The organism is Arthrobacter sp. zg-Y877 (assembly GCF_030373105.1).
In the GTDB taxonomy this organism is placed as follows: domain Bacteria; phylum Actinomycetota; class Actinomycetes; order Actinomycetales; family Micrococcaceae; genus Arthrobacter_B.
Genome location: NZ_JAUCPU010000003.1, coordinates 567340 through 624123, shown reverse-complemented (window position 1 = coordinate 624123; position 56784 = coordinate 567340). Strand labels below are relative to the sequence as shown.

The 56784-nt window shown below is 66.2% G+C and carries 50 protein-coding genes, 1 tRNA gene, 1 pseudogene and 2 riboswitches (2 of these 54 cut by a window edge); of the genes and pseudogenes, 30 read left to right on the top strand and 22 right to left on the bottom strand.

Annotation, left to right across the window (positions count from 1 at the left end; genetic code table 11):
* From QNO03_RS10300 to QNO03_RS10285, 4 genes are all read right to left on the bottom strand, one after another.
* On the bottom strand, positions 1-351 hold the beginning of the coding sequence (locus QNO03_RS10300; RefSeq protein ID WP_289603217.1) for a hypothetical protein. The gene continues 621 nt to the left of window position 1, outside the view; 351 of the gene's 972 nt are visible here — the first part of the coding sequence; its start codon is at positions 349-351; its stop codon lies beyond the left edge, outside the window.
* A complete protein-coding gene (locus tag QNO03_RS10295; RefSeq protein ID WP_229949172.1) occupies positions 348-719 on the bottom strand; it encodes a DoxX family protein in 372 nt (123 codons plus the stop codon). The genes QNO03_RS10300 and QNO03_RS10295 overlap by 4 nt, the downstream gene beginning before the upstream one ends.
* A gap of 151 nt (positions 720-870) precedes the next feature.
* Positions 871-2577, bottom strand: a complete 1707-nt coding sequence (locus tag QNO03_RS10290; RefSeq protein ID WP_289603216.1) for a glycoside hydrolase family 13 protein — start codon at positions 2575-2577, stop codon at positions 871-873.
* 216 nt (positions 2578-2793) lie between these two features.
* Positions 2794-3771, bottom strand: a complete 978-nt coding sequence (locus QNO03_RS10285) for an aldo/keto reductase (protein WP_289603280.1) — start codon at positions 3769-3771, stop codon at positions 2794-2796.
* Between the two features lie 135 nt (positions 3772-3906).
* On the opposite strand from QNO03_RS10285, the gene QNO03_RS10280 reads away from it, so the two are divergent.
* From QNO03_RS10280 to QNO03_RS10270, 3 genes are all read left to right on the top strand, one after another.
* Positions 3907-5415, top strand: coding sequence for a CYTH and CHAD domain-containing protein (locus tag QNO03_RS10280; RefSeq protein WP_289603215.1), 1509 nt, complete (start codon positions 3907-3909; stop codon positions 5413-5415).
* 79 nt (positions 5416-5494) lie between these two features.
* Positions 5495-7063: an MFS transporter gene (locus QNO03_RS10275; RefSeq protein ID WP_289603214.1), complete on the top strand. Its 1569-nt coding sequence runs from the start codon at positions 5495-5497 to the stop codon at positions 7061-7063.
* Positions 7064-7192: 129 nt separating this feature from the next.
* A complete protein-coding gene (locus QNO03_RS10270) occupies positions 7193-8266 on the top strand; it encodes a lipid II:glycine glycyltransferase FemX (RefSeq protein WP_289603213.1) in 1074 nt (357 codons plus the stop codon).
* A gap of 354 nt (positions 8267-8620) precedes the next feature.
* On the opposite strand, the gene QNO03_RS10265 is transcribed toward QNO03_RS10270, so the two are convergent.
* On the bottom strand, positions 8621-8884 hold the full coding sequence (locus tag QNO03_RS10265) for a hypothetical protein (RefSeq protein WP_289603281.1): 264 nt from the start codon (positions 8882-8884) through the stop codon (positions 8621-8623).
* Between QNO03_RS10265 and QNO03_RS10260 the strand changes: the two genes are divergently transcribed.
* Positions 8874-10250, top strand: a complete 1377-nt coding sequence (locus QNO03_RS10260) for a threonine/serine exporter family protein (RefSeq protein ID WP_354003893.1) — start codon at positions 8874-8876, stop codon at positions 10248-10250. The genes QNO03_RS10265 and QNO03_RS10260 overlap by 11 nt on opposite strands.
* 76 nt (positions 10251-10326) lie before the next feature.
* On the opposite strand, the gene QNO03_RS10255 is transcribed toward QNO03_RS10260, so the two are convergent.
* Both QNO03_RS10255 and QNO03_RS10250 read right to left on the bottom strand, forming a co-directional pair.
* Positions 10327-11190, bottom strand: coding sequence for a siderophore-interacting protein (locus tag QNO03_RS10255; protein ID WP_289603212.1), 864 nt, complete (start codon positions 11188-11190; stop codon positions 10327-10329).
* A 28-nt stretch (positions 11191-11218) separates the two neighbouring features.
* The gene (locus QNO03_RS10250; protein ID WP_502874576.1) at positions 11219-11998 is read right to left on the bottom strand and encodes a uracil-DNA glycosylase; all 780 of its coding nucleotides are present in this window, start codon (positions 11996-11998) and stop codon (positions 11219-11221) included.
* Between the two features lie 125 nt (positions 11999-12123).
* On the opposite strand from QNO03_RS10250, the gene QNO03_RS10245 reads away from it, so the two are divergent.
* From QNO03_RS10245 to groL, 4 genes are all read left to right on the top strand, one after another.
* Positions 12124-12432 carry a DUF3263 domain-containing protein gene (locus tag QNO03_RS10245; protein WP_229949184.1) on the top strand — a complete coding sequence of 103 codons (309 nt, stop codon included), beginning with the start codon at positions 12124-12126 and terminating at the stop codon, positions 12430-12432.
* Between the two features lie 67 nt (positions 12433-12499).
* Positions 12500-13126 carry a LytR C-terminal domain-containing protein gene (locus tag QNO03_RS10240; protein ID WP_289603211.1) on the top strand — a complete coding sequence of 209 codons (627 nt, stop codon included), beginning with the start codon at positions 12500-12502 and terminating at the stop codon, positions 13124-13126.
* 197 nt (positions 13127-13323) lie between these two features.
* Positions 13324-13527: a cold-shock protein gene (locus tag QNO03_RS10235; RefSeq protein ID WP_229949186.1), complete on the top strand. Its 204-nt coding sequence runs from the start codon at positions 13324-13326 to the stop codon at positions 13525-13527.
* A 408-nt stretch (positions 13528-13935) separates the two neighbouring features.
* Positions 13936-15573, top strand: coding sequence for a chaperonin GroEL (gene groL, locus QNO03_RS10230; protein WP_227922944.1), 1638 nt, complete (start codon positions 13936-13938; stop codon positions 15571-15573).
* 113 nt (positions 15574-15686) lie between these two features.
* On the opposite strand, the gene QNO03_RS10225 is transcribed toward groL, so the two are convergent.
* The 6 genes from QNO03_RS10225 to QNO03_RS10200 form a co-directional block, all read right to left on the bottom strand.
* The gene (locus QNO03_RS10225) at positions 15687-15977 is read right to left on the bottom strand and encodes a WXG100 family type VII secretion target (protein ID WP_229949188.1); all 291 of its coding nucleotides are present in this window, start codon (positions 15975-15977) and stop codon (positions 15687-15689) included.
* Positions 15978-16157: 180 nt separating this feature from the next.
* Positions 16158-17573 (bottom strand): sensor histidine kinase, encoded by a 1416-nt coding sequence (locus tag QNO03_RS10220; RefSeq protein ID WP_289603210.1) that lies wholly within the window; start codon positions 17571-17573, stop codon positions 16158-16160.
* Between the two features lie 55 nt (positions 17574-17628).
* Entirely contained in the window at positions 17629-18342 is a 714-nt protein-coding gene (locus QNO03_RS10215) for a response regulator transcription factor (protein ID WP_227913521.1), read from the bottom strand.
* 90 nt (positions 18343-18432) lie between these two features.
* Positions 18433-20079, bottom strand: coding sequence for a DNA repair helicase XPB (locus QNO03_RS10210; protein ID WP_289603209.1), 1647 nt, complete (start codon positions 20077-20079; stop codon positions 18433-18435).
* Positions 20072-22507, bottom strand: coding sequence for a helicase-associated domain-containing protein (locus QNO03_RS10205; RefSeq protein WP_289603208.1), 2436 nt, complete (start codon positions 22505-22507; stop codon positions 20072-20074). Before QNO03_RS10205 ends, QNO03_RS10210 begins: the two co-directional genes overlap by 8 nt.
* Before the next feature lie 39 nt (positions 22508-22546).
* Positions 22547-22855, bottom strand: coding sequence for a hypothetical protein (locus tag QNO03_RS10200; RefSeq protein ID WP_289603207.1), 309 nt, complete (start codon positions 22853-22855; stop codon positions 22547-22549).
* A 247-nt stretch (positions 22856-23102) separates the two neighbouring features.
* Between QNO03_RS10200 and QNO03_RS10195 the strand changes: the two genes are divergently transcribed.
* Genes QNO03_RS10195 through QNO03_RS10185 form a run of 3 tightly spaced genes read left to right on the top strand, consistent with a single transcriptional unit; the run spans position 23103 to position 25442 of the window.
* On the top strand, positions 23103-23486 hold the full coding sequence (locus QNO03_RS10195) for a cold-shock protein (RefSeq protein ID WP_229949198.1): 384 nt from the start codon (positions 23103-23105) through the stop codon (positions 23484-23486).
* A gap of 21 nt (positions 23487-23507) precedes the next feature.
* Positions 23508-24107, top strand: a complete 600-nt coding sequence (locus QNO03_RS10190) for a DUF3027 domain-containing protein (protein ID WP_289603206.1) — start codon at positions 23508-23510, stop codon at positions 24105-24107.
* 54 nt (positions 24108-24161) lie between these two features.
* The gene (locus QNO03_RS10185; RefSeq protein WP_289603205.1) at positions 24162-25442 is read left to right on the top strand and encodes an MFS transporter; all 1281 of its coding nucleotides are present in this window, start codon (positions 24162-24164) and stop codon (positions 25440-25442) included.
* A gap of 66 nt (positions 25443-25508) precedes the next feature.
* On the opposite strand, the gene serC is transcribed toward QNO03_RS10185, so the two are convergent.
* On the bottom strand, positions 25509-26636 hold the full coding sequence (gene serC / locus QNO03_RS10180; RefSeq protein WP_289603204.1) for a phosphoserine transaminase: 1128 nt from the start codon (positions 26634-26636) through the stop codon (positions 25509-25511).
* 220 nt (positions 26637-26856) lie between these two features.
* Between serC and QNO03_RS10175 the strand changes: the two genes are divergently transcribed.
* The 9 genes from QNO03_RS10175 to fdhD all read left to right on the top strand — a co-directional run bounded on the left by QNO03_RS10175 (position 26857) and on the right by fdhD (position 34534).
* Complete coding sequence (locus QNO03_RS10175) at positions 26857-27555, top strand: iron-dependent transcriptional repressor DtxR (RefSeq protein ID WP_229949205.1); 699 nt, start codon at positions 26857-26859, stop codon at positions 27553-27555.
* 100 nt (positions 27556-27655) lie between these two features.
* Positions 27656-27839: riboswitch (cyclic di-AMP (ydaO/yuaA leader) on the top strand.
* Between the two features lie 111 nt (positions 27840-27950).
* Complete coding sequence (locus QNO03_RS10170) at positions 27951-28607, top strand: M23 family metallopeptidase (protein WP_229949208.1); 657 nt, start codon at positions 27951-27953, stop codon at positions 28605-28607.
* Between the two features lie 148 nt (positions 28608-28755).
* A riboswitch (cyclic di-AMP (ydaO/yuaA leader) is annotated at positions 28756-28914 on the top strand.
* A 3-nt stretch (positions 28915-28917) separates the two neighbouring features.
* A complete protein-coding gene (locus QNO03_RS10165) occupies positions 28918-29721 on the top strand; it encodes an NlpC/P60 family protein (protein WP_289603203.1) in 804 nt (267 codons plus the stop codon).
* 26 nt (positions 29722-29747) lie between these two features.
* Positions 29748-30530 (top strand): NlpC/P60 family protein, encoded by a 783-nt coding sequence (locus QNO03_RS10160; protein ID WP_289603202.1) that lies wholly within the window; start codon positions 29748-29750, stop codon positions 30528-30530.
* A gap of 268 nt (positions 30531-30798) precedes the next feature.
* Positions 30799-31299 (top strand): HNH endonuclease, encoded by a 501-nt coding sequence (locus tag QNO03_RS10155; protein WP_229949215.1) that lies wholly within the window; start codon positions 30799-30801, stop codon positions 31297-31299.
* Positions 31299-31976, top strand: coding sequence for a molybdenum cofactor guanylyltransferase (gene mobA, locus QNO03_RS10150; protein WP_289603201.1), 678 nt, complete (start codon positions 31299-31301; stop codon positions 31974-31976). The genes QNO03_RS10155 and mobA overlap by 1 nt, the downstream gene beginning before the upstream one ends.
* A gap of 36 nt (positions 31977-32012) precedes the next feature.
* Positions 32013-32297 (top strand): DUF6457 domain-containing protein, encoded by a 285-nt coding sequence (locus QNO03_RS10145; protein ID WP_229949219.1) that lies wholly within the window; start codon positions 32013-32015, stop codon positions 32295-32297.
* Positions 32294-33589, top strand: coding sequence for a molybdopterin molybdotransferase MoeA (locus tag QNO03_RS10140; protein WP_289603200.1), 1296 nt, complete (start codon positions 32294-32296; stop codon positions 33587-33589). Before QNO03_RS10145 ends, QNO03_RS10140 begins: the two co-directional genes overlap by 4 nt.
* A gap of 99 nt (positions 33590-33688) precedes the next feature.
* Complete coding sequence (gene fdhD / locus QNO03_RS10135; RefSeq protein WP_229949222.1) at positions 33689-34534, top strand: formate dehydrogenase accessory sulfurtransferase FdhD; 846 nt, start codon at positions 33689-33691, stop codon at positions 34532-34534.
* Between the two features lie 53 nt (positions 34535-34587).
* On the opposite strand, the gene QNO03_RS10130 is transcribed toward fdhD, so the two are convergent.
* Entirely contained in the window at positions 34588-36297 is a 1710-nt protein-coding gene (locus QNO03_RS10130; RefSeq protein WP_289603199.1) for an ATP-binding response regulator, read from the bottom strand.
* A gap of 194 nt (positions 36298-36491) precedes the next feature.
* On the opposite strand from QNO03_RS10130, the gene QNO03_RS10125 reads away from it, so the two are divergent.
* Positions 36492-38381: an ABC transporter ATP-binding protein gene (locus QNO03_RS10125; protein WP_289603198.1), complete on the top strand. Its 1890-nt coding sequence runs from the start codon at positions 36492-36494 to the stop codon at positions 38379-38381.
* Between the two features lie 3 nt (positions 38382-38384).
* Here QNO03_RS10125 and nagB read toward each other — a convergent pair whose 3' ends face one another.
* Positions 38385-39146, bottom strand: coding sequence for a glucosamine-6-phosphate deaminase (nagB, locus tag QNO03_RS10120; protein WP_289603197.1), 762 nt, complete (start codon positions 39144-39146; stop codon positions 38385-38387).
* Between the two features lie 243 nt (positions 39147-39389).
* Here nagB and QNO03_RS10115 point away from each other — a divergent pair, with 243 nt between their 5' ends.
* The 3 genes from QNO03_RS10115 to QNO03_RS10105 all read left to right on the top strand — a co-directional run bounded on the left by QNO03_RS10115 (position 39390) and on the right by QNO03_RS10105 (position 42517).
* Positions 39390-40622, top strand: a complete 1233-nt coding sequence (locus QNO03_RS10115) for an extracellular solute-binding protein (protein WP_289603196.1) — start codon at positions 39390-39392, stop codon at positions 40620-40622.
* A gap of 61 nt (positions 40623-40683) precedes the next feature.
* On the top strand, positions 40684-41607 hold the full coding sequence (locus QNO03_RS10110; protein WP_289603195.1) for a carbohydrate ABC transporter permease: 924 nt from the start codon (positions 40684-40686) through the stop codon (positions 41605-41607).
* 1 nt (position 41608) lies between these two features.
* Positions 41609-42517 (top strand): carbohydrate ABC transporter permease, encoded by a 909-nt coding sequence (locus QNO03_RS10105; RefSeq protein WP_289603194.1) that lies wholly within the window; start codon positions 41609-41611, stop codon positions 42515-42517.
* A 93-nt stretch (positions 42518-42610) separates the two neighbouring features.
* Here the strand turns inward: QNO03_RS10105 and QNO03_RS10100 are convergent.
* Both QNO03_RS10100 and QNO03_RS10095 read right to left on the bottom strand, forming a co-directional pair.
* Positions 42611-42684 (bottom strand) — tRNA-Arg (locus tag QNO03_RS10100).
* 32 nt (positions 42685-42716) lie between these two features.
* Positions 42717-43250 carry a MarR family winged helix-turn-helix transcriptional regulator gene (locus tag QNO03_RS10095; RefSeq protein WP_229949226.1) on the bottom strand — a complete coding sequence of 178 codons (534 nt, stop codon included), beginning with the start codon at positions 43248-43250 and terminating at the stop codon, positions 42717-42719.
* Positions 43251-43335: 85 nt separating this feature from the next.
* Here QNO03_RS10095 and QNO03_RS10090 point away from each other — a divergent pair.
* Positions 43336-45297: pseudogene (locus tag QNO03_RS10090) on the top strand (MMPL family transporter); the annotation flags it as partial.
* Positions 45298-45318: 21 nt separating this feature from the next.
* Here the strand turns inward: QNO03_RS10090 and QNO03_RS10085 are convergent.
* Positions 45319-45963, bottom strand: coding sequence for a hypothetical protein (locus QNO03_RS10085; protein ID WP_289603193.1), 645 nt, complete (start codon positions 45961-45963; stop codon positions 45319-45321).
* A gap of 92 nt (positions 45964-46055) precedes the next feature.
* On the opposite strand from QNO03_RS10085, the gene QNO03_RS10080 reads away from it, so the two are divergent.
* The 5 genes from QNO03_RS10080 to QNO03_RS10060 all read left to right on the top strand — a co-directional run bounded on the left by QNO03_RS10080 (position 46056) and on the right by QNO03_RS10060 (position 53163).
* Entirely contained in the window at positions 46056-46859 is an 804-nt protein-coding gene (locus QNO03_RS10080) for an inositol monophosphatase family protein (protein ID WP_289603192.1), read from the top strand.
* Positions 46860-46921: 62 nt separating this feature from the next.
* The gene (gene pcrA, locus QNO03_RS10075) at positions 46922-49372 is read left to right on the top strand and encodes a DNA helicase PcrA (RefSeq protein ID WP_289603191.1); all 2451 of its coding nucleotides are present in this window, start codon (positions 46922-46924) and stop codon (positions 49370-49372) included.
* Positions 49373-49573: 201 nt separating this feature from the next.
* Positions 49574-50743 carry an ADP-forming succinate--CoA ligase subunit beta gene (sucC, locus tag QNO03_RS10070; protein ID WP_229949233.1) on the top strand — a complete coding sequence of 390 codons (1170 nt, stop codon included), beginning with the start codon at positions 49574-49576 and terminating at the stop codon, positions 50741-50743.
* A gap of 36 nt (positions 50744-50779) precedes the next feature.
* The gene (gene sucD, locus QNO03_RS10065; RefSeq protein ID WP_227905829.1) at positions 50780-51682 is read left to right on the top strand and encodes a succinate--CoA ligase subunit alpha; all 903 of its coding nucleotides are present in this window, start codon (positions 50780-50782) and stop codon (positions 51680-51682) included.
* A 77-nt stretch (positions 51683-51759) separates the two neighbouring features.
* On the top strand, positions 51760-53163 hold the full coding sequence (locus QNO03_RS10060; RefSeq protein ID WP_289603190.1) for a sugar porter family MFS transporter: 1404 nt from the start codon (positions 51760-51762) through the stop codon (positions 53161-53163).
* Between the two features lie 117 nt (positions 53164-53280).
* Here QNO03_RS10060 and QNO03_RS10055 read toward each other — a convergent pair whose 3' ends face one another.
* The 3 genes from QNO03_RS10055 to QNO03_RS10045 form a co-directional block, all read right to left on the bottom strand.
* Entirely contained in the window at positions 53281-54093 is an 813-nt protein-coding gene (locus QNO03_RS10055; RefSeq protein ID WP_289603189.1) for a VOC family protein, read from the bottom strand.
* 82 nt (positions 54094-54175) lie between these two features.
* Entirely contained in the window at positions 54176-55732 is a 1557-nt protein-coding gene (locus QNO03_RS10050) for an alpha/beta hydrolase family protein (RefSeq protein ID WP_289603188.1), read from the bottom strand.
* 285 nt (positions 55733-56017) lie between these two features.
* Positions 56018-56784, bottom strand: the 3' end of a protein-coding gene (locus QNO03_RS10045; protein ID WP_502874575.1) for a BCCT family transporter. The gene runs 1171 nt beyond the window's last position; the window shows 767 of its 1938 coding nt (coding positions 1172-1938); its start codon lies off the right edge, out of view — the gene reads right to left on this strand; its stop codon occupies positions 56018-56020.

The following is a 56784-nucleotide window of genomic DNA, read 5'->3' as shown; positions in this document are numbered from 1 at the left end:
AGCCAGGTCCCGTGCGTCCCGGATGATGGCGCGCAGCAGCCGTTGGCGTTCGGTGCTGAGCCGGCGCAGCTGTTTCTGGTCCAGATCCTCCTGGGCCTCCCGCAGGGCCGCCCCCAGTTCCAGCACCTGCCCAAGCTCTTCCTGCCGCTGGTGGGCCAGCAGGTTGACCAGCCAGGCCGCCGTCGACGGTTTCGGAAGGGCCTTGATGCGGGTGGCCAGATCCTTGTTCCCGGCTTTCCCGGCCGCTGCGGCCTTGGCATTGCGGGCGGCGGTGAACTCAGCGGGCAGCAGCGAATAGAGGTCGGCGACGGCCGTGCCAAGCGAAGAGGGGCCGGCGTCGTCGGCGCTCACGCGAAGAGGCCAAACCGGCCCAGTGCCACCACCAGGGAAAGCACCATCAGGATGACGGCGAGGGCAATCCGGTTCCTCTCGCCGCGGCGCACATGGACCAGGACGGCCAGCGCCATCAGCACCGCCAGTGCGGAGGCTGCCACCGCCGTCAACACGGGCAGGACGCCGGTGACCCCGGGGAGGATCAGGCCGAGGGCTCCCAGGACTTCGAGGACGCCGATTAGTTTTACGGTTCCTGCGGAGAAGTCCTCCGGCCAGCGGAGGTTCTCCTTGAGGCGGTCATAGCCCTGGAAGATCTTCATAAAGCCGACCCCGGCAAACAGCAATGCCAGTACCAGTTGAACAAGCCACAAGAGCAGAGACAGCATGGGTACCTAAGCGTCTTTCTGTGTACGGGCGGGGGTCGGCGCACGGAACCACTGGGGAAACTACTGGGGAACCACTATGGAACCATCACCATCCAAGCATGGTCTGTCTGCCGGGAACTGCGCAATAAACCGGCGTGGCGCGGTGCGGTGCCTAGCCCACCCGGATCCAGGCGCTGCAGTCCTGCAGCAGGTACCCGTCCCAAACGGCACCGTTCCGGCTGCAGGCAATCAGCTCTCCCGCCGGCAGCTGCACATCCGTTCCACCCATGTTCATAACGGCAATGACATTGCCGTTGGCGAAGGCAAGCACCTGCTCGGAGTCGTAGCCGGGCCACCAGGCCAGGGAACCGTTGCCCAGGTCCAGCTCGCGGCGCAGGTCCAGGGCGATCCGGTAGAGGTTCAGGGTTGAGTCCGGGTCCTCCCGCTGCACACCGCGGGCCAGCTCGCCCCACCCCTGTGGCTGCGGGAGCCAGGATTCCCCGGTTCCGTTGAAGCCGAAAGCCGGACCGTCCGGTGTCCATGGCAGCGGAACACGGCATCCGTCCCGGCCCAGCCGTTCGCCGGCGGTGCGGTGGTACGTGGGATCCTGGCGGAAGGCGTGATCCATCTGGGTGTGGTCCGGCAGGCCGAGTTCCTCGCCTTGGTAGAGGTAAACACCGCCGGGCAGTGCCAGCATCAGCAGCGTGGCGGCGCGGGCACGGGTAATGCCAAGGTGATGGTCAGGCTGGGTATCCGCCGCGCCGATACCGTCGCCCGGGCGTTCCTGCCAGCCGGTTTGGCCGAAGCGGCTGGTGTGCCGGACGACGTCGTGGTTGGAGAGCACCCACGTGGTGGGTGCCCCGACCCGGTCGAACGCACGCAGGCTGGACTCGATGACTTCCCGCAGCGCGGGCGCGTGCCAGGGGTGGTGCAGGTAGGCGAAGTTGAATGTCTGGTGCATTTCGTCGGGCCGGACCCAGTCGGTGAGGCGTTCGATGGGGTCGATGGTCGCTTCGGCGCAGAGCACCCGGTCGCCGTCGTAGGAGTCCAGGATCTTCCGCCAGGACCGGAAGATGTCGTGGATGCCGGGCTGGCCGAACATCGGGGCCGCGTCGCCGGGGAACCCTTCGGAGGAGGACCCGTCGGCGCGTCCGCCCCAGTCCGGGAGCCCGGATTTCTTGATCAGGGCGTGGGCGACGTCGACGCGGAACCCGCCGACGCCGCGGTCCAGCCAGAACCGCAGGATCTTCTCGAACTCGGTGTGCACGGCGGGGCTGTCCCAGTTGAAGTCCGGCTGGGAGGTATCGAACAGGTGCAGGTACCACTGCCCGGGGGTGCCGTCGGGTTCCGTAACGCGGGTCCAGGCGGGGCCGCCGAAGTGCGACTGCCAGTTGTTCGGCGGGTTTTCACCGTGTTCTCCGGTGCCGTCGCGGAAGATGAACAGGTCCCGGGCCGGGGAGCCGGCGGGGGAGGCGAGTGCAGCCTGGAAGAGGGGGTGCTGGTCGGAGCAGTGGTTGGGGACCAGGTCCACGATGATGCGGATGTTGTGGCGGGAGGCTTCGGCGACGAGGGCGTCGAAGTCGTCCAGGGTGCCGAAGAGGGGGTCCACGGAGCAGTAGTCGGCGACGTCGTAGCCGGCGTCCTTCTGGGGTGAGCGGTAGAAGGGGGAGAGCCAGATGGCGTCGATGTCGAGTTCGGCCAGGGTGGGGATCTCGGCGGTGATGCCGGGCAGGTCGCCGATGCCGTCGCCGTTCAGGTCACGGAACGAGCGCGGGTAGATCTGGTAGATCACCGAGGACCGCCACCATTCACGGCCGGTGGACGCCGGGTGGACGGGAACTAATTCGGTCAAGGAATCATCAAGAACGGTCCGGAACATTTGGCTATCCTAGGTGCGCAGGAGCCAGGACCGAAACGTTTCCTTTTGTGTGTCGCTAACGGTTTGAATTTCCCCTTGATTACGGGCACTAGGGACGAAATAAGACTTTTCGAAGGTGTTTTCCGCCTTTTGATATCAGCTGGTTCTGCCGGCTGGAGCACACGCCAACGGGGTGCCGCCGTCGTTCCGCCATGTTGTCCGGGCCTGGGCTGAAGCTCAGAACCCCGCCACGGGACGGGGGCGGTAGGACTCCTCCAGAGCGGCGAATTCCTCTTCGGTCAACTGGATATCCAGGGCCGCGATGTTGTCATCCAGGTGGGAAGCCGCCGTGGCACCGATCAGCGGGGAGGCGACCACAGGATTCGCCAGCACCCAGGCGAGGGCGATCTGGGCGCGGGTTGCACCGCGGCCCTCGGCGACGTTGCCCACGGCATCGGTGATGCTGTGGTCCGCTTCTTCGTTGCCGCGGTAGAGCTCATGGCCCTGCTCGTCGTAGCCCTGGCGCACCGTCCGGGCCCCCCACGGGCGGGCCAGGCGGCCGCGTGCAAGCGGAGAGTAAGGCAGCGCCCCAATACCCTGGTCCGCGCAAAGCGGAAACATTTCCCGTTCCTCTTCCCGGTAGAGGAGGTTGTAGTGGTTCTGCATCGTAATGAACTGCGCCCAGCCGTGCTTGTCCTGCAGGGACAGTGCCTTGGCGAATTGCCAGGCGTGCATGCTGGATGCACCCAGATACCGGACCTTGCCGTCCCGGACCAGCTGGTCAAGGGTTTCGAGGGTTTCTTCCAGTGGGGTGCTCCCGTCCCACCGGTGCACCTGGTAGAGGTCGATGTACTCAGTGCGCAGCCGCCGCAGGCTCTCCTCCACCTGCCACAGGATGTGTTTGCGGGACAGCCCCCACCCGTTGGGTCCTGGCCCCATTTCGCCGTGTACTTTGCTGGCGATCACCACTTCTTCCCGCCGGCAGTATTCCGCAACTGCCGCTCCCAGAATTTCCTCGCTGTGGCCGGCGGAATACACATTGGCGGTATCGAAGAAATTGATCCCGAGTTCCACCGCGTGCCGCAGCAGGGATTTGGCCTCATCCTCCCGGAGGGTCCACGCGTGTGCGCCCCGGTCCGGGGAACCGAACCCCAGGCAGCCCAGCCCGATGGCCGAGACCGTAGCCCCTGACTTGCCGAGCTTGCCGTATGTCATCGAGTTCATCCGCTGGCCTCCGCTGCTGCCGTGCCGGTTCGATTACCGAGATGCTACCGGGGCCGGGGCTCCGCCGGGTAGACAGGACGCGGAAGGGCTCCCGGCAGCCGCCCACACGGACCTATACTGGCGCACATGGTCGCCGGAACGGGTACCGAAAGCCGCCGCAGCTTCACGGCGGGGGAAGCACTGATGCTGCCGCCGCTGCATGAGTTGGCAGGCGTCGCCAAAGTGGCGCAGCCGAAGGAAGGCCAGCGCACGGAAGTCCGTTACGACACCACTGACCGGGCCCTGAAACGGCACGGGGTCCGTCTTTCCCGAATCACGGACCACGACGGCGGCGCCCGCTGGGAGCGCAGCGCGGTATCCCTGGACCCCTCCATACGCGTCAGCGCCGGGCAGGATGCCGGGATTCCACCCGAAGATGCGGTCATACCGCCGGAGCTCATGGAGGACGTCCAGGCGGTTGCCCGGGGGCGGGAGCTGCTCCCGGTGGAAACCCTCACGACCAGCTTCCTGGACTACGGACTTTTGGACGCTACGGGTGCGGTCCTGGGCAGCGTTACGGACGAACGCCTCGTGGGAAGCGGGCCGGATACCCCCGGAAGCGGGCGCCGGGTCTGGGTGGTCCGTGCCGGTGACGAGGGCTTGGCTGAGGCGGCGGAGGCCGTCCTCCTCGCCGCCGGTGCCGCCCTGACCGGACCCGGGACCGCGGAGGAACCGGAGCTGGAGCAGGCCGGGCCGGACACCGCAGGGACCGGTGCCGTTCCGCTGACCACAGACGGTCCGGTGTCCGCCGTGTTGCTGCAGTACCTGCGCGCGCAGTTCGACGAGTTGCTGCGGCACGAACCCCGGGTGCGCCGGGGGGAAGCGGACGGAATCCACAAGATGAGGGTGGCCACCCGGCGGCTGCGCTCGGCCCTTTCCAGCTACCGCAGCACGATGGACCCCCAGCCGGGGAACACCTTGCGTGAAGAGCTGCGCTGGCTTGCGGGAGTCCTCGGCCAGGCCCGGGATGCCCAGGTGATGCGGCACCGGCTCCAGCAGCTCATTGCTGACGAACCTGGCGACCTGGTGATGGGCCCCGTTGCCGCCCGCGTGGATGAAGAACTGCTTTACGAGTATCGGCAGGCGTACGGACAGATCCGGGAAGCACTGCACTCCCGGCGGTACTTCCAGGCGTTGGATGCGTTGGAAGCACTGGTGGACGGCCCCTCCTGGACCGGAACGGCCCGGGAGCCGGCAGGCCCTGCCTCCGCCCGCATGATCCGGCGGGACCGGAAACGCCTGCACCGCCGGGTACGCGCTGCCCGGACCCAGGAAGGTGAAGCCTATGCAGAGGCGCTGCACGATGCGCGCAAGGACGCCAAGCGGCTGCGTTACGCGGCCGAGGTCTGGGGTCTCGTGCAGCCCAAGGACGCGAAGGTCATGGTGGACGCCGCCGAGCATGTGCAGAAAATCCTTGGTGAGCACCAGGACAGTGTGGTGACCCAGGGGTACCTGCGGCGCATGGGGGCAACGGCGTCGGCCGCCGGTGAAAACGGATTCACCTACGGCCGGCTCCATGCGCTGGAACAGGTCCGCGCCCGGGCCGCGCAGGAGCGCTTTGACCATGCCTGGAAAGGCTTCCCTTCCAAACCCTGACCGGAGCCGTTATCTGGACCCTGCGGGAGAGTCCGACGTACCCTGCTTTAAACCGGGGGACCTCGACGGAGGAATTCGAATGGAATCGCCCTGGGCTCCGCTGCGCCGGAGGATGTTCCTCATCCTGTGGCTTGCGCAGCTGGGCTCCAATATCGGCACCTGGATGCAGACCGTGGGCGCCCAGTGGTTCCTGGTGGAAACCAGCGACAACCCCGCCCTGGTTTCCCTGGTCCAAACCGCGAACCTCGCGCCCTCGCTGCTGCTGGGACTTATTGCCGGTGTGCTGGCAGACGCCTTCAACCGACGGCGGCTGATCCTGGGCGCCAATATTTTCGCTGCCGGTGCCGCCTCCGTACTGACAGTCGTGGCCGCCCTGGGCCTGCTGGACCCGGATTCGCTGCTGCTGTACACGTTCCTCATCGGCTGCGGCATGGCGCTGAGTGCACCTGCGTGGCAGGCCATCACACCCACCCTCGTGCCCCGGGAGGAAATCCAGGCGGCCGCGGCCCTCGGCAGCGTGGCCATGAACACCGCCCGCGCTGTGGGCCCGGCGGTGGCCGGTGTGCTGGTGGCCCTGGCAGGTCCGGCTTTTGTGTTCGGGATAAACGCACTGTCCTTCATCGGCACCTCGCTTGCGATCTACAGCTGGCGGGCGCCCCGCGACGATCCAGCCGAGCGGGAACACATGGGGGAGGCGCTGGCCGCAGGAATCCGGTACATCCGGGCAGCCCCGCTCATCCGGCGGATCCTGCTGCGGTCCGGGTTGTTCATTTTCCCGGCCAGTGCCCTGTACGCCCTGCTGCCCGTAGCCGTCAACGGCCATATTGGACTGGGGTCGGCGGGGTACGGGTTGCTGCTGGGAGCGTTGGGCTTCGGTGCCGTACTGGGCGTGGTGCTCCTGCCCCGGCTGCGCTCGATCCTGCCGGATAACGTGCTGCTCGGGGCCAGCGCCGTGGCTTTTGCTGCCGGAACCTTTGCCGCCGGTTACCTGCCAGCGTGGGCCGTGGCACTGCTGTTGGTGCTCGCGGGGTTCGCCTGGATCTCCACGTTCTCCACCTTGAACGCCGCAATGCAGCTGACCCTGCCCGAATGGGTCCGTGCCCGCGGTTTGTCCGTCTATCTCATGGTTGCCTCGGGGGCGCAGGCCGTCGGCGCCGTCTTCTGGGGGTCCGGTGCCACCGGCGCCGGGTACGCGCCCACCCTGGCCTTCGCCGCCGGTGTCCTGGTGCTGGCAGGAGCCAGTGTCCTGGTGCTTCCCCTGCTGCCGGGAACCGGCCGGTTGGACCGCCGCGTGGCGGGGGCGGAACTGCACCTTCCGGCAGCAGCCAGTGAGCCGGACCCCGCAGCCGGTCCCGTGACCGTCCTTATTTCCTACGAGGTGCCGGCGGAGCGGAACGCCGATTTTGTGGATGCAATGCACAGAGTCCGCCTGTCCCGCATGCGCACCGGTGCCACCGACTGGGAACTGGTGCATTCAGTCACTGACCCGGACCAGTTTCGGGAAATCTACGACGTGCCGACCTGGCGGGAATATCTGCGGCAGGAACAGACCCGGACCACGGGGGAGGACCGCCGGATTATCCAGGATGCGTGGGACCTGGCTGAGGCGGAACCCCGGGTCAGATGGTTCCTGCCCGCGTCCGCCTAAGCGTTCGGTCCGGCGCCGGTGCAACGGATAGACTGGGAGCCGGTTCGAAGGCCGTTTCCGCGGCGGGCCGGCGCGTTGGTTGCGATGCGCTGAAAACGATGCAGTGAACAAACCATTAGTTGAGGTATTTTGCGAGATTTTAGTGCACGCCTGGCCACTGCCGAGGAGATCGCCAACTGGGATAAGCACGTGCTTGCCAACCCCGGCGGCGGCAATGTCCTCCAGTCTGCATCCTTCGCGGAAGTTAAGTCCCACCACGGCTGGAATCCCGTTTACCTGGCTTTCACCGGACCCGACTACGTCACCTACACGCTGGCGATCGAGAAAAATGTTCCGGTACTCGGCAGCCTTTGGTACCTGATCAAGGGACCCGACGTCGCCGCCCCCGAAGACGTGCCCCTGGTGGTCGAGGCCCTGACCCGGTTCATTAAGCAGACCCGCCGCAAGGTTTTCGCGATCAAGGTCGAGCCGGACATCGTGGACAGCGAAGAGGTCCAGGCGCTGTTCACCGGCGCCGGATTCATCAAGACCTTCAACCTGCAGCCCAACGATTCAACGGCGCTGCTGGACACGACGCCGGACGAAGAGCAGCTGCTCAAGAACCTCTCCTCGCGCGGCCGCAACGCCGTCCGGCGGGCCATCCGTGAAGGCGCAGACGTCCGCCGTGTGGAGCCCACCGAAGAAAACATGCGCACCATGTACCGCCTGATGGCCCACATTGAGGACCGCTCCGCGGCGCGACTGCGTTCCTACGAGTACTACCACCGCTTCTGGTCCAACTTCGTGGCTGCCGGGCAGGGGCGCTTCTACTTTGCGTTCGAGGACGGCGAGCCCACGGTGGGTGCCTTCGTGATTGCGTACGGCAACAAGGGAACGTACAAGGACGGCGGATCCAAGCCACGCCGTTCCCAGTATGGTGACTCCCATCTGGTCCAGTGGACGGCGATCACCGAGCTCAAGGACGAGTGCGGCATCACCTCCTACGACTTCTGCGGTACTCCGCCCAGCAGCCAGCTCAAGGACAAGAGCCACCCGCACCACGGACTCGGCCTGTTCAAGACCAGTTTCTCGAAGACCGTCACCGATTTTGTGGGCTGCTATGACTTTGTGGTGGATCCGGTTCGCTACCGTATCTGGAACACCATCGGAGAACGGGTGGCGCGGCAGATTTACTGGCGCCGCCACCAGCAGCCGTTCTACTAAGCAGCAGTTCCACCAGGCAATACCCCGGGCAGGGTCCCGGAACAGGCGAAAGGGCTAGTCCTTGGAGAACACATCCGATCCGGGTGGGCGCAAGCCCGGATCGAATCCGGATTCGGCACCGAACCCGGACCCGGCCGCGGGGCTTATCCCGCTGATCAGCATGCCGGCGGGCCGCCGCGTCCAATCCGGAAAACGCCAGGCGGGAACACCGCCCGAAAAGGCGCAGCCCGGAAAGGTGCAGCCCGAAAAGGCGCAGCCCGGGAAAGCACAGTCCGGAAAGGCACAGTCCGGGAAAACGTCAGGTAACGGCCGGAAGCGCCAGGCCGAACGGCCGACGTCGGGCATGGAACCGGGTCAGCCGCCCGCCACCACTGACATGCCCACCACCGCCCTGCGCAGCACCCGGCCCAAACCGCCGCCACCCACAACGTCGGTGGTCCGGCCGGCCGGATCCAGGATCCCCCGGCCCCAGACCAACCGCATCCGGACGACGGCCGACCCGGGCGAGAAACGCCCCCCGCGCCCGCGTAGGACGGCACCGGCAGGTCCCGCACCGCTGGGTTCCCCGGCGGTCCGGGCCGACCGCTCCTCTGCCGCAGCACGGCGGATGCTGCGCAAACTCGTCCAGGGGGAAAACCCGCCAACCCAGGCCATGTCCATTGTGGAGCGGCTGGCGGGCAGCCCCTACGCCAACCCGCTGGTGCGCACCGGAGGTCCGGACGCGAGTGCCCGCAAAACCCTGGATCTCGCGCTGGGCATGGCCGAGTCCATGTTCCGCTACGGCGCCGGTGCCCTCGAAGTGGAAACCGCCATCATCGCGGTGACCGCCGCTTTCGGGCTGGAAAGCATCGAAGTGGACATCACCAACCAGTCAGTGCTGCTGAACTACTCCCCGAAGGACCAGACCCCCATCACGGTAATGCGCGTGGTGCGGTCCTGGACGAATAACTATGCCGGCCTGGGCCTGGTTCACCAGCTGGTGACGGAGATTATCGACGGCGGGCTCTCCCGTGCCGAGGCGTCCAACCGGCTTAACGAGATCACGCACCAGCCCAAACCGTTCCCCCGCTGGGCGGTCACGGCGTCCGCAGGTGTCTTCGCCGCAGCCATCGTCGGGTTTATCGGCGGTGGTCCGCTGGCGTCCCTGGTGGGATTCACCGGCACCGTGATGGTCAGCCTCCTCCAGCGTGTGCTGGGCAGGTGGCGGGTTCCGGACTTCTTCACGACGGCGGCCAGCGGCTTCGTGGTCACGGCCATGGCCATGCTGTTCTGGTCCATGGAGGTGCCGATTTCACCCGGCATTGTCGTCGCGGGCGGAATTCTCGTGATGCTGCCCACCGGCCGCCTGGTTTCCGCGGTGCAGGATGCGATCAACGGGTTCCCCGTCACGGCATCGGGCCGGTTCCTGTCTGCGTTCCTGACGTTCGGCGCCCTGGTGGCCGGCATTGCCGTGGCGCTTGTCCTGGGAGTCATGTTGGGAATGGGGAGGCTGAACGTCACCGATGTGGCTTCCTCGCAGTATTCCTTCGCCGTGACCCTGCTGTTGCTGGCCCTTGCCTTGGCCGCCATCTGCGTGGTGGAGCAGTCCCCGCGCCGGCTGGTCCTCCCCACGGTCCTCATCGGCGTGGCCGGATTCCTGGTCTACCAGGCGGCGGAAGCAGGCGGCATGGGTGCGCGCCTGACCCCGGCGGTCTCTGCCATCTTCATCGGCATGGTGGCCCGCATCGTGGCCCTGCGGATGGGGGCCCCGCAGCTGATCGTCGCCGTGCCCGCAGTCCTGTTCCTGTTCCCGGGACTGGCGATCTTCCGGTCCATGTACGGCCTGAGCATCGGGACCGACGAGATGTACCAGGGGGTGGTGGGGCTCTTTGACGCGCTCACCGTCATCCTGGCCATTTCCGGCGGCGTGGTGCTGGGCGACAACCTGGGCCGCCCCTTCACCCGGAACCTGAACGGCAACGACCGCCGCAACCGCCGGCGTTAGCTGCCCACACAGCAAAGAGCCCGTCCCCGCTGCTGCGGGGACGGGCTCTTTGCTGTGTGGCACCGTTTCCGGTTGGCTACAGGATCTTGCCGACGGGGGTGCGCTTTTCCGCCTGGAAAACGTCTTCGGAACGCCCGGCAGCCCAGTACCCGGACAGGGATACCTGCCGCCGTTCCAGCCCCCGGTGGCTGAAGAGGACATCCCGGAGGGACTTCATGACCTCCCGCTCACCGTGCGCAAAGACCTGCACGGCGCCGTCCCGCCAGCGCACGGTGGACACGGCATCGGTCAGCAGCCGGCTCCGGCCGGCCGGAGTGTCACCGCGGTGCAGCCACGTCAGCTCAACGCCGGCAGGTTTCTCCACCGGCTGCTGGTCCTGCGGTCCGGCGACCTCGACGAAGGCGTGCCCGACGGCGTCCTGCGGCAGGGCGCGGAGCACGGTGGCCACAGCGGGGAGAGCCGATTCGTCGGCAGCCAGGAGGTACCAGTCGGCGTCGGGGTCCGGGTTGAAAGCTCCACCGGGCCCGGAGAAGGTCAGCGGTTCGCCTGCCTGCGCCGAGGCTGCCCACGGCCCGGCCAGGCCTTCATCGCCATGCACTACGAAATCGATACTGACTTCCCGTGCCTGGTGGTCCACATTCCGGATGGTGTAGGTACGGGACACCGGCCAGTGCTCACGTTCGCTCCGGGACCGGAGGGTTTCCAGGTCCTCCGACCCGTCGATCGGGCGGCCCTGCGGCCCGAACCAGATTTTGCAGTAGGCATCGGCGCAGGAATTCGGCTGGAACCGGTCAAAGCCGGGGCCGCCGGCCACCACCCGGACCATGTGCCCGCTGATCTGCTCGCGCCGGAGAACCTCAAGGGTCACGAGCGGGCGCTGCCGCCGCGGAATGTCCTGGGTAGGCCCGGCCGAGCGCGGGGGAGTTGGTGATTCGGGCATGGGGTGTCTCCTAGGAAAGGGCCTCAAACTACCGTACCGTGCCCAGGCGCCAGTCCACGGGCCCGGAACCCTGCTGGACCAACAGCTCATTGACGCGGCTGAACGGGCGGGAGCCGAAGAATCCGCGCGAGGCCGACAACGGGCTTGGATGCGCTGATTCGACGGTTGGCACACCGTTCAGGAACGGAACGATGCCCTGGGCATCGCGGCCCCACAGGACCGCGACCAGGGGAATATGGGTGCCATCCGCGCGGCGGCGGCCGGCCAAGGCGCGGACGGCGAGCTCGGTGATGTCCTCCCATCCCCGCCGGCGGTGTGACCCCGCCTCTCCCGCACGGACGGTGAGCACCCGGTTCAGGAGGACCACGCCCTGGTCCGCCCAGCCGCTGAGGTCCCCGGAGGCCGGGGGATCAATTCCCAGATCGGCTTTGAGCTCGGCAAAGATGTTGTTCAGGCTGCGGGGGAGTGGACGCACATCCGCGCCCACGGAAAAGGACAACCCGACGGCATGGCCGGGAGTGGGGTAGGGATCCTGGCCTACGATCAGCACGCGCGCATCGGCCAGTGGGCGCTGGAAAGCGCGCAGGATCCTGCCGGGCGCCGGCAGGATGTGCTGCCCGGCACGGCGTTCCACCTCCAGCCCGGCCGCAAGTTCCGCAAGGCGTCCCTTCGCAGGTGCAAGTGCTTCGGCCCAGTCGGGCGCCATCAGGTCTTCGAGCCGTGCGGGGGCGGCGAAGGGAAAGGGGGCATCCGCTATCGGTGCGGCCGGGGTGGGGCAGTCAAAGAGCCGGGGTTCGTCAGTGGTCACCGGTCCATTTTGCCACCGGACCGTTTTTGCCGGGGCGCGCACCCCTCCTCCCCTAAATGACAACCCTGTTATTCCCAATTAGCATGGGCGGGTAGGTATGACAGGGATCTTTTTTGGGAGCGTGTGTGGCTGAACCGACAGAAGCCGAGCGGTTTTCACTCGACGACGCAGTGGATCCGGAAAGCCCGTTGGGTGCCCAGGAACAACAGATGCTCGCATTGGAGCGGGCCTGGTGGAAGTACGCCGGTGCCAAGGAACAGGCCATCAAGGACCTGTTCGGGATGTCGGCCACGAGGTACTACCAGGTCCTGAACGCCCTGATCGACACGGAAGAAGCGCTGGCGCATGATCCGATGCTGGTCAAACGATTGCGTAGACTACGAACGACCCGCCAGCGTGCCCGTACAGCCCGCCGCCAGGGCACCGGTATCTAAGGCCGGTTCCCATCAGCGTTGGCGGGCCAGGACGCGGCGCCACCAGAACAAGGATTGAAACTCCACTATGAGCCAATACCCTCGGGACGAGTTCGACAAGGTCCCCGAAACCTCGGCGCGGCAGGGCGTGCACCGCGAACGCCTCATTCCCCCGCGTTCGAGCGGACTGGGCCTGCTGATCACCGTGGGTGTTCTGGCGCTGCTGATCGGCCTGGCAGCCTACTTTGTCCTGCCGCGGCTGGGTATCGGTTCAGGCTCTTCCAACCCGTCCCCGGCGGCGCAGGCCACCGCGCCGGCATCCGCTTCACCTACCGCCACGCAGACACCGTCCCCTGACGCGGACACCCGCACGGCATCCCCCAGCCCGAGCGCTGCATCCACCCCTACGCCGACTCCGGAACCGACGCCGTCGACGCCGCCGGTTGACCGCACACAGCCTGTCTCCGTGTTCAACGCCAGCGGCGTTACGGGACTCGGTGCCGGCGTTTCCGGACGGATCTCCAGTGCAGGCTGGGCGGTGGGAACGGTCGGCAACTGGGCCGGCGCCCCCCAGCAGGCCTCCGGGGTCTACTACAGTTCTCCGGACCAGGCAGCCAATGCGCAGGAGGTCGGCGCCCAGCTGGGCATTCCCACGGTCGCCGAAGTCCCCGGCTTCACGGGCGTCACTGTTGTCCTTGGCCCCGGATTCCGGTAGCCGGCGGCCCGGGGTAAAAAGACCATAACGATATCAACAGCCCGTATGTGATCGCTATCACCATGGTTAGAGTGATGCCAGCCGGTTTGCGCCGCTGACCTAGGTCTCCTCTGGAGCCGGCCGTCCGCGCCGGGCCAGGCACCTCCGGTGTCCAAGCATGCCGCCGGAGGCATCGGAATCAAGGTTGGAGAAAGATCATGGCGCAGGGGATCGTCAAGTGGTTTAACGGTGAGAAGGGGTATGGCTTCATTACCCTCGACGAAGCAGCAACGGACGTGTTCGTTCACTGGTCGGCCATTCAGGCCTCCGGGTACCGGACACTGGAAGAAGGCCAGCGGGTTGAATTCCAGATCGGCCAGGGCGAGAAGGGGCCGCAGGCCGAGGAAGTCCGCGCGGTATAGACCCCTTCAGGCACCTCCTCCCGGCTTCGGGCGGAACCGGCAGCGGCGGAGCCTCGGCTCCGCCGCTGCTTTTTGCCGTGGTGGCCCGCTTTTCGCAGTGGTCTCCGGCGCGGAGCCGGCCGGATCCCGAGCTGTCCCGCCAGTGGTGCCGGGATCGCTGTGAACCGGGCTGCATGTCGGCGTGATCGCTTGCACTCAGTGTGTGGGAGTGCTAATTATTGACTTAGCACTCTTGCCGGATGACTGCTAAATGTCCGACGGCGTTGAGTGAACAAGCAACCCACTGGGGTGAGGGTACGGGGACCGCGTAAAGAGATCGCGCGAGCCGGCCCGTCCGTCGCGGGCACCCCGGCAGGCAATGCAAAATTTTGCTCCAAGCATGACTGTTCCGGAAGGACGATAGCCGTTATGGCCAAGATCATTGCATTTGAAGAAGAGGCACGCCGCGGCCTCGAGCGCGGGTTGAACATCCTCGCCGACGCCGTCAAGGTGACCCTCGGCCCGCGTGGCCGCAATGTTGTTCTCGAAAAGAAGTGGGGCGCCCCCACGATCACCAATGACGGTGTTTCCATCGCCAAGGAGATCGAGCTGGACGATCCCTACGAGAAGATCGGCGCTGAGCTGGTCAAGGAAGTTGCGAAGAAGACTGACGATGTTGCCGGTGACGGCACCACCACCGCAACCGTTCTCGCCCAGGCCCTGGTCCGGGAAGGCCTGCGCAACGTTGCCGCCGGCGCCGATCCGCTGAGCCTGAAGCGCGGCATCGAGAAGGCTGTTGCCGCTGTCACCGCCGAACTGATCGCTTCCGCCAAGGAGATCGAAACCAAGGAGCAGATCGCCGCTACGGCTTCCATCTCCGCCGGTGACCAGCAGATCGGCGACCTGATCGCCGAAGCCCTGGACAAGGTCGGCAAGGAAGGCGTCATCACGGTCGAGGAGTCCAACACCTTCGGCCTGGAGCTGGAACTCACCGAAGGCATGCGCTTCGACAAGGGCTACATCTCCGGTTACTTCGTCACCGACGCCGAGCGCCAGGAAACGGTCCTCGAGGATCCGTACATCCTGATCGTCAACTCCAAGATCTCCAACGTCAAGGATCTCGTTGCCGTCCTCGAGAAGGTCATGCAGTCCGGCAAGCCGCTGCTGATCATCGCCGAAGACGTTGAAGGCGAAGCCCTGGCAACCCTGGTCGTCAACAAGATCCGCGGCACCTTCAAGTCCGTCGCCGTCAAGGCACCGGGCTTCGGCGACCGCCGCAAGGCACAGCTGGCCGACATCGCCATCCTCACCGGCGGCCAGGTCATCGCTGAAGAAGTTGGCCTGAAGCTCGAGAACGCCACGCTGGACCTGCTGGGCAAGGCCCGCAAGGTTGTTGTCACCAAGGACGAAACCACCATCGTCGAAGGCGCAGGCGACGCCGAAGAGATCGCCGGCCGCGTCAACCAGATCCGTGCCGAGATCGAGAACTCCGATTCCGACTACGACCGCGAGAAGCTGCAGGAACGCCTGGCCAAGCTGGCCGGCGGCGTTGCAGTCATCAAGGCCGGTGCGGCAACCGAAGTTGAGCTGAAGGAACGCAAGCACCGCATTGAGGACGCTGTCCGCAACGCAAAGGCTGCAGTGGAAGAAGGCATCGTCGCCGGCGGCGGCGTGGCCCTCATCCAGGCCGGCCTCAAGGCCTTCGCCAACCTGTCCCTCGAGGGCGACGAAGCAACGGGCGCGAACATCGTCCGCGTTGCCATCGACGCTCCGCTGAAGCAGATTGCCTTCAACGCCGGCATGGAGCCGGGCGTAGTTGTGGACAAGGTCCGCGGCCTGCCGGAGGGCTTCGGCCTGAACGCAGCAACCGGCGAGTACGAAGACCTGCTGGCTGCCGGCATCAACGACCCGGTAAAGGTCACCCGTTCTGCCCTGCAGAACGCTGCATCCATCGCCGGCCTGTTCCTGACCACCGAAGCAGTGGTTGCGGACAAGCCGGAGAAGTCGGCCCCCGCTATGGGTGGCGCTGACGAGATGGCCGGCATGGGCGGCATGGGCGGTTTCTAAGCCCCCGCAGTTTCTGCCTGACGCGTAAGCAGACGCGGCACCCGGTCCGGGTGCCGCGTCTGCTTCGTTTAAACCCGGGGGATAAACCCGGGTAAAAGACAGGCGGCGATGGCTCAGTGCATAAACAGCGAGGTGTTTGCCGCTTCCGTTTCGGCATACTGCGCCGAGGCGAAGGCCAAAGCCTGGTTGATGCTGTCCAGCGACTCCTCCACACGGGCCTGCGTGGCCCGCCAGTCCGTGACCAGCAGCTGGAAATTGGACGACGCTGCTCCCCGCCAGATGTCGCTCAATGAGGCCAGACCGGCCTGCATTCCGTTGACGTCCGCCCGCAGGCGGTCGATGGTTCCCTGCACTTCGGCACTCTTGGCGGCAAGCGCCTCGCTGTCCACGGCAAATAACGGCATGGTTTCCTCCTGGTGATGGCGTGCGTCCGATCCCGGAAGGCTAGGGTCCCCGCCGTCCGCCGGCGCGCGCAGGACTCGTAGCTGTGGAGCACACCAGCGGAACGGCGCCACCGGCCCGGCTGTGGAGGGCGGCTCGCTGACCTCAGGCTCACTCACCTCAGGGCAGGGCCGCGGAACGGCTCAGCTGTCGTCGCCGTCGTCCGGACGCTCGGGGAACTGTTCCGGCGCCCGGTAGGGCAGCCGGATAGCGAGGGTGGCGCCGCCGCCCTCCGTCTCCGCAAGGCGCACCGTGCCGTCGTGCTGTGCCACCAGGGCCGCCACAATGGCCAGTCCAAGGCCCGTGCCGCCGGTCTCCCGGTACCGGGAGGAATCCGCACGGTAGAAGCGCTCGAAGACCCGTGCGGCGTCGTCCTCGGAAATTCCGGGGCCGTGGTCGCGTACCTCCAGCACCGCATCCATCCGGTCGTGGATGACAGGGGCCACCCCGACGGCCACTTCGATGGGGGAACCGGCGGGGGTGTAACGCAGCGCATTGGTCATGAGGTTGGCCACGACCTGCCGCAGCCGGGCCTCGTCGCCCATGGCCGGCGCGCTCTGCGGTGCGTGGCCGTCCAGCCCCACCACCTTGATGTCACGGTCCGGTGCACTTGCCCGGGCGTCCAGCGCGGCGTCGTTGCCCAGGATCATCAGGTCCACCGGCTCGTATTCGAGCGGCCGCTGCTCATCCACCCGGGCCAGGGTGAGAAGGTCCTCGACCAGCCTGCCCATGCGTTTGGCTTCGCTCTCGATCCGTCCCATGGCGGCGGAGATCTCTTCCGGCTGCTGCAGGGCGCCGTGCCGGTAAAGCTCGGAGAACCCGCGGATGGTCACCAGCGGGGTCCGCAGCTCATGGGATGCGTCCTGGACGAAGCGCCGCATCTTGCGTTCGGACTGCGTACGGGCGGCAAACGCGGTTTCAATGTGCGCGAGCATGGCGTTGAGGGACCGGGACAGGCGGCCGATCTCTGTTGCGGGGTTGCCCACTTCCACACGCCGGGACAGGTCACCGGCGGCAATGGCTGCGGCGGTCTTCTCCACCTGGCTCAGCGGACGGAACTGCCGGGTCACCGCCCAGTACGCGATTCCGGTGGCCCCCAGGGTGCCGAGCAGGCCCACGGAAAACACCAGGGACGCGGCTTCATCCACCGTCGCGGCGACTGAATCGAGCGGGATGGCGACGGCCACGGAACCGGGCAGGTTTTCGAAGTCATAAATCCGCACCCGCCAGCCCTTGGACGTCGGGGCCGTGCCGCGGACATCAAAGCCCTCAGTGCCCATGGCGGCAACGTCGTCTGCGGTGTAATCCCCAAGCTGCGGGATGTCGGCGGCCGACTCCGAATGGGTCGCCGGACCGTGCGTGCCGTCTTCGTTCAGGTACAGGCCGTAGTACCGGAACAGGGAGGCATCGGTGCTGGGTTCGTTGACCAGCAGGTACCGGGAGACATTCGAGGCGTTTTCCTCAATGTCCGTGTCCAGCCGGTCCACCAGGATCTGGCGCAGCAGGGTAATGGTGGCCAGGCCGGTGATCGTCACCGTGACCACCATGAGCACCGCCATGATGGCAACCAACTGCGACCGCAGTGAAGCGGATTTCCAACGTCGTACCAAGGTCCTAGCGCTTCTCCGAGGAACGCAGCAGGTAGCCGACGCCGCGCTTGGTCTGGATCAGCGCGGGCGCGTCCGGGCTGCGGTCGATCTTGCGCCGCAGGTAGGAAATGTAGGACTCCACAATGGAGGCGTCGCCGTTGAAGTCGTATTCCCAGACGTGGTCCAGGATCTGGGCCTTGGAGAGCACCCGGTTGGGATTCAGCATCAGGTAGCGCAGCAGTTTGAACTCGGTGGGGGACAGGTCGATGGTGACGCCCCCGCGGCGGACCTCGTGGGCGTCGTCGTCCAGCTCCAGGTCATCCACGCGGATGACGGCGTCGTCGTCCTCGAGCGGCTGGGTGCGGCGGAGGACGGCACGGATGCGCGCCACCACCTCGTCCAGGCTGAAGGGCTTGGTGACGTAGTCGTCGCCGCCCACGGTAAGACCGGTGACCTTGTCCTCGGTATCGTCGCGGGCGGTCAGGAAGACCACGGGGAAATGCTGTCCGGCGGCGCGCAGGCGCCGGGTGAGCGTGAAGCCGTCCATGTCCGGGAGCATCACGTCCAGGACCGCGAGGTCCGGGTTATGGGAGTCGACGGCGGCCAGCGCCTCACGGCCGTTGGCCGCGGCGACCACGTCGAACCCGGCAAAGCGCAGCGAGGTGGACAGCAGCTCGCGGATATTGGGCTCATCATCGACAACAAGGAGTCGTGCTTCGGGTGCAGACGATTTGTTCACCCGCCCAGTTTCTTACATTTAGCTGGACGTTGTCTGTAGGCGGGCAGAATGAACTCTGGGAGTGTCCCGGGAACGCGCCCGGGAACCCGGCTAGACCGGTTTTTCGATGTCGGTGGCGTCCAGGATGGAATAGGCATAGCCCTGCTCGGCGAGGAACCGCTGCCGCTTGGCCGCGAAGTCCTGGTCCAGGGTGTCGCGGGCAACCACGGTGTAGAAGTGCGCCGCCTTGCCGTCGGCCTTGGGCCGCAGCAGCCGGCCCAGCCGCTGGGCCTCCTCCTGCCGGGAGCCGAAGGACCCGGAAACCTGGATGGCCACGGAGGCCTCGGGCAGGTCGATGGAGAAGTTGGCAACCTTGGACACCACGAGGGTGCTCAGGACCCCTTCCCGGAATTCGTTGAAGAGCCGCTGGCGTTCCTTGACCGGGGTGTCTCCCTTGATGACCGGTGCGTCCAGCCGTTCGGCGAGCTCATCCAGCTGGTCAAGATACTGCCCGATCACCAGGGTCTGCTCGCCGGCGTGGCGGCGGACCAGCTGTTCGACGACGCCGGTCTTGGTGTCCGACGTCGAGCACAGGCGGTACTTGTCCCCGTCCTCGGCCATGGCGTAGGCCACGCGCTCGTCGCGCGGCAGGTCGACCCGGACCTCGATGCATTTAGCCGGGGCAATGTAGCCCTGCGCCTCGATGTCCTTCCAGGGGGCGTCGTACCGCTTCGGGCCGATCAGCGAGAACACTTCGCCTTCACGGCCGTCCTCGCGGACCAGGGTGGCGGTCAGACCGAGGCGGCGCCGCGCCTGCAGGTCCGCGGTCATACGGAAAATCGGGGCGGGGAGCAGGTGCACCTCGTCATAGATGATCAGGCCCCAGTCGTTCGCATCCAGCAGCTCCAGGTGCGGATAGAGTCCGCCGCGCTTGAGCGTCAGGACCTGGTACGTGGCGATGGTGACGGGGCGGACTTCCTTCACCGCGCCGGAGTATTCCCCGATCTCGTCCTCGGTCAGGGAGGTCCGCTTCAGCAGCTCGTCCTTCCACTGCCGGGCGGAAACGGTGTTGGTCACCAGGATCAGGGTGGTGGTGGAACTGGTGGCCATGGCCGCAGCACCCACCAGGGTTTTGCCGGCACCGCAGGGCAGCACCACGACGCCGGAGCCACCGGCCCAGAAGTTCTCCGTTGCCAGCTTCTGGTAGGGGCGCAGCGCCCAGCCGTCTTCATTGAGAACGATCGGATGGGGAGTGCCGTCCACGTATCCGGCCAGGTCTTCGGCGGGCCAGCCCAGCTTGAGCAGCAGCTGTTTCAGCTGCCCGCGCATGGCGGACTGCACCACCACTGTCTCGCCGTCGATCCGCGGGCCCAGGAGCGGCTGGATCTTCTTGGCATGCATCACTTCTTCGAGCACGGGATAGTCATTGGTGCGCAGCACCAGCCCGTGCTGGGGGTCCTTCTCCAACCGCAGCCGGCCGTACCGGGACATCGTTTCCTCGATGTCGATCAGCAGCGAGTGCGGCACCGGGAAGCGGGAATACGTGAGCAGGGTGTTGAGCACCTGCTCGGCGTCGAGCCCCGCGGCCCGGGCGTTCCACAGGCCCAGAGGCGTCAGCCGGTAGCTGTGGATGTGTTCGGGTGCGCGCTCGAGTTCGGCGAACGCCGCGATGGCATGCCGCGCCTCCGTGGCCTGGTCATGATCGACCTCCAGAAGAATTGTCTTATCGCTCTGGACAATCAACGGTCCGTCAACCATGTGCCGGGCTACCCTCCACTATTTCCACGTCCATAATCCGATGTACTGACACTGTGCGCTCGACGTCGTGGCGCGGGTCGTAGACCCGGACCCTGCCGTCGCTTACTGACAAGGGAACGAATATTTCCTGCCGCTGATTCCCCTGTGCATCCACCACGCCCATGCGGACCGAACTCTTGGCCCGGATGGCCTTGCGCAGGGTTTCCAGGCTGACCAGGGACTGGCTTTCGCCGCTGGCGTTTGGCACAGGACCCCCGCCGCGCAGGGCCGCCAGCTGCCGGTCCAGGTCCTCGTCCGTCAGTTCCCAGGGGTTCAGCCGGGTCTTGGAGGAAGTGGGTGCTGCCACCGGGACCATCCGGTGGGAGCCCACGGGTTTGCGTGCGGGCCCTTCCAACGCCGGGGGATAGCCCAGCTCGCGGAGCGTGAAGGTGAGTTCCTTCGCGGAGGCGTTGGCCGCGACCACGGTCGGGGCCAGCCGCACCAGTCCCAGTGAGGCGGTCCGCGGATCGGCCAGCAGGGCGTTCAACCCTGCCTCGTCATCGCTGCGCAGATAAGACCCGGCCGCACCCACCCGCAGCCGGCCGTACCGGGCGGCGGTGTCCTCCACCAGGTAGCGCAGCGGCTGGGGGACGTCCGTTGCCGAATGCCGGTGCAGGAAGGCGAGGATGCCGTCGGCGTCGAGCCCTTCATCCAGCGCCCGCCGGATGGAATCGGCCGAGAACCGGTAGGTGGCAGCTGGTCCCTGTCCTTCCGCCGTGGAAATCAGTGCCAGTTCCCGGGCAACGTCCGGATCCAGGTATCCGGGCGCCACTGCCGTGAGGTCGGCCTGCAGCAGGAAGGAGTTCAGGGGTGCCGGCAGGGCATCGCGCAGCACGGACGTTGCGTGGGAGTACTCGCCCGCGGCCACAGCCGAGCCAAGGACGGTCAGCGCACCGGCGCCGAGCAGTCCCAGCTGTGCTGCCTCCTTGAGGATCCCCGGGACCAGACGGGCGAAACGCCGCTGCAGCCGTGGCTGGTGCCAGGTCAAGGCGCTGATGAGATCCTCGGTTTCAAAGACTCCCACCGTTCCGTTGACGGAGTCCCCCTCCACATCGGAAAGCAGGGCAAGCGTTTCCAGTGCGCGGCGCCGGACCACGGGGGCGTCCGGCCGGGACACCTCGGCGGCCAGCGCGTTGACCGTTCCCCCTGCCGGCAGAGGTGCGCCCACCAGCGAGGGTGCACGGTCTGCGTCCAGCCAGGCTTCCACCAACCGGCGCCATTGCTCTTCACGGTTCTCCGTGAGCCAGGTTCCCTCGCTGGCACCCCAGCGTGAAGTTGCGGCATCCAGCGTGATCAACCCGGAGAGGGCCGCCAGTTCCAGCAGCCAGGAGGTGGTGGCGCCGTCCAGCCGCAGCGCTTCCGAGAGCCGGCGCACTTCCCGCACGCCCACACCTCCGGAACGCAGCGTCCCGATCGGGTTTTCCGCGGCAAGCGCCAGCAACTCCGTGACCAGGCGCAGGGTTTCCGCCACTGCGCCGAACGCGGCATTGTCCCGCAGGTTGCGGCCCACGCTGCGGGGTTCCGGCCGGGGCGCTTCCAACTGGAAGTCCGCGACGATGACGTGCCCGCGGGAGGCCTGGCCCACCGGGCGGGGAAGCTCCACATGCAGTGCATCCAGGGGGACCAGGAGGCCACGGCCTACCAGCCACTCCACCGGCGTGGGGTTGGGATTGTCCAGGACCGCCCGTCCCATGGCGGCTTTCTTCGGGATGGTTCCCACCGGGGAGTACTTGAACCGCCGTAGCAGCTCGACGGTCTGCGGGGGAGCGCCCGCCATGAGAGCTGCCCAGCCTGCCGGATCGGAAACCAGGTGATGCAGGGAATGGGCGGCCGTGCCCGGGGTATCGGCTTTCTCCAGCGGCAGGCCCGTGGCACGCAGTCCTTCGACAATGCCCACCAGCCGCTGCCCGAACTCCGGATGCTGGGCCGCCAGGGTGGAATAGGGCCGGCCGAGCCCCGCGGGGTAGGCCCCCAGTGCCTCGCCCAGGACGGACACAGGAAGGTAGAAGCGGCGTGAGGCGTCCGCTTTTGGGGCTCCGGGGTGCGGCGTGGCACGGCGGAGCAGGGCCAGGGAATGCAGATGGCCCAGGATGACATCCAGGGATTTGATGGTGGAGCCGGAGATGGCGGCTTTCAACCATGACGCGGTGGTGCTGAGCTGGGAATCCTCATTGGTGGTCAGATCCACTGCTTCAAGGACCTGAAGCTCCGGTGCCGTCAGTTTCTCGAGGATCCGCTGGACACTGACCCGGGTGGAAGCACGGGCAGCCATGGCCTGGAAATCGGGGACCGGAGGAAGCGCGAGGTCCGGCCGGGCCGTGAGCAATTCACGCAGTTGGTCGTCACTGCGTGCTGCTAGATCGTCGGCCAGAGCTCGAATCGCGGACATCAGAACCACGTTACCTGAGTGGGCGGGAAAACGGACCGATCAGTCCCGGCGCCGGCGCCTGATCCCGTCGATCACCAGGCCTGCCAGCAGGAGGAATGCGGCCGGCAGCGCGTAGAGGGATGCAGCCACGAGCCAGGGTGCAACCTGCTGGCTTTGGAGGGATAGGACCAGCACCGCACCGAGAGTCCCCAGGCCGAACAGTGCCAGGGCACCCGCAAGCACGCCAGCCGCCCGGCGGAGCGTTCCCGGGCGGGGGCTGGGCGGGGAGTCCGGTGTGGGGTCCTCCGCCGGCTGCTTCCGGGCGGCGGACATGGGGGACCGGACCTCATCCGGTGGGGCGCTGCTCATGGAGATTAACGCTAGCAGCGGAAATCAGCGGGACAAAGGGGATGGCTTGGAGCCCTCTTGCCTTGTCGGGATATTCTAAAGGGAACAGACTTCCCCGTAGTATCTCAGGAGGTACTCCAGCTCTGCAGATACTTCGTCTCCAGAGTTACCCCCGGCACTACTTCGGGCCTGGCGGACCAACGCGGGTTCCGATCATTCCCGCAGCAGGTGTCCTGCTGCGGTCAGAACTAAGAACGAGGTAACCGAAGTGCCCATCGGCAAGGTCAAATGGTTCGACACTGGTAAGGGTTTTGGTTTTCTGGCCACGGACGATGGGCAGGAAGTCTTCCTGCATGCCTCTGCCCTTCCTGCAGGTGTCACTGAGGTCAAACCCGGGACCCGCATGGAGTTTGGCGTGGCAGACGGCCGGCGGGGACCGCAGGCACTTTCGGCCCGCATCCTCGAAGCTCCGCCCTCGGTTGCCAAGGCAACCCGCAAGGATGCGGAAGACATGGCCGTGATCACCGAAGACCTGATCAAATTGCTGGACGGCATCTCCAACGGACTGCGCCGGGGCCGGTACCCGGACAAGAAGCACGCAGCCAAGGTGGCCGCCGTGCTGCGTGCCGTTGCCGATGACCTGGATATATAAGGTTCGTGCGCTGAAGTGACTATGACAAACCCCTCTCCCGACATGCCCTCCGAACCCGTCGCGGATGCAGCAGTGGACGCTGCCGCCCCCGCCGCGGCCAAACGCGCCCCGCGGCGCCCGGCAAAGGCCGACGCCGTCCTCGCGGCCGCGGTGGATGAAGCCCGCGCCGGACTCCTGGAAGTCGTGGCCCCTGCTGAAGTTGGCAACTATGTCGGTGCTGTGGCCGACGCCGAGCGGCTGGTGACCCACCGGTTCACGTCGCTCCGTCCCGGCTACCGCGGATGGTACTGGTATGCCACGGTGGCCCGGGTGCCCCGAAGCAAGAAGGTAACGGTCAGTGAGGTAGGACTGCTGCCTTCCGACGAGGCTTTGCTTGCGCCCGAGTGGGTGCCTTGGTCAGACCGGCTGCGGCCGGAAGACATTGCTGCCGAACAGGAACAGCAGGCCCAGGAAGATGCCGCCCGGGAGGCGGCCGCCGCAGGCCATAACGATGCTGATCGGGACGACGCCGACGACGCCGACCGGGACGACGCCGACCGGGACGACGCCGACCGGGACGACGCCGACCAGGCCCAGGAACAGCGCCCCGCCGAAATGACGGGTGTACAGGAGGACGAGTAATTCCGTGGCGGTTCCGGCAACAGGTTCACTATTCCCCCAGGGGGCGCTGAACTGATGTTCCGCTCCCTTCGCATCTTCAACTACCGGATCTGGTTCATCGGTGCCCTGGTTTCAAATATCGGCACCTGGATGCAGCGCACCGCGCAGGACTGGCTGGTCTATGACATCCTCACCGACCAGGACGCAGCCGCGATGGGAATCGTCATGGCGCTGCAGCTGGGGCCGCAGCTGCTCCTCGCCCCATGGTCGGGGCTCATCGCGGATACCTACAACCGGCGCAAGGTCCTCCTGCTCACCCAGGTCAGCATGGGCGGCCTCGGCCTCGCACTGGGCCTGCTGGTGTTGTCCGGTCATGCAGAGTTGTGGCATGTCTACGCTTTCGCGCTGGCGCTGGGCGTTGTCTCCGCAGTGGACGGGCCGGCACGGCAGGCCTTTGTCTCCGAAGTAGTCTCGGAGCGGGACCTGCCCAACGCCGTCGCGCTCAACAGCGCCTCCTTTAACGGGGCGCGCATGGTGGGTCCGGCGGTTGCCGGCCTCCTGACCGTGGCCGTGGGTCCCGGCCTCGTGTTTGTGCTTAACGCCGTAACGTTCGGCGCCATGGTGATCGCCCTGCTGAAGATGCGCTCCGCCGAGCTGCGCGTCCTGCCAAAGGCACCGCCCGGGAAGGGCCGCATCCGGGCCGGGCTTGCCTACGTGCGCCACCGGCCGGACCTGATCATGGTCATGCTCGCGATCTTCATCGTGGGTACCTTCGGCATGAATTTTGCCATTTATATAGCGGCCATGGCGCGTACCGAGTTCGGCCGCGACGCGGGGATCTTCGGTGTCCTCAACTCAGTGATGGCGATTGGCTCGGTTTCCGGGGCGCTGCTCTCGGCCCGGCGGGACCGGCCGCGCCTGCGCTTCGTCTTCGGTGCGGCCGGCGCCTTCGGCCTGTCCTGCATCCTGTCCGCCGTGGCACCCACCCTGACCTTGTTCGCACTCTCACTGATCCCCGTCGGCCTGTTTGCCCTGACCCTGATGACCAGCGCCAATGCGTATGTGCAGACCACCACCGCGCAGATCATGCGTGGGCGGGTGATGGCACTGTACTTCGCCATCTTTATGGGCGGAACGCCGTTGGGCGCCCCCGTGGTGGGCTGGGTTTCGAATGCCTTCGGTCCCCGCTGGAGCCTCGGCGTTGCCGCCGCCTCGGGACTGCTGGCCGCCGCGATCGGCTTTGTCTGGGCCTGGCGGACGTATGGAATGCGGTTCCACTACGACCGCAGCCTGCCGCGCCGGCTGAGCATGACCACGGACGTTACGGAAAAGCAGCAGGACCCGGACGGCGTCTAGGTCCGGGTCCTGCTGTGTACTGCCAAGGCCCCTGCAGTCCTGCCGGAAGCGGGGGACCGGAGCGGGTCAGGAATTCGCGATGACGAAATCGATGCAGTCCAGCAGTGCGCTGACGTCGTCTGGCTCGATGGCAACGAACGTGGCAATCCGCAGCTGGTTGCGGCCGAGCTTGCGGTAGGGCTCCACGTCCACCACTCCGTTGGCACGCAGGGTCTTGGCGATGGCCGAGGCGTCGACGTCTTCGGCAAAGTCGATGGTGGCAATCACGTTCGAGCGGTCTTCAGGACGGGTAACAAACGGCGTGGCCACCGGGGAGTTCTCAGCCCAGGAATAGATGCGCCCCGCCGAGTCGGCGGTGCGGCTCGTGGCGAACGGGAGGCCGCCGTTGGCATTGAGCCATTCAACCTGCGCGTTGAGCGTGACGAGGGTGGACAACGACGGCGTGTTGTAGGTCTGGTTCAACCGGGAGTTGTCGATGGCGGTCTGCAGGTTGAGGAAATCCGGAATCCAACGGTCACCGGCGTTGATCCGGGCAGCCCGTTCGAGGGCGGCCGGCGAGAACATCCCGAGCCACAGGCCGCCGTCGGAGGCAAAGTTCTTCTGCGGCGCAAAGTAATAGACATCCGACTGGCTGAGGTCCACGTCCAGGCCGCCGGCCGCGGAGGTGGCATCGATCAGGACCAGGGATCCGGCGTCGGCCCCTTCCACCCGCCGCACCGGAGCGGCCACGCCGGTGGAGGTCTCGTTCTGCGGCCAGGCATAAACGTCGACACCGGCTTCGGCAGAGGGCTCGGGACGCGTGCCCGGAGCGGAGGTGATGATGGTCGATGCGGAGAGGAACGGAGCCTTGTTGGTAGCGGCGGCAAACTTCGAGCCGAACTCACCGAAGGACAGGTGCTGGGCTTTCTCCTCAACCAGGCCGAAGGATGCAATGTCCCAGAAAGCGGTGGACCCGCCGACACCCAGGACAACTTCATAACCCTCCGGAGCGGAAAAGAGGGTGGACAGGCCTTCGCGGATGCTGCCAACCAGGTTCCGCACCGGCGCCTGCCGGTGGGAGGTGCCCAGGAGGCCGGTCCCGGCACGGGTGAGGGCCTCCAGCTGTTCCGGACGGACCTTTGAAGGGCCGGCACCGAATCGGCCGTCCTTCGGGAGGAGCCCGGCGGGAATTTTCAGTGCGGCGGTATCGCCCATGAGGTGACGCTCCAAGCGTGTTTCGAAGGTGGCGGATATGCACTTTCCATTCTGCCGTATGCCCTCGTACGGAGACGATATATGACCCGCACCACGGCGCGATGTGCCGGGCACCGCGGAATTATCGGGCGGTCCGGCCGATAGGCTAACGTGTTGCCGTACACCCCCGGGGCAGCTGTCTGCTGGCCTTCTTTTCTTCCGTACATAGGAGCGGCCCGTCATGACGGATCTCATTGACACCACTGAGATGTATCTCAGGACCATCCTGGAGCTGGAAGAAGAGAACATCGTCGCCCTCCGGGCCCGTATCGCTGAACGGCTCCGCCACTCCGGGCCCACGGTGTCCCAGACCATCGGCCGCATGGAACGTGACGGACTTGTTGTGGTTGCCGGGACGCGCCGGCTGGAGCTGACCGAGTTTGGCCGCCGCCGCGCCACCGAGGTGATGCGCAAGCACCGCCTCGCCGAAAGGCTCCTCTCCGACGTGATCGGCCTCGACTGGGCCTATGTGCATGACGAAGCCTGCCGATGGGAACACGTGATGAGTGAGCGGGTGGAACGCCGGCTGTATGAACTGCTGGGCCACCCCACGGAATCGCCGTACGGCAATCCGATTCCCGGACTTGAAGGAATCGGCGGGGTTGCAGCGGAAGTCTTCCACGCCGGCGTCGTTAACCTTGTGGCCACCGTCGCCGCCGTCGAGCCCGGAACGAAACTCCGGCTGGTCCGGCTTGCCGAGCCCATTCAGGTGGAACCGGAACTCTTGTCCCAGTTGGACGAGGCGGGATTGCGCCCGGGAGCGCAAATGACCGCCGAGGTAGTCGGTGGATACATTTCCGTGCGGGTTCCGGGTATCGAGGGAGCCCTTGAATTGCCGGCCGAAGTAGCTGCGCATGTATTTGTTTCACAGCTTGGGTAACGGAATGGTCACTTTTCCGGCATTTATCCTATAGTGTGTTCCTGACGCTGAACCACCATCGTTATCCGGTCCGTCCGCCGAGCCCTGCCAGCGGACCGGAGCACTACATTCGTCCAGGCAGGGGCGGAGGACCCATTCTCCGGCAGCCAGGCTGCCTTGGGGTGAAGCCTTCCGGGAGACGGCGGTATTACTGCATAGCCGCGTAATACCCGCCTATTCCGGAGGCCGAGTTTTCTCTACTCGAATCCGACAGCTAACTTCGCAGGCGATCAATGAGAGGGAAACACTTGTCGAAGCATGCTGCTTCGGGGAGGCGCCGTGCGCCTGCCCCTGCCGCCCCACTGCGACCCCGAAACGCCTCAGCACCTGGCCGCCGGCGCGCAGAAACCAAATCCGTGTCTGTTGGCGGTGCCGCCCAGAAGATTGCCATTACCGCAGCCACCTCGGGCCTGATCCTTACCGCTGCGCTGCCGACCACTGCGGCAGCGGACAATCCGGCTGAACGCCAGGCCACGGGCGCCGATGCGCCCGTCTCTGCCGACCCCAACGCCGATATCGGCTTCGCCAGGGCCGGGCTGAGCAGCGAATTCGACCCCGATGCCAAGCTGGCGTCCGTCACGGTTGCAGCCGGTTCCCACGCGGTTCCAGCCGCAGCCAAGGGCACGCTGTCCACGCCCCTGAACACTGGACTGATTCAAACCTCCGGGTTCGGCCACCGGACCAGTCCCATCACCGGGGCTGCCGGCGAGATGCACAACGGGCAGGACTTCGCCGCAGTCTGCGGCACAGCTGTCAGTGCTGCGGCATCCGGCACCGTGGTCTTCGCCGGCTGGCACGCCTACGGCGGGGGATACCGCGTGGTGGTTGACCACGGCAACGGAGTCGAAACCACGTACAACCACCTTTCCACCATTGCCGTCTCTGTGGGTGCCGCTATTGAACGCGGACACCTGGTGGGAGCCAGCGGCACCACGGGCTCGTCAACCGGTTGCCACCTGCATTTCGAGGTAATGGTTAACGGCGAAGTAGTGGACCCGCTCAATTGGTTGTAACTGCCTAGAATCAAAGCGTTGTAACCGCTTGAATATCGTTTCGTGATCGGAACGTGACATAGCTCAATTGTTGCTGTACGCTCAACCTCGTGCCCGATTCGCAAAGGTGGGGCACCTTCGAACAGATCGCCTAGCTCTGCCACTGTTTGAAGTCCGTTCGCAGAATCGCATGGCAGAGGCGGGGGAACCAATTTCGGGTTTCGAAAGAAACCCTTGGGGTTAAGTTGCAAAAGGCCATAGGCCGGGCAACCGGGTGACTCCCATCCGAATCCGACAGCTCACCTCGTAGGCAATTGGGAGAGGCAAACTTGTGTCATCAAACGTTCACGGCCGCCGTCGCGCTGCCACCGTACAGACCAACCCGATCGCTGCACTTTCCAAGGCAGTCACCAGCAACGCCGGAACCGTAGGCCGCCAGGCCGCCGTCGTCGTTGCAGCATCCGGCCTCGTGCTGGCTGCAGGACTTCCTGCACAGGCTGCATCCGTTAGCACGGACCGCCAGGCCCTTGAAGCCACCCCCCTGAACGTCGTCACCGGCAGCGTTACCGCTCCCGCAGACGCACCGTTCGAGCTCTACACCCTCGAGTCCGCAGACATCGCCAAGATCTCCACGATCTCCGGCGCCGACTACCGGGCACAGGTTGCAGCCGAAGAGGCCGCGGCCGAAGCCGCCGCGCAGCTGGCCGCCACGCAGGCCGCAGCAGCTACGACCGCTGCAGCCGCCCGCGTTGCTCCCGCAGCCGCCGCTTCGAACATCACCACCGCTTCCAACAGTGGCGCAGCAGTTGCCCAGGCTCCGGTTTCCGGCAACGTCGCAGCCGGCCTCGTGGCTTCCGCCTACGGCCAGATCGGCGTTGCGCAGGACTGCACCGCCATGGTTGAGAAGGCACTGCGCTCCGTCGGCAAGGCTGTCGGCGACCTGGGCCCTCTGCAGTTCCTGCAGTTCGGTCCCACCGTTTCCAGCCCGGCACCCGGTGACCTTGTAGTCTCCGGCAGCCACGTTGCGATCTACGTCGGCAATGGCCAGGTCATCAGCGGTGGCCTGAACGGTATGAACACCGGCCTGCACAGCCTGTCAGACCTGGGCGGCGTCAGCTTCGTCCGCGTCAGCTAATCCACAAATTCGAGACGCGGAGAATCATGACCACGACAGTTGAGCGCGCCCGCCACCGGGCGCCGGTGGAGCGCACCACCACACTGAACGCCCTTGCCGGCGCCGTCAGCTCCAACGCCGGAACGGTAGGCCGCCAGGCCGCCGTCATTGCGGCAGCCTCCGGGCTGGTGCTGACGACCGGTGTTGCAGCCAACGCCTCCGGGGCCGACGTAGTACGTGATGTCCAGACGAGCACGCTGGACCTTTCCGCGGCCAAGACCCTCCAGGTTCCCGCGGACGTGGCTATCTCGTTCGAACGGGACGGGATCAACGGCGTGATCGTTGCGCCGGAACCCGAAGCGCCGGTCGAAGCAGCGGTTGCCGTACAGGCACCCGCCGCCGAAGCCACCGCCCAGCAGCAGGTCCGCGGCAACGCGGCAGTTGCCGGGAACTCCACCAGTCTCACCACGGCATCCGCACGGCCCGTACAGGCTGCAACAGGTGTGGCTTCAACCATTGCCTCCGCAGCCTACGCGCAGCTTGGCGTGGGCCAGGACTGCACCAGGCTGGTGACCAACGCCCTGGCCGCAGCCGGCATCAACCACCACGGCTATCCGGCAAGCTACCTCTCCCTTGGACGGACGGTGAGTGCAGCTGAGGCCATGCCCGGTGACTTGATCTACTACGCCAACGGCGGCATGGGCCTGGCCCACATTGCCGTGTATGTCGGCGGCGGACAGGCCGTTCACGGCGGGTTCAACGGCGGCTCCACTGTTGTGGCGCCGGCCGAGCTCGGCTCCGGCGGCGTGTACATCCGCGTAGGCGGCTAAGCAGCCAGCGCACCAGGTAAGGCCCCTCCTTCGGGAGGGGCCTTACCTCTTTAACCCGGGTTCTTTAACCCGGTTTCCACTTCCATACCCGGGTTCCCGGGGCGCGGAAAGCGGGGTCCGGGTACCAAGAGACCGGTCCGGGTACTGCCGGTGTAAATGGCGAAGATCGCAAACGCGTTCTACTCTTGCATAGACAATCCGAAGTGCCGTTTGCGGAACGGTGTCTTGTACTCACCGGTTCGTGGGCGGCAGACGAAGAGGTATGTGCATGCGCACTCTCGTTCTGAACGCTGGATATGAGCCGCTGGCCGTGATCACCTTCCGCCGTGCTTTGGTACTGGTATTGAACGGAAAGGCGAGCGTGGTGGCAGAGAGCGGCGAACCCGTGGTCGGACCCAACGAAATCCTCCCCAGGCCGTCGGTTATCCTGCTCCACCGCTATGTCAAAGTTCCCTACCGGGAGGGCACCGTTGCCACCCGCCGGGGCGTCCTGCGGCGGGACAACCATGAATGTGCCTACTGCGGAAAGGCCGCTGCCACCGTGGACCACGTGGTCCCTCGGTCCCACGGCGGTGACGACAGCTGGGAGAACCTGGTTGCCTGCTGCCTGCGCTGCAACAACACCAAGGGCAACCGGACGTTGGCACAGCTTGGTTGGGAACTGCGGATTTCGCCTAAGGCTCCCCGCGGTGCCCGCTGGCAGATCCGCGAACTCGAACGCCCTTCCCCCCAGTGGGATCCGTTCCTGCAGAATGACACGGCGGCCTGATGTCCGCCACCCTCCGTTATGACGCAGTGATCCTCGCCGGTGGCCGGTCCACGCGGCTTGGCGGCACGCCCAAGGCGCTGCTGCTGGCCGGGGATCGCACCCTCCTGGAAACCACCCTCGCCGCGGTGCCCGAGGCCCGGCAGACCGCCGTCGCCGGGCCTCCCGAGCTGGCGGCCGTACTGGCCCGGCACCCGGAGACACCCACCCTGCTGGTCCGCGAAGAGCCTGCGTTCGCCGGTCCGGCTGCAGCGGTGGGGGCCGCCGTTGCTGCCTTGTCCGCCCAGGACAGCGGCAGCGATCCTCATCACACCGGTAACGCCACCGACGACGGCGACACTGCCGGGAGTCCGTGGACCCTGGTCCTGGCCTGCGACATGCCCCAGGTGTCCACCGCCGTACGGGCGCTGCTGACCGCGGCCGCTGAGCCGGGGAATGAAAGCCTGCTGGCCGTCGATTCAACCGGCAACCGGCAGCCGCTGGCAGCCCTCTACCGCACAGCCGACCTCCGGGCAGCGGTCAACGCCGCTGCCTCCGAAGGTTTGGCGAACAAGTCCATGAAGGCGTTGCTTGCTAGGGTGCAATGGAGGGGTGTTGATGTTCCCCCGATGAGTACAGCCGATGTTGACACCTGGAACGACGCGCAATCGCTGGGTGTGAGCGCCGGGGACCTGCCGTAGCAACGGGCAGTCCCCAAGCGATACGAAGGAGCACGAATGGCAAGCCAGCAGGAACTACTCGAGGCATGGAGCGCCAGGCTGCTGCAGGCGCTGGAGCTCGAGGGCACACCGGTGGATGTCGCCGCTGTCCTCGACCTGGCTGCAGTTGCAGCGCATAGCGTAGTGCGGCCCGCTGCGCCGCTGACCACCTTCATTGTTGGGTATGCCGCAGGCCTTGCAGCGGCGAGCGGCCAGGCCGAGGACGCCGTCGCCATGCGTTCCGCCATGGCTGTGGCCGCCGATCAGTGCCGCGACGCCGCGGCGGAAGGAGACGCCCAGTGACCGAACCCGCCGTACCCGTGATCCTGCCGGTCCAGCCCAACGCGTCCTGGGCGCAGGCGCGTCACGCGGCCTATGCCGCTGCCCGCCCGCTGCCCTACGAGACGGTGCCGCTGGACGAGGCGCTCGGCCGGATCCTTGCGGTCGAGACCGCCGCCCTGCAGCCGGTGCCGCATTACGCCTCGGCGGCCATGGACGGCTGGGCAGTTGCGGGGGCGCCGCCGTGGACAGTCATCACCCAGGAAGAACCCGAGGTGGAACGCTGGCAGGTCCACCGCGAATCCGGACGCCGCGCCCTGCAGCCGGGGGAGGCAGTGGAAATCCTCACCGGCGGGCTGATCCCGGAGGGCGCCGAAGCCGTCCTGCGCTCGGAAAGCGGTACGGTTTCCGCCACGACCCCTCCGCAGCTGAGCCTGGGCGACCGGGCGCGCGAAGGCGAACCGCGGGCGGGCGAACACATCCGCCCTGCCGGGGAAGAAGCAGCGGCGGGGGAGACCACCATCCCCGCAGGAAAACTGCTGAACCCCGCACACATTGCCCTGGCCGCCGTCTGCGGGCATGACACGCTGCCCGTGCTGCGCTCCCCGCGCGTGTCCCTGCTGCTGACCGGGGACGAGGTCATCGAGGCGGGCCTGCCCGAGCCCGGCCAGGTCCGGGACACCTTCGGACCCCAGCTGCCGCAGCTGATCGCCATGCTGGGCGGACGGATCGACGTCGTCCGGCGCCTGCCGGACCGGCTGGAGGAAGTGGTGGCAGCGCTGAGCAGCGAAGCCACGGATGAACTCTCCATTGCCATGTCCTCCGGAGACGTCCTCATCACCACGGGCGGTACCGGGCGTTCCGACGCCGACCACCTGCGCCGTGCCCTGGAGGAGGTCGAGGCGGAGCTCCTGATTGACGGAATCTCCATGCGCCCGGGACATCCCACCATGCTCGCCCGGCTGCAGGACGGCCGCCTGCTGGTTGCCCTGCCCGGCAATCCGCTGGCGGCGATGATGGCAGTCTTCACGATTGTCCAGCCGCTGCTGGACGGGCTGCGGGGAGCCCCGATTTCCCGGGAACGGCATGTCCTGGCCGGAGTTGACCTGGAACCGCTGCCGGGCAGGACCCGGCTGGTTCCCTGCAGCATCCAGGAGGACCGGGCCATGCCCTCACCGTATTTCCGCTCCGGTATGCTCCGGGGACTGGCCGAGGCCGACGCCGTTATGGTGGTGCCTCCGGAAGGCTGCATCAGGGACCAGGCCGTAATGGCGCTGCCCCTCCCGTGGCAGGTCAACCGCGCACCGTCCTGGTAACCGGTGGAGAAACCGGACCGTACGGGCAACAAAAACCGGTAATACCGGGCAGTGCCGGCATCCGCCGGCGGATTTAGGCACCACAGACAGGGAGACATCATGGGACGGGTTACCCAACGAGGACGGGTCACGCGGTTCCGACTGGACGGCAACGTCAGCCGGCGGGACGACGTACTGGCCGGGGAGGAACCGCTGGAAATCCGGATCGGCGGCAAGTCCTTCACGGTCACCATGCGCACGCCGGGTGACGACTTCGACCTGGTCGCAGGATTCCTGGTTTCCGAAGGGGTGATCTGGGATCCCGCGCAGCTGGTCAGCCTGCGGTACTGCTCCGGAGTGGATGAGGAAGGCAACCAGACCTTCAACGTGGTGGACGTCCAGCTGCGCCCCGGTACCGCGCTGCCGGACACGGGGATGGAGCGGCACGTCTACACCTCCAGCTCCTGCGGCATCTGCGGCACGGCGTCCATCGAGGCCGTACGGAAGTCTTCGCACTTCGACCCGTCCACCGACGGTGTGCGGCTGCCCCTGGAAATGCTGGCCTCCCTGCCGGACCGGCTGCGCGAGGGCCAGAAGGTCTTCGACCGGACCGGCGGCGTGCACGCGGCAGGCCTGTTCAACGCCGACGGCGAACTGTTGTGCCTGCGCGAAGACGTGGGCCGGCACAATGCCGTAGACAAGGTGGTTGGCTGGGCACTGCGTGCCGGGATGCTTCCGCTGAGCGGCATGGTGCTGCAGGTCTCCGGACGCGCGTCCTTCGAACTGGTCCAGAAGGCCCAGCTCGCGGGTATCCCGGTGCTTGCGGCGGTCAGCGCACCGTCTGCCTTGTCCGTGGAACTGGCCAAGGACGGCGGGATGACGCTGATCGGTTTCAGCCGAGGCGCGTCCCTGAACTGCTACTCCGCGCCGGAACGGATCCTCGCCGGGACCCCCGCCCTCGCCTAGCGGCTTAGGCCCCGCCTCGCGCCGCGGTGAGGTCCTGCCGCTTCCGCACTTACCTAGCGCGAGGCGGGAAGCAGGACCGTCACCGTGGTGCCCTGGCCCACCTTGGAATCGATGCCCAGTTCCCCGCCGTGTTGGAGCACAATGTCCTGAACAATGGCCAGCCCCAGCCCGGTTCCCGGAATGGCAGCGGCGGTGGCGTTGGAGGCGCGGAAGAAGCGGCGGAAAAGATTGGGCAGGTCCGCTTCCGGGATGCCGATTCCGGAGTCCCGGACCTGCACCCGCACACCGGGTCCGGCGCCGTCGGGCCGAACCAGCTCCGCACAGACCTGCACGGACCCGCCGGCGGGTGTGAACTTTACAGCGTTGGAGCAGAGATTCGTGAACACCTGCTCCAACTGGGCACGGTCACCATCCACGAGCAGCGCCTCCGGGCCGAGGTCCAACCGCAGGTCCAGGTTGTTGGCACCGGCGGCGGGTGCCAAGGAGGCGGCGACGGCGCTGAGAAGTTCCGCCAGGTCGACTTCCTCCACCGCAAGGCTGCTCTCATCCGCGTCCTGCCGGGAGATGGTCAGCAGATCGCTGATCAGCTGATTCAGCCGGACGGCGTTGCGCCCAACGATCTTCAGCATCTGCGCCACATCGTCCGGTATATCCCCGCTGGAGCCGTCAAGAATGAGGTCCAGGTACCCGGTGATCGAGGTCAGCGGGGTCCGCAGTTCGTGGTTGACGGTGGCCACGAAGTCGGTCTTCGCCTGGTCCAGGTCCCGTTGCCGTTTGAGTACCATCCGCTGCGCCGTGATCAGGTTGCCCTGCACCAGGCCGTGGGCCAGGTTTCCGCTGACATGCCTTATTAGGGAAGTTTCCGTACCCGTCCAGTCCCGTGGGGCGCTTTCCCCGGCAAGCCAGAGCAGGCCAAAAGCCTTGTCCCCGTGACCGAGCGGCACCACCATGGAGGTCCGCAGGCCCGCCGCCAAGGAAACGGTGCTTATCGGATCCGGCTCGCTTCCCGGCTGGGCGTGGTGGTCCTCGACTGCGAGGGCACGGCCGCGTTCCCACAGGGACTCTGCCAGTTCACCGGCGGCGTGCCCGGAAAGTTCAGGTATGCCCCCGGCGGTTTCCTCCCGGGCCCAGGCCAGGCTCAGTTCCGGAACCCGTTCGTCGGGAAAGGTCACCAGCCGCACATGGTCCGCTTCAAACGTGGCGCCAAGACCGTGCACCACCAGTTCGGCCATCTGCTGGGGATCGTTCGTCGCCCGGATGGCGGCGGAAATGCGGCGGGTCTCCTCCCGCAGGCGGGCTGCTGCCGTCCGCCGGTCCCGGCGTGCCTCAGCGGTGGCAAGGATGAGGTTGACCCTGCGCGCGAGGTCTTCGGGGTCCACCGGGCTCGCCACGAAGTCGGCGATGCCCAGTTCGATCATGAAGTCCATGTCCAGCCCGGCTTCGCCCGCCACCAGGATCACCGGAATCTTCGTGATTGCCGGCTCGTACCGCAGGCGCTTGAGCATGTCCATGCCGGTGACCTGCCGGATCGTGGAATCCACTACGGCCAGCACCGGCGAGTCGGTCCGTGCGGCCTCCATGGCCTCGTCGAGGTCCAGCACGGGCACTGCATCAAGACCCGCGTCGGCGAGGATTCCTGCCACGACGGAGAAGACCTCGGGCTGCTCAATGGAAACGAGGGCCTTGGCTCGCGTGGTGGGGATACTGCCCTCCGAAGAGGCGCCGCCCCTTGGGGCGGCGAAGGGTTTCAGTGCCGGGGACATTACGGCCTTTCGTCGGTGCCCGGTTCAACTCCAGGGGCAGCGATTCGAAGTGTATCAGCGCCCGGAGCGAAACCAGTGACCTGGTTCACTGCGCCTTCGGGGGAATTCCGGCACTGTTTCAGCCCCTGGCGATCGCCCGGGAATGGTCCCCGCGCGGGCTTAAGCTGGAACGTGCAGATATCGGAGGAACAGACATGAGTATGGAAGGCGCAGCATGGGGTTCACTCATGCAGATTTCGCGCGCGAAGGGCGTTGACGGCAAGATCTCGCGGGAAACCGTGAAACGGATTGTCCGTTTCGCCGCCCCATACCGGAAACGTCTCCTCGGTTTCGTACTGCTCTCCGTAGTGGGCGCGTTCCTGGCCGTGGCCACCCCTGTCCTGGCCGGGCAGGTGGTCAACTCCATTGTGGCCGGTACTGCCCCGGGTGTCGTGACCCGGCTGGCACTGCTGATTGCCGCCGTCGCAGTAGCGGACGCCGCCGTCTCCCTGGCGACGCGCTGGTTCTCCTCCCGCATCGGCGAAAGCGTCATTCTGGACCTGCGCACCGCCGTCTTCGACCACGTCCAGAAGATGCCGATCGCCTTCTTTACCCGCACCCGCACGGGTGCCCTGGTGAGCCGGCTCAACAATGACGTGATCGGCGCCCAGCAGGCCTTCAGCGGAACCCTCTCCGGGGTGGTGAGCAACGTCGTCGCCCTGATCCTCACCCTGATCGTGATGCTGGGGACCTCCTGGCAGGTGACGGTGCTGGCCATGCTGCTGCTTCCGGTGTTCCTGCTGCCGGCACGGCGGATGGGCGGCCGGCTCGCCGCACTGCGCCGGGAAGCCGCGAACCACAACGCCTCCATGGGCACCCAGATGACCGAGCGGTTCTCCGCACCCGGTGCCACCCTGGTGAAGCTGTTCGGCCGGCCGGACGCCGAATCCCGTGAATTCGCGGTGCGTGCCTCGCGGGTGCGGGACATCGGCGTGAAGATGGCCATGATGCAGGCCGTCTTCGTGACCGCCCTGACCCTGGTGTCCGCCCTGGCCCTGGCCCTGGTTTACGGGTTGGGCGGCTATCTTGCCCTGCGCGGCAGCCTGAACACGGGCGACGTCGTAACCCTGGCACTGCTGTTGACCCGCCTGTACGCCCCGCTGACCTCCCTGGCCAACGCCCGGGTGGAGATCATGAGCGCCGTGGTGAGCTTCGAGCGGGTCTTCGAGATCCTGGACCTGCGGCCGCTGATCCGGGAGAAGGACTCGCCGGCACCGGTGCCTCAGGGCCCGCTGAGCGTGGAGTTCGACGACGTCCGGTTCGCCTATCCCACCGCGGACAAGGTGTCCCTCGCGTCCCTCGAGGACGTGGCGGTGCTGGACAACCGCGGGGGTGAGGAAGTCCTGCACGGGGTGTCTTTCCGGGTGGAACCCGGGCAGACCGTTGCCCTGGTGGGGACCTCGGGTGCGGGAAAGTCGACCATCGCCCAGCTGCTGGCACGGCTGTACGACGTCGATTCGGGCGCCGTGCGCTTCTCCGGTACCGACGTGCGGGACCTGGGTTTTGCCGGCATCCGGCAGGCGCTGGGCATGGTGACCCAGGATGGGCACCTGTTCCACGAAACCATCCGCGCCAACCTGCTGCTGGCCCGCCCCGAAGCCAGCGAGGACGAGGTCTGGGACGCTCTGCGCCGGGCCCGGCTGGAGGACATGGTGCGTTCCCTGCCGGACGGGCTGGAGACGATGGTGGGGGAGCGCGGCTACCGGCTCTCCGGCGGTGAGCGCCAGCGCATGACCATTGCCCGGCTGCTGCTCGCCCAGCCGCGGATCGTGATCCTGGACGAAGCGACTGCCGCCCTGGACTCCACCTCTGAAGCCGCGGTCCAGGCGGCCCTCGGTGAGGCACTGCAGGGACGCACCGCCGTCGTTATTGCGCACCGGCTGTCCACCATCCGCAATGCGGACCGCATCCTGGTGATCGAAGGCGGACAGATCGCCGAACAGGGCACGCACACCCAGCTCCTGGAGCAGGGCGGGCGGTACGCCGAGCTGTACAACACGCAGTTCGCGGTGGCAGGGGGCCGGGACGCCGTGGGCAGTCCCTGACCGTCACGGACTGCCGTGCTCCTGCACGTTCCGGTAGTACTCCTGCAGGGTCAGGTCCCGGGCCGCTTCCCGGTCCAGGACAAACACGGCGTCCGGATGCAGCTGGAGTACCGACGCCGGGCATATGCCGGCCAGCGGTCCTTCCACGGCGCTGGCCACCGCTGCGGCCTTGGCGGCACCCTGCGCCACCAGGATCACCCGGCGCGCCTCCAGGATGGTGCCCAGTCCCTGGGTGACGCAGTGCGTGGGCACGCAGGATGCGTCGGAAAAGAAGCGGGCATTGTCCCTGCGCGTCGCGGACATCAGGGTCTTGACCCGGGTACGGGAGGCAAGCGACGACGTCGGCTCATTGAAACCGATGTGTCCGTTGCGTCCGATCCCCAGGATCTGCAGGTCGATCCCTCCGGCCGCGCGGATGGCGGCCTCGAAAGCGGCGCAGGCGGCGGCCAGGTCCGTTGCGCTGCCGTCGGGCACGTGGACGTTTTCCGGATCCAGTCCGAGGCGTTGGGTGACTTCCCGGTGGATCACCGCGTGGTAGCTTTCCGGATGCTCCGGCGCCAGGCCCACGTATTCGTCCAGCGCGAAGGCGTGCAGCGCGGCGAGCCGGCTGCTGCGGTGGCGTTCCAGCACCTTGTAAAGGGACAACGGTGACGAGCCGGTGGCTACGCCGAGGTTCCTGATCTGCCCTGCGTCGACACCCCGCAGGATTTCCCGGGCGGCATAGTCTCCCACATCTGCGGGCGTCTCGAGGATGACAACGTGCATCAGTGGATTCCTGCCCGGTTCTGGGAGCATGGCGCTGCTCCTCCGGATTGTCCCCCGGTTCCTTCGGGAGCGGACGAAAAGTTGCTCAATGATGGACCCCCGGCGAAGTTGCTGTCCAGAGGCCAGGCACTACGCGGATGCTGCGGGAGACGGGCTGTTTCCCGTAGTGGGCACTTCCCTTGACGGGCACTGTGTCGGCGGCAATCATCTTCCAATCAACTGGGCTTCGCGAAAGAGGATCAAATGAAGATTCGAACCGGCTTGGTGGCCATCACTGCGGCGGGAGCCCTCGCGGTTTCCTCCTGCGGTTTCGGCGGAAGCGGCGATTCCGGCGGGGAGGGGGATGCCGGCAGCCTGGACCTGCTTGTGCCCAGCTACTCCGACGGCACGAAGGCCCTGTGGGAAGGCGTCATCGAAGAGTTTGAAGCGGCTAATGAAGGCATCACGGTCAACCTGCAGGTGGAGTCCTGGGAGAACCTGGAATCGGTCCTGCAGACCAAGATCCAGGCAGGCGAAGCCCCCGACATCTACAACGGCGGTGCCTTTTCCGCCTTCGCGGATGAAGGGCTGCTCTACCCGGCGAACGAGGTGGCTTCCGAGGAAACCATCAGCGACTTCCAGAAGTCGTTCGCCGAGAACGAGACCCTGGACGGCACCCAGTACGGCCTTCCCCTGATCGCGTCGGTGCGTGCGCTGTTCTACAACCAGGACCTGTTCGACGCTGCAGGGGTCGAGGCTCCACCCACCACCTGGGATGAGCTGCACGCGGCAGCCCAAAAGATCTCCGCTACCGGGGTTCCCGGGTATGGGATGCCGCTGGGCTCGGAGGAGGCGCAGGGCGAAACCCTCATCTGGTTCGCTGGCAACGGGGGCGGCTTCGGGGACGAAGCGGAGATCACGGTGGACACACCCGAGAACCTTGAGGCAGCCGGATTTATGAAAAAGATGATCTCCGACGGGCTCACCCAGCCGGATCCTGGTGCCACCCAGCGCACCCCGATGCTCAACGTCTTCGCACAGGGGCAGATCGGGATGGTGTACGCCCTGCCGCAGACCGTCGGCCAGATCGAGGAGGAAAACCCGGACCTGAACTACGGGATTGCCAATGTCCCCACGAACAGCGGCGAGCCGTCCACCCTCGGCGTCGCCGACCGCCTGATGGCCTTCAAGAACGACGACGACAAGCAGGAAAACATCCGGTCCTTCATGGACTTCTTCTTCGCCGAGGACAACTACGTGGACTGGGTGGAAACCGAGGGGTTCCTGCCCACCACCAAGAGCGGTTCGGAAGCCATGGGTGCTGACGAGGATTTGTTGCCTTTCCTGGAGATGCTGCCCAGCGCGAAGTTCTACCCCACAACCAACCCCGGCTGGAACGCTACCGACGGCGCGTTCAAGTCCCTCATGGGCCAGCTCGAGGACCAGGATCCGCAGACGGTCCTGACACAGATCCAGGCCAAGGCGGACGCAGCCTGACACCCGTCCCGAGGGGCCGCACCGCTGGGCGCGACCCCTCCGCACCCGAACGGTTGAACCTATGAGTGCAGTGCGCCATCCGGACGTGCGGATCCGCCGGCGGAAACGCCGCAGCAGCGACAGCGGATGGAGTGCGCTGCCCTGGATCGGGCCGGTCCTGGTCCTGGTGTTCGGGGTGGTGATTTTCCCCGCCGGCTACATGATCTACAGCTCCACCCGGCGGATCAGCCAGGCCGGCACGAACGTGGAAGGGGTGGGGCTGGCCAACTTCCGGACGGTCTTCGCGGACCCCAACCTGCCCCGGATCCTGCTCAACACCGTGGTCTGGGTAGCGGTGGTGGTGACACTGACCGTCCTCCTGTCGCTGGCCCTGGCGAATTTCCTGAACAAGCCCTTCCCTGGCCGGACCCTTGTCCGGATGGCGGTTGTGGTGCCGTGGGCAGCGAGCGTCGTCATGACGACAACGGTGTTTTACTACGGGCTGGACCGCGACTACGGAGTCATCAACAAGTTCCTAGTCGACGCCGGGCTGCTGGACGCCTCCTACGGATTCACCAAGAACGTTGCCACCGCCCTGGCCGCGGCCATTGTGGTGGGGGTGTTCGTGTCCCTTCCGTTCACCACTTATACCCTGCTGGCCGGAATGCAGTCCGTGCCCGGTGACGCCCTGGAAGCGGCCAAAATGGACGGCGCCGGACCCGTGCGCACGTACTTCAGTGTGGTGCTGCCCCAGCTGCGGGGCGCGCTCGCAGTCGCGGTGCTGATCAACATCATCAATGTCTTCAACAACCTGCCCATCCTGCGGATCATGACCGGATCCATCCCCGGCTACAGCGCAGACACGCTGATGACCTACATCTTCAAGGTGCTTCAGTTCGACCGGCGCCTGGACGTGGCGAGCGCGCTCAGCGTGGTCAATTTCGCCGTCGTGCTGGTGATCGTGGCCGCCTACGTGAAAATCGTGAAACCGACGAAGGAGGCCTGAAATGGCCATCACCGCCCCGGCACCGGTCCGCCCGGCCGCAGGTGTATCCGTCCGCCCCCGGCGGTACGGCGCCGACCGGGTCAGTGCCCGCCGGATGTGGGGGCGTACCGCAGTCGGTGCCGTGATTGCATTGCTGTTCCTGACGCCCTACCTGATCATGCTGGCGGGCTCCCTGAAGACCCGCTCCGAGATCCTGTCCGTTCCGCCCGCCTACCTGCCCCGGGACGGCCTGCAGTTCGGCAACTACCAGTCCATGTGGAGCACCCCGGAAACACCCCTGACCTACAACCTGGTGTCGACCGTGGTCATTGCGGTTTTCGCCACGTTGCTGGTGCTGATGGTGGCCACACCGGCCGCCTACTACACGGCCCGGTTCTCCTTCCCCGGCCGGACAGTCTTCCTGTTCCTGGTGATCGTGACCCAGATGCTGCAGCCGGCGGTGCTGACCGCGGGACTGTTCCGCCAGATGCTGTGGCTGGACCTCAATGACACCTGGCTGGCCATGATCCTGATCAATGCGGCCTTCAACCTCTCGTTCGCCCTCTGGATCATGCACAGCTTCTTTGCCGCGATTCCGCGCGAAATCGACGAAGCGGCGCAGATTGACGGTGCGGGGCGGCTCAAGGTGCTTTTCCGGATCAACCTGCCGCTGGTCTGGCCGGGGATCGTCACGGCAGTCATCTTCACCTTCGTTTCATCCTGGAACGAATTCGCTGCGAGCCTGGTGATTATGTCCACGGCGGAGAACCAGCCACTGTCTGTCGCGCTGACAAAATTCATCGGCCAGTACGCCACCAGCTGGCAATACGTGTTCGGCGTGTCGATTGTGGCGATCGTGCCGGTGATCATCCTGTTTGCGGTCATCGAGAAGCGCCTCATCGGCGGGCTCACGGCCGGCGCGGTCAAGTAAAAGCGGGGGGGGGTGCGGGAACGCGGGCTGCCGGAAAACGCGCGCCGCAAACCGAAGCGGCCGTAAACACGGATGCGGGGTTAAACAAAAATGTGCCCCCGGCCGGAATCGAACCGACGACCTGCCCTTTAGGAGAGGGCCGCTCTATCCTACTGAGCTACGAGGGCGCACCCCCGGCTTCCCGGCGGGCGCTACCAGCTTACCCGTTTCTTCCGGCGGGCGTTTGCAGGCCGTGCGCGTCCGTGCCGGTACCCCCAACGGCACCGCCGTCGGGCTGCTGTGCTGCGATGTGCCGGGAGTAGCTCTCGCGGATGGCCTGCATAAAACCGAGGATGGTGCGCAGCTCGGTTTCCGTGTACCGGTTCATTACCTCATCGGTGAGTGCGCCCAGGGGGCCGAAGTAGGCGCCGGCAAGCTGCATGGCCAGCGGCTCGAAGTGCAGGGTGACCTTCCGGCGGTCCGCGTGGGTCCGGTTGCGGTGGATGTGGCCGATCCGCTCCAGCCTGTCGATCACTGCCGTGGTGGCGCCGGAGGAGGTTCCCAGCTGGTTGCTGAGCTGCCCGGCCGTGAGGGCCTGGTGCCGTATTTCCGCCTCCATGATGAGCACCAGTGCGCGCATGTCCGTGGCGTTGAGGCCGTGTGAGTGCGCAAAAGCGTCCGCGACACGCTGCCCGTCCAGGCTCATGCCGCGGAGTGCGTCCACAATATCCCGCCGTAGCTCCCGATCCTCCACAGCCCAATAGTAACTGGGAGTTGAAGTATCTCGATAGCTGAGATACTTTCAAGCAGAGATACTTACGTCACTGGGAGATACGCACATGTACGCAGGAATAGTGAAGAACGCCAAGTCGGCGTGGATCACGCTGCTGATCGGGGTGGCTGTCATCGTCGGCCTTTTCGCCCTGCCGGCTCAGGAAAACGACACCACCGACGTGGGCGGACTGAATGACAAGTACCAGTCCGCCCAGGTGGCCGACCTGCTGCAGGAGTTCCCTGACGCGCAGGAATCCTCCGCCATTGTGGTGATCTCCCGTGAGGACGGGAACCCGCTGACCGACGCGGACACCGCGTCAATCGGGGAGATCAACGCGGCCGCCACGGAGGCGGGTGCCTCAGGGCCGCCGCCGCAGGTCCCGCCGGTGGTTTCGGAGAATAAGCTCGTGGCCATTGTTCCGCTGACGCTGCAGGCCGCAGCCGACGACGGCGATGCCGTCTCCGCGGAGGTCGAGGATCTGCGCAGCGCGGTTGCCGATGCTGCTCCGGAGGGCGTCAAGGCGGAACTGACCGGCGGGGCAGCGTTCAGCGCCGACCTTGCAGGGGTGTTCTCCGGTGCCAACTTCGTGCTGCTGACCGTCACCGCCGGCGTCGTCGCCGTACTGCTGCTGATCACCTACCGGTCGCCGTGGCTCTGGATCGTGCCGCTGGCGATTGTTGGCGCCATTGAACAGCTCGCAGCGAAGGTGGTGGACCTGCTGGCCCCCGCCACCGGGATCACGGTGGATCCGTCTGCCGTAGGCATTACGAGCGTCCTTGTGTTTGGCGCCGCAACCAACTACGCCCTGCTGCTGATTGCCCGGTACCGGGAGGAACTGCGCCTCCACGATTCCGTGTACGAGGCCATGGGCAAGGCCCTCATCCGCACCCGCGAGGCCATCATTGCCAGCGGCGGCACCGTCATCCTGGCCCTGCTCACCCTGCTGTTCGCCGACACCCAGAGCTACCGCGGCCTCGGCTTCTCCGCCGCCATCGGCATTGTCCTGGCTATCTTCAGCGCCTTGTTCCTGCTCCCCGTCGCGTTGGTGCTGCTGGGACGCAAGCTGTTCTGGCCGTTCGTGCCCAAGGTGGGGGACCCGGCCAAGGAAGGCAAGTTCTGGGGCCGCCTCGGCGAAGCCACCGCCCGCCGCCCCAAAACCATCGCCGGCACCGCGGTCATTGTGCTGCTGGCCCTGGGCAGCGCCCTGTTCACCCTGCAGGTCGGGCTAAGCGAAAACGAACAGTTCCGCGACGAGCCGCAGGCGGTCACCGCTGCGGAAACCCTCTCCGAAGGCTTCCCCGCCGGCTCCTCCTCACCCGTGACGGTACTGGTGGACACCGACTCGGCGGACGACGCCGTCGCGCAGCTGTCCGGCCTCGAAGGCGTCACTACAGCCACTGCCGGCACCGAGCATGACGGACGTACCCGGGTGGAACTGATCACCGGCTACGAGGCAGGCACCGACGAAGCGAACACCTTCATCACCGACCTCCGCGCGGACCTGGCCGGGGAGGACTACGAGGCGCTGGTGGGCGGTGAAGCGGCCGAGCGGGTGGACCAGCTGGCTGCAAACCAGCACGACACGGTCCTCGTGGGCACCTCGGTGATTGTCCTGGTGTTCCTGGTCCTGATGATCCTGCTGCGTTCCCTGGTGGCACCTGTGCTGCTGGTCGCGTCGGTGCTGCTGACATTCCTGGCCGCGACCGGGCTGAGCTGGCTGTTGTTCGAGAACGTGCTGGACTTCCCCGCCATGGACGTGCAGACGCTGCTCTACTCGTTCCTGTTCCTGGTGGCCCTGGGCGTGGACTACAACATCTTCCTGACCACCCGGGCCCGGGAAAACGCGGCCTCGATGGGAACAAAGCAGGGCATGCTGGCGGCCCTGCGCTCCACCGGCGGGGTGATCACCAGCGCCGGCATCCTGCTGGCCGCCGTCTTCGCCGTGCTGGGGGTGCTTCCGCTGGTAACCCTGACCCAGGTGGGCATCATCGTGGCGATCGGCGTCCTGTTCGACACCCTGCTGGTGCGGACCGTAGTGGTCCCGGCCCTAACCTTTGTCCTGGGCGACAAGTTCTGGTGGCCGTCCAACCCGGCTGGTAAAGACGGACGCCACGGACGCCACCAGGCTGAGCCCCAGCAGGACCCAGCGGGCGACGGTCAGCGCAGCGGCCAGGGCGGCATCACCGCCCGTTAGTTCGGCGGCGCCGAGGGCATTGTCGATGGCAATGTTCTCCCAGAGGTCGGCCACCACGAAGAGGATCGGCGCACTGAAGAACACCCAGCGCAGCATCCGGCGCTGGGTGTTCAGCCCGATGATCAGCAGCCAGGTCAGTCCGAAGACCAAGGGAAAGAGCGTCCCGGCGGTCTTGTGCACGTAGCTGAGCTGACCCAGGGCGTCCGCGTCCATGGCGGCACGCAGGTCCGCCAGATGGTCCTGACCATAGCCGAAGATCAGCGAATCGGGCATGGCCAATCCGTCGGCGAGCTGGCTCAGCTGGCCCAGCACCAGCAGGTGCAGGTACCAGAACAGGAACAGCGTGGTCACGACGCCGGCAATAACCACGAGTCCGGGACTGCTCTTTCCCTGCGGGCGCTGGCCCGGGGCGGTGTTCGCTGTCCCCGGGACGCCCGCGCGGGGAGATCCGGTGGCGGGTCCGTGTTTGGCAGCGCGCTGTGCGGCGGTTTTTCCCATAGGTACAGTATGGCCGCACTGCTCCCGTGGCCCCGGAAGCCGGCCTCCGCGCGCCTGTCCCGGACGCAGCCAGACGGCTACGCTGGTGGGTTATGAGTGCCGTTGCGTCCCCCGAAGACTTGTTCCTTGCCGCTGACCTGGTGCGGGAAGCCGGGCAGCTGGCCCTGCGTATGCGGTCGGAGGGGTTGACCGCCAGCGAGAAGACGTCGGTGTCCGACGTCGTGACCGCCGCCGACCGCGAGGCCGAGGCCCTGGTGGTGAACCGGCTGCGCGAGCTGCGCCCCGACGACGGGATTGTGGGGGAGGAGGGTGCCAGCCATCAGGGCACCTCGGGCAGGTCCTGGGTCATTGACCCGGTGGACGGCACCTACAACTTCTTCGCCGGATCCACCTACTGGTGTTCGGCCATCGCGCTGCGGGCCGACGCCGGGCCGCATAACCTGCCCGGAGATCCGGATGTCCTGCTCGGCGCCATTTACCAGCCGCAGGAGGACCGGCTGTGGATCGGTGGCAAGGGCTTCCCGGCCACGCTGAACGGGGTGGTCATCGCCCCGCCGGCGGACGAACCGCTGAACCGCCTCTCGGCGGGTACGTATATCCATCCCACCTGGCTGCTGCGCCCGGAAGTGACCGGACCCTGGACGGCGGCAGCGTCCCGGGCCGCGACCATCCGGATGATGGGCTCGGGTTCCTGCGACCTCGCCCGGGTGGCCACCGGCCAGTCCGGTGCGTGGTTCCAGCACAGCTGCCCGGAGTGGGACTGGCTCCCGGGCAAGGCCATTGTCCTGGCCGCCGGGGGCAGCACCGCCGTCGTCGAAGTAAATGGTTTCCGTTGGCACATCGCCGGCACCGCGGCAGCCGTCCGGGAAATCCACGCGGCGTTGACCTCCGCCTGACCGGCCGGCCGGATTCCGCTCTCACCGGAATGTCAGCCGCAGCGCCTAGACTTAAAGCCATCATGGACTACCTCTTTGATCCACTTTTTCCCGCACCCCGCAAAGATGTGCCCGCGCCTGCCGCCGGGGCACCGCATCCCGAGACCCAGCGGAGGGGTTCCTCCTACGCGGATGAAAGCCGTGCCGCGGACCTGCTGCAGGGACTGAATCCCCAGCAGGAGGAAGCGGTCAAGCATGCCGGTTCGCCGCTGCTGATTGTTGCCGGGGCCGGGTCCGGCAAGACCCGGGTACTCAGCCACCGGATCGCCTACCTGCTGGCCACCGGCCGCTCCAACCCGGGGCAGATCCTGGCCATCACCTTCACCAACAAGGCCGCCGCGGAAATGCGCGAGCGGATCGAAGCCCTGGTGGGCGGCGTCGCCAAGACCATGTGGATTTCCACCTTCCACTCCTCCTGCGTGCGGATCCTGCGCCGGGAAGCCAAGACGGTGGGGATGAACTCGAACTTCTCCATCTATGACTCCGCGGATTCGCTGCGCCTGATCACCCTGGTGGCGAAGGGGCTGGACCTGGATCCCAAGCGCTTCACGCCGAAGTCGATCATGCACAAGATCTCGGCGCTGAAGAACGAACTCATCGACGAAGAGTCCTACGCGGAATCGGCCAACTACGCCGACCCCTTCGAGCAGGCCGTCGCCGATGTCTACAAGGGCTACGCGCAGCGGATGCGCCAGGCCAACGCCATGGACTTTGACGACCTGATCGCCCAGACGGTGTTTATGTTCCGTGCCTTCCCCGGCGTGGCCGAGTACTACCGCCGCCGCTTCCGGCACATTCTGGTGGACGAGTACCAGGACACCAACCACGCCCAGTACGCACTGGTTAAGGAACTGGTGGGCGGCGACGACGACGCCCTGGACCTTCCCCCGGCCGAACTCACCGTGGTGGGCGACTCCGACCAGTCCATCTACGCCTTTCGCGGCGCCGACGTGCGTAACATCAACGACTTCGAGAAGGACTACCCCAGCGCGCGGACCATCCTGCTGGAGCAGAACTACCGGTCCACGCAGACCATCCTCAACGCTGCCAATGCAGTGATCTCCCGCAACCCCAACCGCCCCGAGAAGCGGCTGTGGACGGCGGAGGGCGACGGCGAAAAGATCATCGGCTACGTTGGCGAGAACGAACACGAGGAAGCCCGGTTCATCGCCGAGGAAATCGACCGGCTGCAGGACGAGGAAAACCTGCGCCCGGGCGACGTTGCGGTGTTCTACCGGACCAACGCCCAGTCCCGTTCCCTGGAAGATGTCCTGGTGCGGGTGGGCCTGCCCTACAAGGTGGTCGGCGGCACCCGGTTCTACGAACGCAAGGAAATCAAGGACGCGCTGGCTTACCTGCGCGTCCTGGTGAACTCCGACGACGTCGTCAACCTGCGGCGCATCCTCAACGAACCCAAGCGCGGCATCGGCGACCGGGCCGAGTATTCCGTGGCGGCACTGGCCGAACGCGAGCGGATTTCCTTCATGGCGGCCCTGCGCCGCGCCGAGGAGGCTCCCGGGCTGGCCACCAGGTCGCTCAATTCCATTAACGGCTTCGTCAAGATGATTGACGACCTCGCCGAGGTGGCCAGCGGATCCGGCGCCTCCGCGGCATTGGAAGCGGTGCTGGAACAAACCGGCTACCTGGCCCAGCTGCGTTCCAGCAACGACCCCCAGGACGAGTCCCGGGTGGAGAACCTGGCCGAACTGGTGGCCGTGGTCCGCGAATATGAACGCGACAACCCCGAGGGCTCCCTGGGGGAGTTCCTGGAACAGGTCTCCCTGGTGGCAGACGCCGACTCGATTCCCGACGCCCCCGGCGGCTCGGCCGAGGAAGTCGCCGCCGCCGTCGAGGAATCCCGCCGGCAGGGCGTGGTCACCCTGATGACCCTGCATACCGCCAAGGGGCTGGAATTCCCGGTGGTCTTCCTCACCGGCATGGAGCAGGGCCTGTTCCCGCACCAGCGCTCGGCCACGGACCCGGCCGAACTGGCCGAAGAGCGGCGCCTTGCCTACGTGGGACTTACCCGCGCGCGGCAGCGCCTGTACCTCACCCGGTCCGAAGTCCGCAGCATGTGGGGCCAGAGCCAGTACAACCCGGCCAGCCAGTTCGTGGGTGAAGTGCCGCCGGAGCTGATCGAGTGGAAGCGCGAGGGCATGGACCGTCCCACCTGGGGCGGAGGCGGCAGCATCACCTCCAGCCGCTACGGCGGCTCCTCCTGGGGTGCCGGAGCGCCGATGGGAACGGGCGGCAGCACCGCCAACTCTCCCGTGGCGAAGGCCATCGGCCGCGTGCAGCCGCAGAAGGAAGTCCTGTCCGTGTCCGCCGGGGACAAGGTCAACCACACATCGTTCGGCCACGGCACCGTGCTTGCCGTGGAAGGCGCAGGGGATAAGACAGTAGCGAAGGTGAAGTTCGACGTCGGCGAAAAGCGCCTGCTGCTGCGTTATGCGCCGCTCACCAAAGAGGTCTGAGAAGGGAGTTTTTCATAACCCACACGGGGTAATTTCTACAAACGATAGAACTGTGTGCTTCATCACTAAAGGGGTAGTCTGGGATCGGCGTTCAGCCCCAAGGGACTAAAGTTCCTCGTGGGGCAGACCGGCCGGATGCATCTGCCCGGCGATCGTCCAGATCGCATGTAAACCTACTTCGACGTAGAAGGACACTAGCCCGTGGACCTGTTTGAATATCAGGCGCGCGATATGTTTGAGGCGCACGGTGTACCCGTGCTTGCCGGAATCGTGGCGCACACTCCTGAAGAAGCCAAAGCTGCTGCTGAGAAGATCGGCGGCGTTGTAGTCGTCAAGGCGCAGGTCAAGGTTGGTGGCCGAGGCAAGGCCGGCGGCGTGAAGGTTGCCAAGACCGCCGATGAAGCTTTCGAGCACGCATCCAACATCCTCGGTATGGACATCAAGGGCCACACGGTCAACACCGTGATGATTGCCCAGGGTGCCGACATTGCTGAGGAATACTACTTCTCGGTCCTGCTGGACCGCGCAAACCGCAACTACCTGGCCATGTGCTCGGTTGAGGGCGGCATGGAGATCGAGCAGCTGGCCGTGGAGCGTCCCGACGCCCTCGCCCGCGTTGCCGTTGATCCCGCCGTCGGCATCGACTCCGCAAAGGCCGCAGAGATCGTCGACGCCGCCGGGTTCGCCCCCGAGCTGCGCGAAGGCGTAATGAACGCCATCATCAAGCTGTGGGACGTCTTCACCAAGGAAGACGCCACCCTCGTAGAGGTCAACCCGCTGGTGAAGACCGGCAGCGGTGAGATCCTGGCCCTCGACGGCAAGGTCTCCCTGGACGAAAACGCCGACTTCCGCCAGCCCGGCCACGCCGCCCTGGAAGACAAGGACGCCGCGGATCCGCTCGAGGCCAAGGCCAAGGAAAACGACCTTAACTACGTCAAGCTGGACGGCGAAGTAGGCATCATCGGCAACGGCGCCGGCCTGGTTATGTCCACGCTCGACGTCGTCGCCTACGCCGGCGAAAAGCACGGCAACGTGAAGCCCGCCAACTTCCTGGACATCGGCGGCGGCGCCTCCGCCTCCGTCATGGCTGCCGGTCTGGACGTCATCCTGAATGACGCCCAGGTCAAGTCCGTGTTCGTGAATGTCTTCGGCGGCATCACCGCCTGTGACGCCGTGGCCAACGGCATCGTCAAGGCCCTGGAAATCCTGGGCGACGAAGCCAACAAGCCGCTGGTCGTCCGTCTCGACGGCAACAACGTCGAGGAAGGCCGCCGCATCCTTGCCGAGGCCAACCACCCGCTGGTCACCCTGGCCACCACCATGGACGAAGGCGCCGACAAGGCCGCCGAGCTCGCTCACGCCGCTCGCTAACCGAGCCTGTCGAAACCTAGAAGAGAGAACTCACCTATGTCTATCTACTTGAACAAGGACTCCAAGGTCATCGTTCAGGGCATCACCGGCGGCGAAGGCACCAAGCACACCGCCCTGATGCTCAAGGCCGGCACCCAGGTTGTCGGCGGCGTCAACGCCCGCAAGGCCGGCACCACCGTCACCCACGGTGACGTTGAGCTGCCCGTCTTCGGCACCGTTGCCGAGGCCATCGACAAGACCGACGCCGACGTCTCCATCGTCTTCGTGCCGCCGGCCTTCACCAAGGACGCCGTCATGGAAGCGATCGACGCCGGCATCGGCCTCGTCGTCGTTATCACCGAAGGCGTTCCGGTCCAGGATTCCGCCGAGTTCTGGGCCCACGCCCAGTCCAAGGTGGACGCTGACGGCAACCAGGTCACCCGCATCATCGGCCCGAACTGCCCCGGCATCATCACCCCCGGTGAAGCACTGGTCGGCATCACGCCCGCCAACATCACCGGCAAGGGTCCGATCGGCCTGGTCTCCAAGTCCGGCACCCTGACCTACCAGATGATGTACGAGCTGCGCGACCTCGGCTTCTCCACCGCCATCGGCATCGGAGGCGACCCGGTCATCGGCACCACCCACATCGACGCCCTGGCGGCGTTCGAAGCGGATCCCGAGACCAAGGCCATCGTGATGATCGGCGAAATCGGCGGCGACGCCGAAGAGCGCGCCGCAGAGTTTATCAAGGCCAACGTCACGAAGCCGGTCGTCGGCTACGTGGCCGGTTTCACGGCTCCCGAAGGCAAGACCATGGGCCACGCCGGCGCCATCGTCTCCGGTTCCGCCGGAACCGCCCAGGCCAAGAAGGAAGCCCTCGAGGCTGCAGGCGTCAAGGTCGGCAAGACGCCGTCCGAGACCGCTACGCTGCTGCGCGAAGTCTACGCAGCCCTCTAGGTCCGTACCAGCACGCCCCCGTCCACCGGAATCATATGGTGGACGGGGGTTTTGTGCGTCCCAGAAGAAAGACGGAAATGTCCACCTCAGTTTCAAACGGCTCTGCCCCGAAAGCCGGCCCGCACCGGCGGGCGCTGCGCCGTGCTTCCTGGATCGTCACCCTCGGCGGGTTCCTGTTCGGTTATGACACCGGCGTCATTAACGGCGCACTGCCGTACATGCAGGACGATCTGGGGCTTACCCCGTTCACCGAGGGCCTGATTACCTCCAGCCTGCTCTTCGGCGCGGCCTTCGGCGGAGCCATCTCCGGGAAACTGACGGACAGGTACGGCCGGCGCCGGATCCTGATGGCCCTCGCCGTCGTCTTCCTGCTGGGCACCCTCGGCACCTCCCTGGCCCCGACGATCGCCGTGATGGTGCTGTCCCGGATTGTGCTCGGCCTGGCCGTGGGCGGCGCCTCGGCGCTCGTCCCCGTGTTCCTCGCCGAGCTTGCCCCGGCGGAACGCCGCGGACAAATGGTGACCCGGGACCAGCTGATGATTGTGACGGGCCAGCTGGTCGCCTTTGTGGCCAACGCGGTCATCGGCAACATCTGGGGTGAAGACCAGGGTGTGTGGCGCTGGATGCTGGTGGTGGCCACCCTGCCGGCCATTGCCCTGTGGATCGGCATCGCGTTCGTTCCGGAGAGCCCCCGTTGGCTCGCCTCGAAGGGGCGCTTTGCGGAAACGCTCGCCGCCCTCCAGCGGATCCGCAGCGCCGACGACGCACAGGCCGAATACAGCGAAGTGCGCGGCCTTGCGGAAAAGGAGTCGGCGCAGGCAGGAACGCTGCGCGACTTCGCCGAGCCGTGGCTGCGGCGTGTGCTCCTGATCGGCATGGGCCTGTCCGTGGTCCAGCAGATCACCGGCGTCAACGCCATCATGTACTACGGCACGCAGATCCTGGCGGACGCCGGGTTCGGCACCGAAGCGGCCCTCACGGCCAACATTGCCAATGGTGTGGTCTCCGTGGCCGCCGCCATCGTCGGCATCTGGCTGCTGGGCCGGGTCCGCCGTCGGCACATGCTGATGACCGGCCTGATCGGCACCGGCTCGTCGCTGCTGGTGATTGGCCTGGTGTCGATCTTCGTCACCGAAGGCACCGTCCGCGGTTACCTGATCCTGGCCCTGACGGTCACGTTCCTGGCCTTCCAGCAGGGCGCAGTGTCACCGGTGACCTGGCTGATGCTCTCGGAAATCTTCCCGCTGAAGGTCCGCGGGCTGGGCATCGGACTGTCCGTCTTCGTCCAGTGGATGACCAACTTCGCCGTCGGCTTCTCCTTCCCGATCCTGATGGATGCCATCGGCATTTCGAAGACGTTCTTTATCTTCGTGGTGCTGGGACTGCTGGCGCTGGCTTTCGTCCGCCGCTATGTCCCGGAGACCCGGGGCCAGAGCCTGGAACAGGTGGAGGAACACCTCCGGGCGGTCGGCAGCAAGTAACCGGCGCACAGAATACGGAGGGGATCTCAGCAGAAAGCTGAGATCCCCTCCGTATTTTTAGAAGGGTGCCCGGAACCCACGGAACGGCAGGAGGGACGCCGCCCAGCCAGGAGCGGGCTATGCGGATGGCTTCCTGACCTGGCTGATTGCGAGGACGCCGCCACTTGGGTCGGCTAGTAAGGCGTTACGGAAGTCCGGCGCGTCTGCTGGTGGCATGAGTACGGTTCCACCGAGTTCGACTGCCCGGGCCGCAAGGTCATCGGCATTGGAGGCCTGTATATTGACCGCCCAGTAGGCCGGTGCGGCCGGGACCGGGACCGGGGCAGCGTTGGCGGCAACGGCAACGGCAACGGCGACGACGTCGTCAGGCAGGGTGGAATCCGCTGCCCGGCGCGTGCTGCCCTTCAGCCTCCACAGACTGACCTCGGAGTGCGGCTGCGGCTCGAGGCGCCATCCGAAGATCTTGTTGTAGAAAATCCCGGCATTCGAGAGCCCGGAGGTATGCAGCGCGCTCATCTGCCAGGCGTTTGGCGCATCGACACGTTCGGCTACGGTCGGTGAGCTGCCCTGCCGCGCCCCGAACGCGGCTCCGCTTGGATCGGTGAAGAGTGCAGTCCGGTCACTGTGTCCGTCCTCCAGCGGAGCGAACAACACTTCGCCGCCCGCCTCGCGAACGGCAGCCACGGTCCGGTCAAGGTCGGCCACGAGGACGTAGGTTACCCAGGCGCCGCGGTCAAGCATGGCTGGAGCCTGCCTAATACCGGCCACACGGCGTCCGTCGAGCCGGGCAACGCGGTAGCCGTTTGGTCCGCCTTCGTCGAACGTCCAACCCAGCAGGTCGCTGAAGAAAGCCACCGCGGCGTCCGGATCCGGCTGAAGTGTCTCAACCCAGCACGGTGCCCCGAAGGGGTATGAAACGAAATCGGTCATGGCGGGACCTCAAGTTCAGAGCGGGGTGCGGTTACAGCGGCAGGGGACACTGCCGCTGTAACCGCATGGCAGGACAGGAAGGCTACGGAACGGCCGGGTATGCCGCGACCGTAGGCACCGTTACCGCCGCGGTGAAGCTGGTCAGCGCGGTGGCCTTCGGCGGAGCGTAGACGGACGTGGCCGGCGTGACCTGCAGGACCAGCCTGCTGGCGGACGTCACGGTGTAGGACACCTCTTCCAGAGGCACCGTCACAGTGTGTTCCTTGCCGTCCAAAACCAGCGGCACAGGCGTCACCTGATTGCCCAGCACCAGGGACGCCCGGGCCTTATCTATGATCTGGGCATAAACGTGGGTACTGCCCTGCGGTGCGTACCCGCGGTACGTGAGGGTTAGCTGCGGGGCTCCGAACACAGAGGTGGTGACCGCCGGTGAGGCGATCGGTGCGTTGACCGCTACCGGCGCGACCGCCGCCGCAACCACTGCACCGCTGACGGCCGCGGGGGAGAGGAGCATGGATCCCCGCCCGGTGCCCGCCAGCGATCCGGTGGGCTGCGGGTAGCCCGGTGCTCCGCGGGTCACGCCGGCCTGGTCGATGAACTGGAACGCAGCCCCGGTATCCACCGGTTCGTTCCGCAGGTAGCGGGCAAACCAGTTCAGTACGGCGGGGGTGATCCGGTCCGGACCGGCAGTGGAATTGCACAGCCCGTGTCCGCCGCAGAACTGCAGCATCTTGGTGGGGGTGCCAGTGCCGCGGATGAGCTCGTAGTTGCGGGTGGCCTCGTTCAGGGTGAAGAGGGTGTCCGCCGTGCCCTGGATGATCAGGGTGGGAGCCGTGATGGAGGTGAACAGCGAGTCCGGTGTCAGGGACTCGAAGTAGGTGATCGACTCGGCGCTGAGCTGGTTCGGGTACGTCAGGCCCTCCCGGCAGGCCTTTCGGACCGGGGCTGCCAGGGCGCCCTGGTTCCCCACGAGGGAACCCAGCTGTCCCAGCGCGGTTCCCTCGGCACACAGCAGGGCGCCCCAGCCGCTCTTGAAGGAGCCGGCTTTGTAGAGGCTGGTGGTGAGGTCGTTCCAGGCAATGGTCGGGGTGATGGCGTCCACCCGCTGGTCCTGCGAGGCGAGGACAAACTGGATGCCTCCGCCGTAGGAGGCGCCGGCCATGCCCAGGACGGGATCTCCGGGGGAGTCCAGGCTCGCTTCGGGCTGGGCCGCAATGTAGTCGATGATCGCCGAGCCGTCCCGGCCCTCATAAGCAGGGTTGTTGACATACGCCTCGCCCCCGCTGAGGCCGAAGCCGCGCGGGTCCCAGGTCACCACGTTGTAGCCGGCGTCCCGCAGGGGAGCGATGCCGATGGAACCGATCAGCGTGCTGGTGGTTGATGACGGAATCCGTCCGCCCGGGAGCCCGAACCCTGGGCCCACCATGACCGTCGGTGCTTTCTGTCCGGCAGTGAGGCCCGTGGCCGGGAAGAAATTCGTATGGATAGGTGTGCCGTCGAAACTGGTGATCACGACGTCGGTGCGGATGGCTGGTGCGGCCGGTGCGGCTGGTGATGGTGCGGCGACGGCGGGAGCCGCCACCAGGGAGGTGCCCAACAGGGCGGCGGACGCCGCCAGAGTGCCCAGAAGTTTCCTCATAATGACCTCATTGTCGAAAGAGGGGAATTAGTTACCGTGCGGTAACTTTCCGCAGGCTATGAGGAGGGAGACCCGGGGTGCAAGGGCGCCGGGGAAAATGTCCCTCGACGGGTGCGGATTACGCGGGGAACTCTTGTGCCTGGCCAGTAGCTGGGGTAAGAGCCCGCCGGAACCGCGAACCTAGCGCAGACAGGTCCCCGCACGGATGTCCGTGCGGGGACCTGCTGGTTACTGCTTCTGCCGTGCCGGTGGAACTGCGTGCGGTCCGGAGCTACACGTCCAGGACTACAGCCGGTCCGGCGTGTTCGTTCCGGTGCCGGTTCCAGGTGTGGAATCGCCGGCACGGGCTCCGGCCGCCTCGGGGACGTCGTCGTGCTCTGTGGTGTGCAGGTCGAAGGACGAACCGTGCTCCTCGACGCCGGACTGGATGGCCCGGTCGACCACGGAAACAGCCAGCCGCCGCCGCAGCGAGAGGGGATCCTTCGCCAGATCCTTCGCCAGGGCAATCGTCATCAGGAGCATCACGACGGCGAACGGCAGTGCGGCCACAATCGTGATCCGCTGCAGGCCATCCAGCGCTTCGGCAGGATCGTCGCCGCCGGCCAGCAGCATCACTGCGGCCACGGCGCCGGTCAGGACACCCCAGAAAATGACGACGCCGCGGGACGGGTGCTCGGCACCGTTGGAGCTCAGCGACGCCATGATGATGGAGGCCGAATCCGCTCCGGTCACGAAGAAGATGGCGACCAGGACCATGGCGAGGATACCCACTCCTGCGGCCAGCAGGTTGGGCATGGGGAGGGCGGCAATCAGGTCGAACAGCGAGCCGTCGAAATCAATGGTGGGTTCGCCGTCGACCATTGTGGTGAGTCCGGCTGAACCGCTGGCCGCCGCGTCGCGCTGGATTCCGATCGCGGCGCCGCCGAAGATGGAGAACCAGACCACGCTGACTACGAAAGGAACTGCTAGGACGCCGGTGACGAACTGGCGGATGGTGCGGCCCCGGCTGATGCGGGCAATGAACATACCGACGAACGGCGTCCAGGACAGCC

What these genes read in the sequence shown, in the direction of transcription:
- QNO03_RS10235 (WP_229949186.1), top strand. Translation starts at nt 13,324, where the DNA reads ATGGCGCAGGGGATCGTCAAGTGGTTTAACGGTGAGAAGGGGTATGGC.
- QNO03_RS10190 (WP_289603206.1), top strand. Translation starts at nt 23,508, where the DNA reads ATGACAAACCCCTCTCCCGACATGCCCTCCGAACCCGTCGCGGATGCA.
- QNO03_RS10105 (WP_289603194.1), top strand. Translation starts at nt 41,609, where the DNA reads ATGGCCATCACCGCCCCGGCACCGGTCCGCCCGGCCGCAGGTGTATCC.
- QNO03_RS10255 (WP_289603212.1), bottom strand. Translation starts at nt 11,190, where the DNA reads ATGCCCGAATCACCAACTCCCCCGCGCTCGGCCGGGCCTACCCAGGAC.
- fdhD (WP_229949222.1), top strand. Translation starts at nt 33,689, where the DNA reads ATGGGACGGGTTACCCAACGAGGACGGGTCACGCGGTTCCGACTGGAC.
- QNO03_RS10125 (WP_289603198.1), top strand. Translation starts at nt 36,492, where the DNA reads ATGAGTATGGAAGGCGCAGCATGGGGTTCACTCATGCAGATTTCGCGC.
- QNO03_RS10055 (WP_289603189.1), bottom strand. Translation starts at nt 54,093, where the DNA reads ATGACCGATTTCGTTTCATACCCCTTCGGGGCACCGTGCTGGGTTGAG.
- sucD (WP_227905829.1), top strand. Translation starts at nt 50,780, where the DNA reads ATGTCTATCTACTTGAACAAGGACTCCAAGGTCATCGTTCAGGGCATC.
- QNO03_RS10160 (WP_289603202.1), top strand. Translation starts at nt 29,748, where the DNA reads ATGACCACGACAGTTGAGCGCGCCCGCCACCGGGCGCCGGTGGAGCGC.
- QNO03_RS10085 (WP_289603193.1), bottom strand. Translation starts at nt 45,963, where the DNA reads ATGGGAAAAACCGCCGCACAGCGCGCTGCCAAACACGGACCCGCCACC.
- QNO03_RS10285 (WP_289603280.1), bottom strand. Translation starts at nt 3,771, where the DNA reads ATGACATACGGCAAGCTCGGCAAGTCAGGGGCTACGGTCTCGGCCATC.
- QNO03_RS10290 (WP_289603216.1), bottom strand. Translation starts at nt 2,577, where the DNA reads ATGTTCCGGACCGTTCTTGATGATTCCTTGACCGAATTAGTTCCCGTC.
- QNO03_RS10220 (WP_289603210.1), bottom strand. Translation starts at nt 17,573, where the DNA reads ATGGCGGTGCTCATGGTGGTCACGGTGACGATCACCGGCCTGGCCACC.
- QNO03_RS10210 (WP_289603209.1), bottom strand. Translation starts at nt 20,079, where the DNA reads ATGGTTGACGGACCGTTGATTGTCCAGAGCGATAAGACAATTCTTCTG.
- QNO03_RS10115 (WP_289603196.1), top strand. Translation starts at nt 39,390, where the DNA reads ATGAAGATTCGAACCGGCTTGGTGGCCATCACTGCGGCGGGAGCCCTC.
- QNO03_RS10225 (WP_229949188.1), bottom strand. Translation starts at nt 15,977, where the DNA reads ATGCCGTTATTTGCCGTGGACAGCGAGGCGCTTGCCGCCAAGAGTGCC.
- QNO03_RS10275 (WP_289603214.1), top strand. Translation starts at nt 5,495, where the DNA reads ATGGAATCGCCCTGGGCTCCGCTGCGCCGGAGGATGTTCCTCATCCTG.
- QNO03_RS10295 (WP_229949172.1), bottom strand. Translation starts at nt 719, where the DNA reads ATGCTGTCTCTGCTCTTGTGGCTTGTTCAACTGGTACTGGCATTGCTG.
- QNO03_RS10205 (WP_289603208.1), bottom strand. Translation starts at nt 22,507, where the DNA reads ATGTCCGCGATTCGAGCTCTGGCCGACGATCTAGCAGCACGCAGTGAC.
- nagB (WP_289603197.1), bottom strand. Translation starts at nt 39,146, where the DNA reads ATGCACGTTGTCATCCTCGAGACGCCCGCAGATGTGGGAGACTATGCC.
- QNO03_RS10175 (WP_229949205.1), top strand. Translation starts at nt 26,857, where the DNA reads ATGACGGATCTCATTGACACCACTGAGATGTATCTCAGGACCATCCTG.
- QNO03_RS10280 (WP_289603215.1), top strand. Translation starts at nt 3,907, where the DNA reads ATGGTCGCCGGAACGGGTACCGAAAGCCGCCGCAGCTTCACGGCGGGG.
- QNO03_RS10155 (WP_229949215.1), top strand. Translation starts at nt 30,799, where the DNA reads ATGCGCACTCTCGTTCTGAACGCTGGATATGAGCCGCTGGCCGTGATC.
- serC (WP_289603204.1), bottom strand. Translation starts at nt 26,636, where the DNA reads ATGGGCGATACCGCCGCACTGAAAATTCCCGCCGGGCTCCTCCCGAAG.
- QNO03_RS10145 (WP_229949219.1), top strand. Translation starts at nt 32,013, where the DNA reads ATGGCAAGCCAGCAGGAACTACTCGAGGCATGGAGCGCCAGGCTGCTG.
- pcrA (WP_289603191.1), top strand. Translation starts at nt 46,922, where the DNA reads ATGGACTACCTCTTTGATCCACTTTTTCCCGCACCCCGCAAAGATGTG.
- QNO03_RS10110 (WP_289603195.1), top strand. Translation starts at nt 40,684, where the DNA reads ATGAGTGCAGTGCGCCATCCGGACGTGCGGATCCGCCGGCGGAAACGC.
- mobA (WP_289603201.1), top strand. Translation starts at nt 31,299, where the DNA reads ATGTCCGCCACCCTCCGTTATGACGCAGTGATCCTCGCCGGTGGCCGG.
- QNO03_RS10240 (WP_289603211.1), top strand. Translation starts at nt 12,500, where the DNA reads ATGAGCCAATACCCTCGGGACGAGTTCGACAAGGTCCCCGAAACCTCG.
- QNO03_RS10185 (WP_289603205.1), top strand. Translation starts at nt 24,162, where the DNA reads ATGTTCCGCTCCCTTCGCATCTTCAACTACCGGATCTGGTTCATCGGT.
- QNO03_RS10060 (WP_289603190.1), top strand. Translation starts at nt 51,760, where the DNA reads ATGTCCACCTCAGTTTCAAACGGCTCTGCCCCGAAAGCCGGCCCGCAC.
- QNO03_RS10130 (WP_289603199.1), bottom strand. Translation starts at nt 36,297, where the DNA reads ATGTCCCCGGCACTGAAACCCTTCGCCGCCCCAAGGGGCGGCGCCTCT.
- QNO03_RS10050 (WP_289603188.1), bottom strand. Translation starts at nt 55,732, where the DNA reads ATGAGGAAACTTCTGGGCACTCTGGCGGCGTCCGCCGCCCTGTTGGGC.
- groL (WP_227922944.1), top strand. Translation starts at nt 13,936, where the DNA reads ATGGCCAAGATCATTGCATTTGAAGAAGAGGCACGCCGCGGCCTCGAG.
- QNO03_RS10080 (WP_289603192.1), top strand. Translation starts at nt 46,056, where the DNA reads ATGAGTGCCGTTGCGTCCCCCGAAGACTTGTTCCTTGCCGCTGACCTG.
- QNO03_RS10260 (WP_354003893.1), top strand. Translation starts at nt 8,874, where the DNA reads ATGCTGCGCAAACTCGTCCAGGGGGAAAACCCGCCAACCCAGGCCATG.
- QNO03_RS10200 (WP_289603207.1), bottom strand. Translation starts at nt 22,855, where the DNA reads ATGAGCAGCGCCCCACCGGATGAGGTCCGGTCCCCCATGTCCGCCGCC.